Genomic DNA, 56696 nt, shown 5'->3' on the forward strand with positions numbered 1-56696 from the left:
TCCGGCTTGTGACAGATGGCACCCCCTAGGGAGAAGGGGCTTTTAGAGGGATAAGCCCCCGCCTCTCCACCCCCCAATCCCCGCCGCCACGGGCCATCCCGGCCCGCCTGTCCGCCGCCTATCCGCGCCATGCGAGGCTTCTCCCGTCGCCTCCGGCCGGTTTCATCTCCCGGCCGGGGGCGGGGGCCTGACCAGCCCCGGCACCGGAGGCGGAAGGCGTCGCGATCCTTCCTTCTCAGATCGTTCATCATCGCATGCGGCGCATTCCGCCTCCGCCTGCCACATCCCAGCAAAACCGGAAGGGGCGGCCCTGTCCGGCCTTTGGCGCTGGCGTGAGGAATGTGCGCCCGCTCATCCTTCGACTTCGCTCAGGATGAGCTTCTCTGGCGGACGGCTCTGAGCTCATCCTGAGCGAAGTCGAAGGATAGAGCGGGCATTCCCAACGCTGGCGCATAAGGGATTCCCCCGTTTTCGCGGGCGCTGCCTTCTGTCATAAGGCGGGCCATGACGATCCAGATTGCCGCCCTCTACAAATTCTTCCGCTTTCCCGACTATGCCGAGCGCCGCCAGGCCCTCGCCGCAAAGCTGTGCGGGCTGGGTATCAAGGGCTCGCTGCTGCTGGCCGAAGAAGGCATCAACGGTACCCTCGCCGGCACCCCGGAGGCTATCACCGAGGCCCTCGCCACGCTGCGCGCGCTGCCCGGCGCCGAAACGCTGGAGGCGAAGTTCTCGGAGGCCGATGAGATGCCCTTCCTGCGCCTCAAGGTGCGTCTGAAGCGCGAAATCGTCACCATGGGCGTGCCGGGCACGGACCCCAACAGCCTCGTTGGCACCTATGTGAAGCCGCAGGACTGGGACGCGCTGATCTCCGATCCGGACACCGTGCTGATCGACACGCGCAACGATTACGAAGTCGCCATCGGCACCTTCGAAGGCGCGATTGATCCCAGGACCGAAACCTTCCGCGAGTTTCCCGCCTGGTTCCGCCAGTTCCGGGAGAAGCTGGAAGCGGAAGGCCGCAAGCCGAAGATCGCCATGTTCTGCACCGGCGGCATCCGCTGCGAAAAGGCCACGAGCTTTGTGAAGGCCGAGGGCATCGACGACGTGTTCCATCTGGAAGGCGGCATCCTGAAATATCTCGAAGAGGTGCCCGCCGAGGGCAGCCTGTGGCGCGGGGAGTGTTTTGTCTTTGACGAACGTGTCTCTGTTTGTCCGGATTTGTCCCCTGGCAGTCACGTCCTGTGCCATGCCTGCGGCCATCCTGTCTCGGAAATGCAGCGAAAAGACCCCGCCTATGTCGAAGGCGTGTCCTGCCCACACTGCATTGAAAAGATGACAGATTCTCAGCGCGCCCGCTTTGCCGAGCGGCAGAAGCAGATCGAGCTGGCGAAGAAACGCGGGCAGGCCCATGTCGGCCCGCGCGCAGAAATCTCTTTTAATTCCAGGGATTAAACCGGCGCGGAATGGCCGGCGGGGCGCCCGTGTCCTCGTCCTCACCCCGGTGCGGCGCCAGCGGCGCATCATCCAGCTGTGGCATCACATCGGGCAGGTCTTCCGTGCCGTCGATGATCAGCGTGCGCGGTTCTGATGGCTTTGTTTCTGCAGGCTTTTCTTCCGGGGCAGGCACAGCCTGCGTGCCCGCAAAGCCGACGCCATAGGGAATGCCCGACAGCGAGAAACGCTGCTGCATCGGCGCCGGCGCAGGGGCGGGTTCCGGCTCGGGCGCTGCTGCAATGGCAACAGGTTCAGGCTCAGGTTCAGTCTCTGGCGCGGCCAGCGCAGCGGCCTCCTCCATCGTCTCTTCCGGGGCCTCGTCGGCGGCGTCCCCGGTCTCGGCATAGGCGGCCGGCAGCGCATGCAGCAGCGGGGCCGGCTCGGCTTCCGGTTCAGGTGCCGGTTCTGGCGTGGCCGCTACGAGGTCGGGCTCCGGCAGGGGTTCTGGTTGAGGCTGGGGCTCAGCTTCCGGCTGTGGCGCCACGGCGACTTCCGGCCCGGCCATCGGCGCGGTATTGTTGATCTGGTCAGCCAGCGTTGCCACGGCAGCCGTGATCGCCGTTTCCCCGTCCAGAGAGGTCGTCTCGTCGGTCACTGTTTCCGGTTCCGGCTCAGGCTCTGGTTCAGGCGCGGCCGCGACAGTTTCAGGCGCTTCATCGGCCGCTTCCAGCCCTGCCAGCAGCGTGCGGATCGCCTTTTCTGCGCCGCGCGCATGGCGGTGGGCCTCACGGAACAGCTCCCCGATGAACAGGGCATAGGCGCGGCCAGCCGCGTCTTTCTCGTCGGCAATTTCCTCGGGGCTGCAGGTCTCTATCTCGCGGCCCACGGCATCGGTCAGGATCACGCCATGGGGCTCCGGCGTCAGCACGACGCGGTAACCTTCGGTGTCGTGAACGATGGTGCCGTTCTCTCCCTCGATCCAGGAGACGCGCTGCTTGCGCGTCATCTCGCCCAGCTTGTCGATCAGCTTCTTGGTCGAAGGATGCAGCATTCTTTTCCCGCCTTCTCATCCGTTTTGTTCATCACCGCGCATAGGACTAGCCGGTCAGCGCGGAAGATTCAAACCTTGCGTCCACGCAGACCCGCCGCAGGGCTGCATTACGGTTTGGTCAACCATCTTTCGTGTCACAGGCGAGTGATTTCAGGGCACCGGGGGCAGGTAAGTCTGGCGAACGAGCAGCGGATCGGCGCCAGTACCACTGAACTCAAGGCGGAAATGTGGGTTCTCGCAGACCAGCCCTATCTCGCTGGCCGTTTGAGGCGGCGCGCAGCGGGTCTTCAGCCCTTCGGGCACATCGGCAAGGCGGCTCGCCCCCGCGCGGACCCCGCCAGGACCGGCCACATCGGGTGAGGTGGTGGCCACCGCCCCGGCATAGCCGCGCGTCCAGTCTGGCGTCACGACATAGAGCGGCGCGCTGCTGCCCGCCTCGCGGATGTGAAAGGCCGGCATGTCTGCATCAGGGATCGTCACCACGTCCAACCCCGGAAAGGCGCGCTCCAGGGCCGGCACGGTGAAGGGCGTCTCAGCCGTCAGACTGGACGCCCCCTCTGGTCCGATGAAGTAGGCCGCCTCATCGCCGGAATGGCCGGCAGGCGTCCCGCAGGCGGCCAGGATCAGGGCGAGAAGGAGAGAGGGAGCGGGCAGGGGCGGCTGGGGCATCCCGTCATTCTATGTCAGAAGGGGCAGAGGCGAGAAGGTCCCGCACCTCTTTTCTCACTTCGGCAATATCCTGGATGAAGGTCTTCACCGGCTGATCCTCGATCACGCGCAGATCGGTGCGGAAGCCGCGCACCACGCCGTCCGGCGAGACCAGAAGATAGCTCGGCGTCCAGCTGATCTGCAGCAGTTGCCGCAGGCTCGCATCATTATCCAGCACCACCGGCGGTACCGAATAGCCCGCCGATGCGAAATACGCCTCCAGCGAGCCATACTTTCCGTAAAGCTCCTCCGGCGTGGCGCGGTTGGCGTTTGCCGGCACATGGATCGACACGAAGTCGAGGTCGGGATCCTGCGCGATGGCGCGGGTGAGCGCATCAACATAGGGGCCATCGGCCACACAGTCGCCGCACCAGGCGCCCCACACATCGATCACCGTCCAGCGGGAGATGTCTGCCGAGCTGAACGTGCCGCCATCAGACGTCGGCGCGGTAAAGTCCGGCAGCTTCTGGCCGAGCAGGGCATACTGGAAGGGGCGGCCATCGCCGTCGCGGAATACCCCGTCGCCCTTGGTGTCGGCGGCGCCTTCCGGCGGGGCGGTGTTCTGCGTGATGAAGCCCTGTGCCTTCGGGCTGGCAGTCTCGCCCGTTGCCACTTCCGGCGCACTGGCCGGACCCGGCTGTGGGGCGGGCCCGCAGGCGCTGAGCGTCAGGGCGGCGGCGAGCGCAAACAGGGAAGCTTTCATCGGCATAACTCCGGTTAATTCCCGAAGCGTGCCATCAACCGGTGACCGGATGAAGGCAGCTATCCTCAACCGACCCATAAGCAAAAGGGCGGCCTTTTGGGCCGCCCTTCGCAATTTTCCGCTGAACCGTCAGGCTTAGCTGTAGATTTCGAACAGGCCGGCAGCGCCCATGCCGCCGCCGATGCACATGGTGACAACGCCCCATTTGGCCTTGCGGCGCTGGCCTTCCAGCAGGATGGAGCCGGTGCAGCGCGCGCCGGTCATGCCGAAGGGGTGGCCGATCGAGATGGCGCCGCCATTGACGTTGTATTTCGCGGGGTCGATGCCGAGACGGTCGCGGCTGTAGAGGCACTGGGAAGCGAAGGCTTCGTTCAGTTCCCACAGGTCGATGTCGTCCACCTTCAGGCCATGGCGCTCCAGCAGGCGCGGAACGGCGAAGACCGGGCCAATGCCCATCTCATCCGGGTCGCAACCGGCCACATTGAAGCCGGCAAAACGGCCGAGCGGCTTCAAGCCGCGGCGGGCGGCTTCCTTGGCTTCCATGACGACCACGGCAGCGGCGCCATCGGACAGCTGCGAAGCGTTCCCGGCGGTGACAAACTTGCCTTCCTTGACAACCAGGCCGCCGGAGAAGACCGGCTTCAGGCCAGCGACCATCTCATAGGTCGTGCCCGGACGGTTACAGTCGTCGCGGTCGGCGATCACCTCCTCGAAGGTTTCTTCCTTGGTTTCCTTGTTGACCAGCTTCATGCGGGTTTTCAGCGGCACGATCTCCTGCGCCATGTAACCCTTCTGCTGGAACTCGGCCGTGCGGCGCTGGCTCTCGACCGAATACTGGTCCTGGTATTCGCGGCTGACGCCATAGCGCTCGGCAACGATCTCGGCGGTTTCGATCATCGTCATCCAGATGGCCGGCCAGGTCTTGGCCAGTTCCGGTTCGAAGTATTTGTAGCGGTTGGACTGGCCCGAGCCCTGGACGAGGCTGATGCTCTCCACGCCGCCGCCAACGGTGACAGCTGCGCCTTCGTTGATCACGGTATGCGCTGCGTTGGCGATGGCCTGCAGGCCCGACGAGCAGAAGCGGTTGATGGTGGCGCCCGACGTGGTGGACGGGCAGCCAGCGGCGAGCGCGGCGTTGCGGGCCACGTTGTGGCCGGTGGCGCCTTCCGGCGCGGCGCAGCCGAGGAACACGTCTTCCACGGCGGCCGCTTCGACGCCAGCGCGCTCAAGCGCGCCCTTGATCACATGGCCGGCCATGGTGATGCCATGGGTATCATTCAGGGCGCCGCGACCAGCTTTGGTCAGGGCAGTACGGGCTGTTGAAACGATTACGGCTTCACGCATGGCTTCCTCCTTGTTCGATGCTCACGTCTTTGTGCGGCGCACCCTAGTGAGGGAATTGCCCGAACGGAAGCCTTCCCTTTACGTCAACGTACATTGGTCGCAGCAAAAAGCCCGCCAGCGCGGGGCTGGCGGGCCTGGATGGTTTGAAGCGGTCAGGAGCGCTTACGCGGTGACCTTCGGCTTCGGGGCAGCGGCCTTCACGGCCTCGTCCACATAGGCTTCGAATTTCTTGAAGTTGGCCACGAACTCTTCAGCCAGTTTTGCAGCCTGCTTGTCGTAAGCGGCCGGGTCGGCCCAGGTGCTGCGCGGATCGAGGATCTTGGCATCGACGCCGGGCACGGAGACCGGCACGAGGAAGCCGAAGGTCTCGTCCTTGCGGAATTCGACGGTGTTGAGTGAGCCATCGAGGGCGGCATTGAGCAGGGCGCGGGTTGCCTTGATCGGCATCCGGCTGCCCTGGCCATACGGGCCGCCGGTCCAGCCGGTGGAAACCAGCCAGCAATCGACGTTGTAGCGGGCGATCAGCTCACGCAGCAGGTTGCCGTATTCCGACGGGTGGCGCGGCATGAATGGGCCGCCAAAGCATGTGGAGAAGGTGGCCGAAGGCTCGGTCACGCCTTTCTCGGTGCCGGCAACGCGCGCGGTATAGCCGGAGAGGAAGTGATACATCGCCTGGGCCGGGGTCAGCTTGGCAATCGGCGGCATGATGCCATAGGCGTCTGCCGTCAGCATGATGAGGTTTTTCGGCTGGCCGCAGCGGCCCGTCAGCGACGCATTCGGGATCGCTTCGATCGGGTAGGCCCCGCGCGAGTTTTCAGCCAGCGCTGCGGAGTCGAGGTCGAGTTCGCGCGTGGTGGGGTCTATCACGACGTTCTCGAGCACGGTGCCCCATTGTTTCGTGGTGGCGTAGATTTCAGGCTCGGCCTCGGCCGACAGCTTGATCATCTTGGCATAGCAGCCGCCTTCGAAGTTGAAGAGGCCGTTTTCCGACCAGCCATGCTCATCATCGCCGATCAGCGTGCGCGAAGCATCTGCCGAAAGGGTCGTCTTGCCGGTGCCCGACAGGCCGAAGAAGATCGCCGCGTCGTCCTTGTCAGACGTGTTGACCGAGCAGTGCATCGGCATCACGCCCTGGTTGGGAAGCAGGTAGTTGAGGATGGTGAAGACCGATTTCTTGGTCTCGCCGGCATAGGACGTGCCACCGATGAGGACGAGGCGCTTGGCGAAGTTGACGGCGATCACGGTTTCAGAGCGCGTGCCATGCTTGGCCGGATCCGCGCGGAAGCTGGGGCAGTTGATGATGGTGAATTCCGTCTTGAAGCCGGCCAGCTCATCCGTGGTCGGAAGGCGCAGGAGGTGGCGGATGAAGAGGGAGTGCCAGGCATACTCGGTTACCACTGTGACGGGCAGGCGATAGTCCAGATCGGCGCCGCCGAAGAGATCCTGCGAATACATGTCCTGCTTGGCAAGGTGGGCTTTGAAGTCCGTCCACAGAGCTTCGAAATGCTCCGGCGTCATCGGGGCGTTGTTGTCCCACCAGACGGTGTTTTCGGTCAGCGCATCGCGCACGGTAAACTTGTCCTTGGCAGACCGGCCCGTGTGCTGCCCGGTTTCCACCACCAGGGCGCCGCCTTTGGCCACACGGGCCTCGCCAGCGGCCACAGCCGTTTCATACAGGCGTGCCTCGTTCCAGTTCTTCCTTACGGATTTTGTCTGCACACCCAGCTCGGCCAGGATTGCTACGGTATCGCTCATTACGCTGTCCTCGAATTTTAGCGAACTCTTAGGGCGCCCCGGCCCTTCCACCATGGGCCCATTAGCGCTTCGTGAGAAGCTTTTGCAACATCCGTGCCCATGCAAATTTGGCTGCAGCGCAGCATTTCCGGCGGTTAATGGCGCTGAGCTTCTGATGTCCTCCGTTGTCAAGTTTTGGCACCGGTGTCATTTTTTAGACTCGCAAATCATGCTTCCAGTTTAGGCAGCAAGGACTCGTCAGATTGGCACATCATTTCCTTCGCTACCTGGGCAGGCAGGCAAGATTGGCGTGGGGGAAGGAGAGGCGGACCAACCTGAAAGGATACCCCATATGGGATAATTCCGTAGGCAGATGAAAATGGGCGGGCGGCGTCTCGATTGCCCGCAGGCGGCACCTTGCTGTAGACCGGAGCGGCATGAAACCGCTCAATCCAGACTTCGCCGGCCTCGGCACCACGATCTTCACCACCATGTCTGCCCTCGCGGCGGAGCATGGCGCCATCAATCTGGGGCAGGGCTTCCCTGACGAGGACGGCCCGGCCGACATAAGGGAGATGGCCGCGCAGGCGCTGATCAAGGGCCCCAACCAGTATCCGCCAATGGCCGGTCTTCCGGCGCTGCGCCAGGCGGTGGCCGATCATGACCGGCGCTTCTATGGCCTTGCCTATGATGCGCGCGATGAGATCCTCGTCACCTCAGGCGCCACCGAGGCGCTGGCCGCCAGCCTGATGGCACTGCTCGCGCCGGGGGATGAGGTGATCGTGTTCGAGCCGCTGTATGACAGCTATCTGCCGATCATCCGCCAGTGCGGCGCAGTCCCGCGCATTGTGCGGCTGGAAGCACCCGGCTGGACCCTGCCGCAGGATGCGCTCGCTGCGGCCCTCGGCCCGGCTACAAAGCTGGTGCTGCTCAACACGCCCATGAACCCGACTGGCAAGCTGTTTGCCGGCGAGGAGCTGGCGGCCATCGCGCGCCTTGCTCTTGCCCACGATGCCTATGTTCTTTGTGATGAGGTGTACGAACATCTTGTGTTTGACGGCGCCGCGCATCACCCCATCGCGGCACTGCCGGAGATGCGCGCGCGCACGTTGCGCATCGGTTCGACCGGCAAGACCTTCTCGCTGACGGGCTGGAAGGTCGGCTATGTCAGCGGCCCGCGAGACCTGATTGCCACCGTTGCGAAAGTTCACCAGTTCCTCACCTTCACCACCCCGCCCGGCCTGCAGGCGGCGGTGGCGTATGCGCTGGGTAAGGAGGATGCCTATTATGCCAGCCTCGCTGCGTCGCTGCAGGCAAAACGCGACCGGCTGGCGGCGGGGCTGTCAGGTGTGGGCTTCACCGTGCTGCCCGCGCAGGGTACTTACTTCCTCACGGTACTGACGGATGGTGCCGGCCCGTCCTTCGCCACGGATGTAGATTATGCGCGCTGGCTGACTGTTGAGGTGGGCGTGGCTACCGTTCCGTGCAGCGCCTTCTATGCCGGGGCAAACCCGCCGCAGAACATGATCCGCTTCTGCTTCTGCAAGAAGGATGAGGTGCTCGACGCGGCGATCGCGCGGCTGGCAGAACGGCTGCCTCAATCTGGCTGATAGCGCAGCGCCCAGGTGACGGTGAATACGCCATCCTCATTGATCCCGCGCACCGGCAGGCTCAGCGGCTCGGCCCATTCCAGCCCCAGCGTGGCGTAGTTCTTGTATGAAATGCGCGTGCCAATACCGGCAGAGCTGAGATCGAATGTCTGCCCGCCTGCGCCAAGGACGCTGCCATCGGCATAGTCGGCAAACAGATAGATTTCGCTGCGGGCAAACGGGCCATCATCCAGCGGCCGCCACGCCGGCTCCAGCGAGACGACATAGCCCTTGTCCAAGCTGACAAGCCCGTTGCTGAAGCCCCGGCCATATTCGATGCCCCCGATCATCAGCCGCTCATTGGCGGGCAGGATGTCGTCGGTCCATTGCCCCGAAGCTTTCAGGCGCAGGAAAAGATCCTCTCCGACCGACTGAACGAAGCTGCCGGTGGCGTTCGCCTTGGTGAATGCTGTATCCGATCCGGCTACGGAGGAACGTACATCGCCAATGTCCAGCCCCTGCGCCAGAATGAGGTTGAGGCTGGCAGACCGTTTGGGCGCAACCCATGTTCCGCGCGCGCCAAGGCGCGCTGCCGTAATGTTTTCGTCGGCAATCACCGCGCCAAGTGCTGAATTACTGCTCTCGATATGGTCGATTGAGGCGTTGACCGTCAGATCCCGGGTGAAGTTCAGCAGCACCGGATAGGCAAGTCCCGCCGTCAGGAAGGTGGCGTCGCCCTCAATGGGAATGGAGGCGGGCCGGGTTTCCTGATAGGCGCCGGCGGCGGTCAGGGTCAGCCCATCGGTGCCGATCGGCGTGATATATTGCAGGCTGGCCGAGCGGGACTGGCGCCCGTCTGGCGTGAAAGAGAGGCGCCCGCGCAGAGCATCGCCCGCACGCAGCTTGCTGTAAAGGAAGCCGGACGCGCTGAAACGCCCGGAATCGACCAGCCGGGATTCGCGGCTGTCATAGCCCACGGCAAAGCCATCCTTCTTGTCTTCCACATCCAGCACAAGGATCACTGCGCCGGGCTCGCGCGCGGTGCGCAGGCCGGGGGTTACCTTCACGCCTTCCTCGCGCCGCGCCAGGGTCATGCCCCGCTCGAAACTCTCGCGGGTGGCGGGCTTTTCCGTCAGGAGCGGGCGCAGATATCCCCGCAACTGCCGGCGCTCGCTGATTTCGCCATCCGTCCGTGTAATGATTTCAGCAACATGGCCTTCGGCGATCAGCACGTCGACCACGCCGTCCGACAGATCCTGCGCCGGAATGGCCAGTGTGAAGAGGGCCACATTGGATTTCTTGTAGGCGGCGCTCATGGCCGCTGCCATTTCCTTCAGCGTCTCGGTATCTGCTGGCCGCCCCAGGAAAGGCTGGGTTGCCTCTGCCACGATGGCGGGCACATCGGTGCCCTTGAACTGGACGCCGCGGATCGGCACGGCAGAGGCCATTGGCGCAGAGGCGGCAACATCCACCACGCCGCGCTCGGGCGCTTCTGCTGTATCCGGATCAATAACGGGCGTTTCGGGGCGAGAGCCGGGATTGAGGCGTTCGTCCGGCGTTGCCTGGGGGGCGGCCAGGGCTGCAGGGGAGTAAAGGGAGGAAAGCGCCACGCTCAACAGCAGGGTGGGTGAAAATCGAACGTGGCGCTTTCTCATATGGTCTTCGTCTTTCGTTGTGTTCGTGGGCTAGTTCGCACCACCGCCCAGCAGCCCGCCGAGAAGTCCGGTCGTGCCAGAAAGAACGGGGGTCAGAGGTGTTTCAGGCACGTCTCCCCCGCTGCCCAGCAGATCTTGGACCGGTGCAGTCAGGCCGGAGAGAAGGCCGCCGCCGGAGAGCAGGTCTTCGACAGGGGCGCCGATGCCGCCCAGATCGCCTTCACCGCTCAGCAGGCCGGTAACTGTGCCGGTAACGTCGGCCAGAAGACCGCTGTCGGCTGTGCCGACATCCAGCAGGTTGGTGACTTCGGAAAGACCCGTCTCACCCAGCAGATCGTTCACCCCGCCCGTTATCGGGCCAAGGTCCACGCTGGCCACCGAACCAACCACCAGAGCTGTGTCGGTGCCGGTCGACAGGTCGGCATTGAGCAGGGTTCCGCCCGATGCAACCCCGATATCGGCAAGCGTGCCGGACTGCTGATCTGGAGACAGGACGCTGACGCCGATCAGGGAACTGGCGCTCTCGTCGCCGGCAAGGGTGCCGCCGCCAAGGTTGGCTGTCAGGACCGGGGAGACCGCAGAGGTCAGCCCATCGACAAGCGGGGCGCCGTCACTGCCGAAGCTTTCCAGCGCGCCGCCCACATTGGTCACCGTCTGGGTCACGGCGCCGGTCACGCTGGCAAGCTCGGTGGGAAGGTTCGCTTCGCCAAGGGCCGTATCGAGGCTGCTGCCCGTCGCCGATACGATCGATCCGGCCGAGGTGCTGACATCGGAAACGACCGGGATGCTGGTGGAGGTGTCGCCGAGATTGGCCAGCAGGCCGGTGCCGCCAATACCACTCGGGCCGACCAGGCCGCCAGCGGCGATCAGGCCGCTGTCGCCCAGGGTGAAGTTGCCGCCGGGTTCACCTTGCGGGCCGGTGGGGCCGGCGGGGCCTTGAGGACCAGCGGGGCCTGCGGGGCCGGGAGGGCCCTGAACACCCGGACCACCATTCTGTCCGTCGGAGCCATCCGAGCCATCCGAGCCATCCGAGCCGTTGCCGCCATCTGACCCGTCGCCGCCGTTCGAGCCGCCGGGGCCGACGGTGCCGATGCTGGCATAGCGGGTATGGCCATTGGATTCGCAGGCAGCCAGTGCGGCGATGGCAACCAGCGCGATTGCTGTCATGGGTAGTTTGGGCATTGATCACTCCTCCGTGAATCGACACGCTGGCCCAACCGGAGGCTAAAAACAGGGAATGCCTCGGGTGCCAACGATGCTATCTTGGAGAGAATGTGATTTCCTAAACGTCGTCAGTTTTTTCGCGATTTCAGTGTTTTTTTTTACCAAAGAGCGTGGTTTTGCGGTGCGAAAAACGAAAAAATGACAGAAAAACAGAGATGAGAAGGTGTTTCCGGAGAAGCCGATGTTGCGCCGGAAACAGCCATTCAAAATTGAATGGTTTTGTAAGTTGCGCGCCCGGCGCGTCAATTTCCGGCTGCCGCGTTAGGTATTAGGCGCTGGCGAGCCCCTTGGCCCTCAGCCAGTCCTTGACCGGGCTGGTGAGCGGGCCGGGCAGGGCATCGAGAGCGAACCAGCCCCAGCCGCCATGCTTCTCCGGTTCCATCACTTCGGGCTCGCCGGAGACAATCCGGGCCGAATAGACCGGCGCCACCCAATGGCGGCCATCGCCGGCATCAATTGTCTCAGCGATACAGGCAAGGCCAGTGATCTCGATCACGATGCCCAGCTCCTCCAGAATCTCCCGCCGGGCGGTGTCCTCGGCGCGTTCGCCAAAATCGATCTTGCCACCGGGCAAACCCCAGGCGCCCGCTTCGGGCTGGCGGAGGCGCTGGATCAGCAGCAACCGGCCCTCGGCATCCAGTATGGCGGCGCCGCAGCCGGCCTCGACGGGTTTTGTCATCTGCCTGTGTCCTGCTCTGTCCGGATTTGTCCGGAAGTGTCCGCGCTCTGTCATGGATTAGGGCGGTTCCGGCAACAAAAAAGACACCCGGAGCCGGGGTTTGTCCCGGTCCGGGTGTCTGAGCCTCATTTCAGGGGTACGAGGCGAGGGGATCAGTTGGTGGCAAGCGCGCCCACAACGAGGCCGATGATGGCGCCGGTGGCCACAGAGGCGAGAATGGCATCGCCCCGGTCATTGTCGCGCACCCAGTGATAGCCGCTCGGCGGGGCATAAAGGCCATACCGGTCATACTCCGTGATGTAGACGGTGCGCGGGGCATAACCGTAATAGCTGCCCACATTGTAGCGGGGCGCATATCCCCGATAGTAGTGAGGCCCGTAGGTGTAGCCATAGGTGACCGTTACCGACGAGCGCGGCGGCGGCACATACCGGACCGGCGGGCTGTAATGATAGTGCGGCTTGTAGCTGTGGCGGTAGTGATACTTGTGCTCATGCTTGCTCCCACGGTCGTAGCCGCGATCATATCCCCGGTCATAGCCGCGCTCGTATCCGCGCTTGCCTTTGCCGCCACGGTCGCGGTCGGCATGGGCCAGAGGGGCAACCAGAAGGCTGGCTGCAGTGGTTGCCGCAATGAGGCGCGTAAAGGATTTGCTCAGGCGCATGGCGCTGCTCCATCTTACGGTTTCGGGCCGCCGGCACGGGTGCCGGGCAATCCGGGAGGCTGGGACATCCAGCATTGCAGGTTGATTTGTGCGGCCGATTGCCTGAACTCCCGCTGAACACTTGCTTCAGGAATCATGTCATGGCGGAATTCGGCGATCTGCGTGTTTCTGAGGCCATTACGGTCCCGGCCTGGGAACTCAGCGAATCCTTCGTGCGCGCCTCAGGGCCCGGCGGGCAGCATGTGAACAAGGTCTCGAGCGCGGTGCAGCTGACCTGGCATGTGCAGGCCTCCTCGCTGCCGGCGGCGCTGAAGGCACGGTTTGAAAAGCTCTACGCCAACCGTATCACGGCCGATGGCCGCCTGATCCTCGAAGCGAGCGAGCATCGCAGCCAGGTGCAGAACCGCACGGCTGCACGCCAGCGCCTCGCCGAGATGATCCTAAAAGCCTCCATCCCGCCCAAGCGCCGGGTGGCCACCAAGCCGACCGCCGGAAGCGTGCGCCGCCGCATCGCCGCCAAGAAGCGCCGCAGCGAGGTCAAATCCCTGCGCGGCAATGTGCCGGGTGAGGAATAGGACCCTTTCCTGCGAGGGGCGATATCCGGTAGACCCTGCGGAGCAGCATTTTTGTTCGAGTTCAGGATTTGAAGACCATGCATCTTGAGAAGCGCGTTCTGATTACGGGCGGGGCCGGCTTTATCGGGTCGTTCCTCTGCGAGCGGCTGCTGGAGGCGGGCGCCACCGTGCTCTGCGTGGACAATTTCTTCACCGGAACCCGGATGAATGTGTCCCATCTGATCGGCCATCCGCGTTTCGAGCTGATGCGGCATGACGTGTGTTTCCCGCTCTATGTCGAGGTCGATGAGATCTACAACATGGCCTGCCCGGCAAGCCCGGTGCATTACCAGTTTGATCCCGTGCAGACCACCAAGACCAGCGTTCACGGCGCCATCAACATGCTCGGGCTGGCCAAGCGGGTGAAGGCCAAGATCCTGCAGGCCTCCACATCGGAAGTATATGGTGATCCCGCCATCCATCCGCAGCCGGAAGAATACTGGGGCAATGTGAACCCGATCGGTCCGCGCTCCTGCTATGATGAAGGCAAGCGCTGCGCCGAGACGCTGTTCTTCGATTATCACCGCCAGCACGCGCTGCGGATCAAGGTGGCCCGCATCTTCAACACCTATGGTCCGCGCATGCATCCCAATGACGGGCGGGTTGTCTCCAACTTCATTGTCCAGGCGCTGAAGGGGGAAGACATCACCCTTTATGGCGATGGCTCGCAGACCCGCAGTTTCTGTTATGTGGATGATCTGGTGCGCGGTCTCATCGGCCTGATGGAGACGCCGGACAACCTGACCGGGCCCATCAATATCGGCAATCCGAACGAATTCACCATCCGTCAGCTGGCGGAGAATGTGATCGACCTGACGGGCTCGAAATCGAAACTCGTTTTCCGCCCGCTGCCACAGGATGATCCGAAGCAGCGCCAGCCCGATATCACCAAGGCCCGCGATCTTCTGAAATGGGAGCCGTCCATCGAATTGCGCGATGGCCTGTCAAAGACCATCGCCTATTTCGACGCGCTGCTGGCAGACCGGAATATGACGGTCTGATCAGCCCGCGATTTCAGCGCGGATCACTTCGTCGATCTTGGGCAGATTGGCGCCTTCAATGGCCTGATCGCCAATGAAATAGCCCGGCGTGCCATTCACATTCAGTTTGCGCCCGAGGGCCTGCATGTCTGCGAGCTGTTTCTTCACGCCGTCCGATTTCATGTCGGCGCGCATCCGCTGCACATCGATGCCCAGCTGCATGGCCAATTCATCGATCTTCTTTTCCGTCAGATCGTCATTGGATTTGAGCGCCATCAGGGCAAGGTGCATATCGATGTATTTTCCCTGCCGGCCGGAGGCGAGCGCGGCCAGGGCAGCGGTTTCGCTGATGCCGCCGAAGATCGGATATTCCTTGAACACGACGCGGACATTGCCGTCATAGGTCTTCGGGAGGTTGGCCGTCCATTCGGCGGAGCGTTTGCAGTAGCCGCACCGGTAGTCGAAGAACTCAACCACGGTGACGGGCGCGTCCGCGTCGCCGACGAAATAGTCCGCGCTGTCATTGTAGAGGGCGCTGGCATTATCCGAAATGGCTGCCTTGGCCGCGCTGGCCTGGGCTTGCCGGTCCTTCTCGGTAAGGGCGATCAGCGCTTTCTCGATGATTTCGGGATTGGCGAGAATGTACTCTTCCACGATCTTTTCCACTTCCGCTTTGTCGGTCGTGCCGCCGCCCTGCGCGCAGGCTGGCAGCAGCGCGAGGCCCGCAAAGCCGAGGGCGAGGAAAGGAGAAAGACGAAGCGTACGGTTCATTTCGGGAATCCCTGATTTAGCTGGCCGGACTATAGGCACGCCGCCGGGCGCGTCCACCCGTCCTCACAGAGGGTTTATCAACTGCGGACTCAGGGGCGCTGACGCGAGAAATCGCCAAACGGCATGTCGCGGTTGCTGGTCTCGATGGACAGGCGCTGGCCGCGGTTCTGGCGCTGATAGAATTCCCGGTTCTCCGGATTGTTCGGGTCTGTGATCAGGAGAATGTCGTCGGCCCGGCGATAATTGGGCGTACCGCGTTCAAGCTGGTCCACGGCGCGGTGGGCAAAGCTGTTGGCCCGCACGATATCGCCCACCCAATAGGCGGATTCGGCAGTGGCCAGCTGCGCTTCGGGGCGGCGGCCCTGCTTTTCCATCGTGATTGCCAGCTGGGCCCAGGCGAAGGCGTTGTCCGGCTCGGCAATGAGCGCATCGCGCAGCGCCACTTCGGCCAGTTGCACGTCGCCCTCATCATCCCGCGCATTGAGGGAGCGGGCATAGTTGATCAGCAGCAGGGGTTGGCCGGGCTTCAGCTCCAGGGAGCGTTTGTGCGGCTCGACCGACTCGGCAACCCGTCCGCTCTCAAACAGGATCTGGCCCTTGAGTTCGTGGAAGTAGGGATTCTCGGGCTCCTCGGTGAGGAGAGAGTCGATATCGCGCATGGCGGACTGAATATCGGCAGCACGGTAAGCAGAGATCGCTCTGGCATAACGGGCAGGCTTGCTGGTGTCGGTGGCCGGATAGTCGCGCCGCACTTTCACCGGAGAGTCGAGGAAGCCGACCAGCTTGGCCCGGAGCATCTGGTATTGCTGCAATTCCCGGTCTGTGGGCGGAACGTCCATCAGGCCGGTGGCCTCAGCCAGGGCGCGGGTTGTGCGGATACGGTCGGACGCCAGCGGGTGGGCGCGGAAATAGGGATAGCGGCGCGCTTCCGACATTACTTCCTGATAGCGGAAGTTCTCGAAGAATTCGACGATACCGGCGGGGGATTGCCCCAGCGTGGCAAGGTATTTGACGGCGTGGGCATCCGCAGACGCTTCTTCGGGGCGGGTATGCGTGAAGAAGTTGATGGCGGCGAACTGCTGCGAGCTGCCGATCAGGGCCGCGCCTGCGCCGCCTTCGCCCGCCGCAATGGCGAGCAGGCCAAGGCCGATCGACAGGAGGGCCGGGCGCATGGCAACGCCCGCCGCACGCGAGCGCGAGACAGTATGGCCGCAGGCGATATGGCAGGTTTCGTGGGCGATGACGCCCTTGATCTGGCCGGGCGTTTCCGCCGCGATCATCAGGCCGGTATGGATGTGAATGCGCTGGCCGTTGGCGACGAAGGCGTTCAGCGACGGGTCGTTGATGATGTAGATGCCGACATCTTCGGGAACGAGGCCGGACACTTCCAGGATCGGGTCGGTCCATTCGCGGATGGTTTCCTCGATCTCGGCATCGCGGATCAGGCTCTGGGCTGACGCGCTGAAGGCCATGATCGCCGTTGCGGCGACTGCGGTTGCGATCCGGATGACTTTGTGTGCCACGACGCGGCTCCTGTGGTCATTGCAATGACCATGTTAGATTAGGACTTTGCCGCGCGTATGGCGAGGTGCCCCTTGCGGTCTAACTGATTTGTCAGACTTTGCCTGACGCGAAAGTGAACGTCAGGGCCGGATCGAGGCGGACCCCGGTTTCCATTCCCTGGACAATTCCGGACATCGGGGGAACAAGCGCGGTCAGTTTCAGGCCCTGCAGGTCCAGCGTCAGGCGCGTCAGCGGCCCGGTCATGCGGGCAGAGAGGATAGTGGCGCGGATCGGCGAGGCCGGGTCGATGCAGACGCCCTCCGGCCGCACCAGGATCAGCGCGCCGGGATCCTGCCCGTTGAGAAGGCCGGCCGGCGCGGCGCTGGCCGGAAAACGGTTCAGGGGGCCGAGGGCGCCCGCCACGGCGGCGCTGACCGGGCGGGTGTAGATCTCGCTGGCCAGGCCTTCCTGCAACAGCTTGCCCTGGCTCATGATCGCGATGCGGTCTGCATGCTCCAGGGCTTCGGCGGGATCATGCGTGACCAGCAGGGCAGGGATGCCGGCGGCGCGAATGGCGTCGAGGGCGGCGTCGCGCACGCTGTCGCGCAGGCTGGGGTCGAGGCCCGAGAACGGCTCGTCCATCAGAATGGCGGCAGGCTCCGGCGCCAGAGCGCGGGCGATGGCGACGCGCTGCTGCTCGCCGCCGGAAAGCTCATGCGGATAGGCATTGGCGCGCGGCTCAAGGCCGAGGCGGGCAAGCCAGGCCTGCGCACGGCCGGCGGCCTCAGCCTTGGGCAGATGCTTCAGGCCGAAGGCGACATTGCGGGCGGCAGTGAGGTGCGGAAAGAGGGCAAAATCCTGAAAAATCAGTCCAATGCGGCGTCTTTCGGCGGGCACCGTGCGGCCGGGCGCGGAGAGAATCTCCTCGCCCAGGCGGATTTCGCCCTCATCTACGCCTTCAAGACCCGACAGCAGGCGCAGCAGGGTCGACTTGCCAGCGCCGGAGCCGCCGAGCAGCGCGGTGATCTGGCCAGGGGGCAGGCTGAGGCTGACGCCATCAACAACCGCGCGGTCGCCATAGCGGCGGGTCACCCCATGAGCGGAGAGGGGCGCGCTCACTGATCTTCACCGGGGCGGGAGCGGGAAAGCTGCCAGGACAGAAGGATCACCGGCACAAGACCCGCCGCCGTAATCAGCAAGGCCGGCAGCGCAGCGGCGGCAAGGCGTTCATCGCTGGCATAGGCATAGGCGCGCACGGACAGGGTATCCCAGTTGAAGGGCCGCAACATCAGGGTGGCCGGCAGTTCTTTCAAGGCTTCAACGAAAAGGATGAGGGCGGCCACGGCCGCGCCGGAAAGGGCGATGGGAAGGTCAACCTCGAAGGCCTGGCGGGAGGGGCTGGCGCCGAGGCTGCGCGCGGCGTTGGAAAGAGAGGCGGGCGCGCGGGCAAGGGCGGCAGCCATCGGTTCGGTTCCGGCAGCGGTGAAGCGGGAGGCGTAGACCCAGGTGAGCGCAAGAAGGGCCACGCCGCCAGAGAGGGTGACCGGGAAAAGCGCAATGATTGCAAGGGCCCCGAGCGCAAGAACAGCGCCGGGGATGGAGTAGCCGGAGACAGCGCTGGCGCGGGCAAAAAGCGCCGCCGAGCCTTTGGCGCGGGCCGCCAGCACGATCATCAGGGCGAGGACAAAGGCAAAGAGGGCGCCAGCGCCGGCCAGCATCACTGAGTTTACGAGGGCGTCCCAGATGGGCGCTGCGCGGGTGCCCGTCTCGATACTTCTCCAGACAAGGCGGCCCACCGGCAGGCCAAACGCGATCAGAAACAGGACAAAACAGGACAGGCTGGCCCCAATGGCGGGCAGGCCGGTCAATTGCGTGCGCGAGACGTGCCGCCAGCGGATGGAAGAGTGCTGGCTGCCCGCACGGCCCCGTCCCCAACGCTCGGTGAGAATGAGGACGGCGATCACGCCGATGAGAACGAAGGCCAGCCGGGCAGCGGCAGCGGGCTCGCCAAAGCTTTTCCAGGCGCGGACGATGCCGAAGGTGAGGGTGGGAACGCCCAGGAACTCGGCAGCGCCATAATCGGCCGCCGCCTCCATCAGGGCGAGGGCGAGCCCGGCGGCGATGGCCGGGCGGGCAGCGGGCAGGGCAACCGCCCAGAAGCTGCGGCCGGGGCTGGCGCCGAGGCTGCGGGCCGCCTCAAGGGCGCAGACCGACTGGGACACGAAGGCCGAGCGCGCGGTGAGATACACGTAGGGATAGAGGGTGCAGGCCAGGACGAAAGCGAGACCCGGCAGGGAGCTGATGTCTGGAAACCAATAGTCGCGCGCCGACCAGCCGGTAGCGTCGCGCAGGGCAGACTGGAGCGGGCCGCCCACTCCGGCAAGGTCTGCCCAGGCATAGGCGAGCACGTAGCCGGGCGCAGCCAGCGGCAGGATCAGCAGCCATTCGAACACGGCGCGGCCCGGAAAGCGGAACATGGTGACCAGCCAGGCGGCCGGCACGGCAAACAGCAGGCAGAGCGCGCCGGTGAGGGCGAGCACGCTGATCGTACCGCCAAGATAGCGCAGCAGCAGCGTCTCGCGGATATGCGTCCAGGTGGGGCCGCCACCGTCAAACAGGCCGGCCAGCAGCACCATGATCACAGGCACCGCAATGACGATGCCGGCGACGAGCGCCGGCACCTGTCTTGAGATCGGAATGGCGGTGGCCTGGGTCAGTTCCAGCCCGCGCGATCAAAGATCGCCTGCGCCTCTGCCTGATGCGTGCCCAGCTCCGTGAGGGGGAAGTCGCTTTCCTTGAAGCCGGTTACCTGTTCGAGGCCGGCCGGAATTGCAGCGCCGGCAACAATGGGGAAGTCCTTGTTCTCCGTGGTCAGCAGCTCCTGGCCCCTGGGGGTGGCAAGGTATTCGATGAACTGGATGGCAAGCTCCGGGGACGGCGCGTTGGCGGCAACCGCGGCAGCAACGACGTTCACATGGGTGCCATTGCCGTTTTGATCGGGGAAGGAAAGCTGGGTCTTGGCCGTTTTCAGCCTTTCTTCCGGCGTGCCGGTGGCCAGGCGCACCCAGTAGTAATGGTTGACGAGGGCAACGGCGCACTCCCCGGCAGCGACTGCTTCGATCTGGGCGGTGTCGCCCCCTTGCGGCTTGCGGGCGAAGTTGGCGACGACGCCTTTTGCCCAGTCTTCAGCCGCTTCCGGGCCGTTGCGGCCGATAAGCTCGCCCATCAGGGAGAGGTTGTAGATATTGGTGGACGAGCGCACGCAGACTTCGCCTTTCAGGCGCGGATCGGCGAGATCGGCATAGGTGGCAACCTCATCGGCCGAAACGACCTGGGGATCATAGACGAGAATGCGGTAGCGTTTGGTGAGGCCGAACCAGTGGCCGTCCTTTTCGCGCAGCTGCGCCGGGATCGCGGCAGAGAGCTTTTCGGAGGTGACGCCCTGCGTGAAGCCGGCTTCCTGGAAGCGGTAGAGCGCGCCGGCGTCCGACGCGATGATGACGTCAGCGGGGGAACGCGAGCCCTCGGCCTTCATCGTTTCCAGAAGTTCGGGCGCGCCGGATTCGCGGACATTCACGCGGATGCCGGTCTCGGCCTCGAAGGCGGCATACATCGCCTTGTCAGAATCATAGTGACGCGCGGAATAGACATTGATCGTGCCGTTGAGGCCGGCCGCCGGGGCGGCGGTCTCTTCGACGGCGGCGGGCGCTTCCGGCGCGCTTGGCGCATCCGGATTGCCGCAAGCCGCAAGGGCGAGCGCCAGACCGGCAACGGCGAGAATACGTTTCATGTGTCAGGTTCCTTAAGAGCTGGCGGGACCAAACCATGTTTGAGAATGAATCGCAACTCTGTGATGTCGCGACGTTTTGCCCAAATATTGCTCAGACTGCCATGAATCCCACGATTGCCGGGATTACAGGGAACCAACAAAGCGATGGCAGAGTTTTTGCAGTTGCGAAAACACTTCAAGCCTCGGGTACAATCTGTTAACAAGTTGGTAACGAATAGACGGGTGGTGGAATGACGGATGTCATCGTCGATTTCGATGTAGCGTCTTCGGACGAGGATCTGCGCCTCGCGGCTCTGATCGATGCGTTCGTGGAAAAGCAGGATGCGATGGGCCAGTGGGACGCCACGTCGCTGGAACTGATGGTGCGCACGGGCTTTGGACCGGCGGGCGAGCGCCTGAAACAGCTCATTTTCCAGAGCCATGAAGTGGCCGAAGCCTTCTGTAATTTCTGGATGAGCGAGACCGGGCTTCAGATCGCCCACTTTCCGTGCTGACACGGCGCGCCTAAAAGGCGCCCATGATCAGGGCCGGTTTACGCAATTCTTCCTCTCAGCCACGGGTCGCCATCATTGGCGCGGGCATCATCGGCCTCAGCCTTGCGTTCGAGCTGGCGTTTCGCCGTGGCACACGGGTTACCCTTTTTGACACGCGGGCCCGGGGGCGCGGCGCAAGCTGGGCTGCCGCCGGCATGATTGCCCCAGCCTTCGAGGCGGCCGCCGAAGCGGGCGTTCACCCCCGTCTGTTCGACCTGTGCCTTGAGAGCGCAGCGCTGTGGCCGGCCTTTGCGGCGGAGATTGAGCGTGCCTCGGGCCTGCCGTCCGGTTTTGAGCCGGCGCCGGCGCTGGCCGTGGCGATGGAGGCGGGCGAGGCGGCGCATCTGAGGGCGATCGGGCAGGTGCTCGCCGCGCGCGGCGTGGCGCACAGGGCACTCAGTGGAGAGGACGTTCGCAGGCTGGAACCCGCCCTTTCCCGTGAGGTTCTGGGCGGGCTGGAGCTTGAAACCGATACTCGCGTTGATAATCGCCGAACGGTGACCGCGTTGCTGGCGGCCCTTATGGCCAATCCGCGCGTGACCTTTGTGGACGGGCCCGCACCGCTCGGATCCCGCGCCGGGCGCATTGTGCTGGAGGGGCATGACGCCGTGGTCGCGGCGGCGGGATGGGAAACGTCTGTCATCAAGGTGGAGGAGCAGGGCGCGCTCTACAGCCTGGTGAACTGGGACACGGCGCTGGACGATATAGATTGCCATGGCGGGCAGATGCTGTCGGTGGCGGCCGGAGATGGCGCGCCCCGGCGGGTGGTGCGCGCGGGGCATGTGTATCTGGTGCCGCGTGGGGGGCAGGTGGTGATCGGGGCGACGATGGAGACCGGCCGGGTGATTGATGCGCCGGAAGACGCGGTGATCGAGGCGCTGCGGGCCGAGGGCGTGAAACTCTGCCCGGCGCTGGCGGAGGCGCCGGTGACCGAACGCTGGGCCGGGGTGCGCCCCGGAACGCCCGATCATGCGCCCTTCATCGGGGAGACTGCGGCGCCTGGCCTGTATGTGGCGGCAGGGCATTACCGGAATGGCATCCTGCTGGCGCCGGTGACTGCGCAGATCATTGCCGATCAGATCCTCGGGCAGGACGCGGGCGCGCTTGCCGCTACGTTCACCCCGCGCCGGGCCTATTCCGCGACGGCCTGACGCTGGACGCGCCTGCCCGCGCGCCTTAAGTCTCGGCGCCAAAGGGAGCTTACGCCATGCATGTGATCCAGCCGATGACCGAAGATCAGGCCGCCATCCGCGACGCGGTGGCCAAGACGCTGGAGCCGTTTGACGACGCTTATTGGGCCAAGACCGACGAGACGGGCGAATGGCCGGAAGCTTTCTGCGATGCGATGGCTAAGGGCGGCTGGCTCGGCATTGCGTTTCCCGAAGAATATGGCGGGGCGGGCCTGGGGCTGACCGAAGCGGCGCTGATGATGCAGACCGTGACGCGCACGGGCGCAGGCTTTTCGGGCGCCTCGGCCATCCACCTCAACATCTTCGGGCCCAAACCGCTGGAGAAGTTCGGCAACCCGGAACTCAAGCGCGAGAACCTGCCCAAGATCATTTCCGGCGAAGAAAAGATGTGCTTTGCCGTGACCGAGCCGAACTCCGGCCTCGACACGTCCAGCCTGGAGACCAAGGCCGAGCGGACCAACAAGGGCTATGTGATCAATGGCCGGAAGATATGGACGACGGGTGCTCAGCGTGCGGACAAGATCCTGATCATCGCGCGCACCACGCCGAAGGACCAGTGCGCGAAGCCCTATATGGGGCTCTCGCTGTTCTATACCGATCTGGATCGCGGTAAGATCGACGCCAAGCCGATCCCGAAGATGGGCCGCAAGGCGGTGGAGTGCAACGCGCTGTTCATCGACGGGCTGGAAGTGCCCAAGGAACACCTGATCGGGGAGGAAGGCGACGGGTTTAAATACCTGCTGCAGGGCCTCAACCCGGAGCGCGTGCTGTTTGCCGTTGAGTCCGTTGGCCTTGGCTTTGCGGCGCTGGAGCGGGCAACGCGCTATGCCAATGAGCGGGTCGTGTTCGGCCGTCCGATCGGCCAGAACCAGGGCATTGCCCACCCCCTCGCCAAGTCGTGGGCGGAGCTTTCAGCCGCTGAACTGCTCGCTTACAAGGCCGCGGCGCTTTATGATGCGGGGCAGGACTGCGGCGCAGAAGCGAATGCGGCAAAATATCTGGGTACGGAGGCTGGCTTTACCGCCTGTGAAACCGCCGTTCTGACCCATGGCGGCATGGGCTATGCCAAGGAATATCATGTCGAACGGATGATGCGGGAGGCGATGCTGGCGCGAATTGCGCCGGTCAGCCGCGAGATGATCCTGAACTTCATCTCCGAGCGCGTGCTGGGCCTGCCGAAATCCTACTGATGGCACAGATTTACATTCCGGCCCGTTTCAACGGGCCTCCACGCACCGGCAATGGCGGCTATGTGGCCGGGCTGATCGCGGCGCATATGCGCCAGGCTGGAGTGAGCGGGGCAGTGGAAGTGTCTCTGCGCGCGCCCCCGCCGCTGGAGACGGCGCTGGAGCTTGTGTCGGCCGGCGAGGGCTGTGAATGCCGACATGGCGACGCGGTGGTGGTGACAGCGCGGGCGGTGGAGGCCTTGGGCCCGGCGCCGGCGGCGCCCTCATTCGAACTGGCCGCGCAGGGGCGGGCGCATTTTCCGCCGGTGGAGGACCATGCCTTCCCCGGATGCTTCGTGTGCGGACCAGCGCGGACGCAGGACGGGCTCTGCATCTTTACCGGCAAGCCGCATGGATTTGACGGCGTGACGGATGTGTGGACGCCGGGAGGCGACTATGCAGACGAGGCAGGCCTTGTGCGCGAGGAAGTGCTGTGGGCGGCGCTTGATTGCCCCGGCGCCTTTGCGGTTGGCTTTCGCGAGCGCCCAATGGTCCTTGGGCGGATCAAGGGGCAGGTGGGCCGGCGGCCAGAGGCAGGCGCGCCGCTGATCGTGGCGGCCTGGCACCTCTATGATGATGGCCGCAAGCACGGCGCGGCGAGCGCGCTGTTCACCGCAGACGGCGAGCTTCTGGCCCAGACCGAGCAGCTCTGGATCGAGCTGAAGTAGGCAGTTCCTACTTCTTCAACACAAACCGCGCCACACCCAGCACGCCGGCGAGGATGGAGCCGAGGCCGCCCAGCAGGACGAAGAGCGGGTTGGCCTGGTCTGCGAAGGCGATGGCGCGGTTGAGGCCGGAGACCTTCACCGTCACCGTGTCGCGATAGGTGCGCAGGGGCACGACTTCATTTGCGTCCACCGCGAATATCTCGAAGGTAAGATCATGGTCGCCGGCGCTGAGCGCGGTGACCGACCAGCGCCAGGTATTCTCCGTCAGCGGAGAAAGAGACTGAACGGGCGGCGACGCCGGCACGATGGTGAAGGCGGCGCCGGAGAGGCGGACTTCCACACGGTCTGACACGAGCGCGGTGCCTTCCTCGATCACGCCGCGGCCCGGCAGGGCGTCCACGGCGCTGTCGCCGCCGGTCGCGTCGATGGCGAAGGTGACATCGAAGGCGCGCTTGTATTCGGCTGAGGCGGGCGTCTCATGCGCGACGGGAACGGTCTTCAGCGTGTCGATGAAGGATTCGGAGACGGCGGCGGTGACGTTGGGATCGTCGATGTCCACCGCTTCGGGCGGCGCGGGAGCGGCGGCTTCTTCGCCTGCCGAGGGCTCAGCCCGCATCGCGCGTGCCATGGGGGCCGCGTCCGCCGGGGCTTCCTCGACCATCGGCTGGAAATTGAAGTCCTCATCCGTGACCGGCGCCGATTCGATGCTGGCTTCCGGTTCTGCCGGAGAAGCTGCCGGGGGCGTCTCGTCCTGGACGGGCGGCGGCGGGGGCGCTGGGGCGGGCGCCTCAGCGAGGGTGATATCCTGCGGGGCCGCGGTGATCGCCGGGGGAGCATCCTTCGGGAAGTAACGCTCCATCAGGGCTGCGCCTCCGAGACCGGCAGCCGCCAGCCCGGCAATAACCAGAAGAATGGAAATCAAGCGCATCATGCCAGCGTCTCCCCGATCGCGTTGCGGAGCAGTGTAACAGAGTCAGAGGGCAGGGAAACTGCCCCGGCTCGCCTCATAGAAGGCAATTGCGGCAGCATTGGACACGTTGAGGCTTTCCATTTCCGCCGCAATCGGGATGCGGGCAAGCTCAGCGCAGGCCTTGGCCACGGCCGGGCGCAGGCCGGGCCCCTCGGCGCCCAGGACGATGGCAACCTTTGCCGCGCCCTTGACCGCCTGATCGAGCGGGCGGGCGCTTTCGCCGGCAAGCCCAACCGTGTGGAAACCGGCCTCGCCGAGTTCTTCCAGCGCGCGGGCGATGTTCACCGCGCGGATTTCCGTGACCGTTTCAATCGCCCCGGCAGCGCTTTTGGCAACAATCCCGGTGACCGGCGGGGCGTTGCGGGTCTGCAGGACAAGGCCGGTGAAGCCGAAAGCGGCGGCCGAGCGGAAGATGGCGCCGAGATTGTGCGGGTCTGAAACTTGGTCGAGCACGGCAATGCGCGTGGCGCCCGCCGCGATCACATCCTCCAGCACGGCCTCTTCCAGCGGGTCTGCCCGCAGGGCGATGCCCTGATGCACGGCGCCGGGGGGCAGGCGCTGATCAATTTCCTTGGCGGTGACGATCTGCGGGGAGAGCCGTCCTGCCGGAAGTTTCTGGGCGGCGTTTTCGGTGGCCAGCAGTGTGTGGAAACGGCGGGCGGGGTTGGCCAGGGCCGCCATCACGGCATGGGTGCCCCACAGCCAGACGGGGCCGCCTTCTTCCTCGCGGCGGGAAAACCGTTGAGTTTCCGGGCGGTCGGGGCGAGTTGCCACATCTGTGTTCTGACGCCGTTTTGGGTGGTTGCGCCGCATGATGTTCGTCCTTATAAGGCCGCTTCCAGCGTAGAGCCGGGGCGGGAAACCGCCCTTGTGAAGCGACTGCGCGGCGGCGTCAAATGGCGTATGTCGCGGGGGCCCGTGGAGGGATGGGAGAGTGGTTAAATCCATCAGACTGTAAATCTGACCGCCTAGCGTACGCTGGTTCGAATCCAGCTCCCTCCACCACCCCCGCGCCGCCGGCCGCTTGCCGGAATGGGGCCGGTTTTGGCCATCGATTACGCTTCTGCGGCAGATCAAGGGACTTTTGCGAACAACCGCCCCTCACTTGGCCCGTCTGCCATTTCTCGCAAGCAAACACGTGCCACGCGCGGGGGGCGAAAGAAGCGGTGAAAAATGTGCAGGCTGAGCTTGTTTGGCGGCGCAATCGCTCATATTACCAAGCGCTCGGTAGCGGGCGGGTATAGCATAATGGTAATGCACCAGCCTTCCAAGCTGTGTATGTCGGTTCGATTCCGTCTACCCGCTCCAATCGCCTGATCTGTATTAACGCAATAGATTGGGGTCCGGACCCTAGTCAGGTTTTCTGTTCGGTTTGTCGCAAACCAGAGTTGTAACTTTGATCATTGCACGGGCTTACTTTCGACTTGATCGGCTGTACGGCGGGGTAAGATGTGAAAAAGCGCGCGTTTATGCCGACGCGGATTCTGTTGCCATCGTACCCGCGAAGACGCCCGCTACGCTCCAATTCAACTTGCTGGTCTTATGACGCCTGCGGCGATCCGCCGAAGGATGCGCGAGTTGTCCATTGCAACGGTCGCGATTTCCGCGAGTAGGAAGAACACTGCAGCTTGAAAAAGGGAGACAACAGATCCTGCGAACGTGATAAGTTGTGCACCGGTTCCTGGTTCCGGTCCAAACCCAGCACCCAGACTTGCGATCATACCGATTAAGCTCCCAATGAAGCATAAAAGGCCTGCTACCCGAACGATCGAAATCCAATATTTCGAAATCATGCGGTTCGCATTGAACGCTTCTAAGTATTCCGCTTGGATTTGCTCTTTGCCCATTTTGCTCCCCAAAGGTTGATGGTCGTCCACCTTTAGGGGGGGCGATTCGGATTGCCAAAAGTTTTATGCGCGTTTACTCGCCTTCTGTTCATTGAGTTTTTACGCTGATTTTGCATTAGAAATTCTTTTAAAATAAGGCAAAGAGAACTTCCAAGCTGTGTATGTCGGTTCGATTCCGTCTACCCGCTCCAGCCCGTTTCCCTGGATCGCTTCAGAAACGGCGCCCTTGGGCGGGTCCATCTGATCGACGGAGGCTCTTCGGCGCGTTTCGTCCCATATGAGGGCTGTTGTGAGCTTTGGGCCGCGCGCGCCCGGAAGGCGAATTGAATCAATGCCCCGTATTTCCTCACCCGTTCGGTTTACCGGACGGGTTTTACATTGCGCTTTCGGTCCGTTCCGGCTTTCTAGGGACTAATCGCAACAGTTTCAGGACACCGCATGCTCGCTCCGCTCCTCGAGAGTTCGGTCTTCCAGATCAGTTTTGTTCTGGTCCTTGTTGTCTTTGTATTTTTCGGTTTTATCCGGGAGAAGATACCAGCCGATGTGGTCGCCCTGATCGCGATGGGCGCGCTGATGCTGACCGGCATCCTCTCCGTCAACGAGACGATTTCTGTATTTTCCAATTCGGCGCCGATCACGGTGGCGGCGATGTTCATCCTGTCGGCGGCGCTCGAGCGAACCGGGGTCATCGACTATGTGGGGCGCGCCGTCGTCAGGCTGGCGAATGGAGGCTCCCCCGCCATCGCCGTCGTGGTGATGATGGCGGCTGTCATCTTTCTCTCGGCCTTCATCAACAACACGCCCGTTGTGATCATCCTGATCCCTGTCGCCATTCGGCTCGCCAAGGCGATCAATATTGCGCCATCAAAATTGCTGATGCCGCTGTCCTTCGCGGCCATCTTCGGGGGCACCACGACGCTGATCGGCACCTCGACCAATATTCTGGTCGATGGCGTTTCCCAGAACCAGGGCATGGCGCCCTTCGGGATGTTCGAGATTACGCTGGCCGGGATGATCTTTGCGGCCGTGGGGGTCACTTATACTTCTGTGCTCGGCCCCTTCCTGCTGCCCAAGCGCGAGACGCTGGCGGCGATGCTGCCCGATCAGAAGGAACGCCGCTTCATCGCGCAGATCCTGATCCCGCTGAATTCTGATCTGATCGGCAAGACAATCGCCGAGACCGGGTTCACGGCGGAGAAGGGGTTCACCGTGATCGACGTGTTCCGGGAGGGCGTGTCGCTGCGGGCGGATCTGAAGAAAATCGTGCTGCAGGCGGGCGACCGGATCGTACTGCGCTCGCCGGTTTCGGAAATGCTCACCCTCAAGGAGGCGGGCAGTATCGCGATTGGTACCCAGGGCGGCAAACAGGCTTCCTTCGAGCCGGTGCAGACCACCGAAACGGTGATCATGGAAGGCGTGATCGGCCCCCATTCGCGCCTCATCGGGCGGCGCCTGGCTGGCCTTGGCCTCGCGCGCCTCTACGGCGTGTACGTGCTCGCCATTCACCGGCGTGGCGAGAACATGGCCTCCCAGATCAACGAGCTGCGCTTTGAAGTGGGCGACACCGTTCTGCTGGAGGGTCCGCCGCGCGGCATGCGGGAGATGTTTGACGAAGGCCTGCTCAACAACCTCACCGAAAGCTCCGACCGGGCCATCCGGCGCGACAAGGCGCCGGTGGCGATTGCCGCCGTGCTGATGGTGATGGGCCTTGCTGCCATTGAGCTGATGCCGATTGCGGGCCTAGCCCTGATTGCTGCCACGGCTGTGGTGGCCTTCGGCTGCCTTGATCATCAGGAAGCCTACCGGTCGATCCAGTGGGATATCCTGATGCTGATCTTCGGCATGCTGGCGCTCGGCACGGCGATGGACAAAACCGGGGCGGCGGCTGTGGTGGTCGGTCTGCTCTCACAGGTCGCGGGAGGGGCAGGGCCCCTTATCCTGTTGATCATCGTCTACGCCTTCACCTCCATGGTCACGGAGATCATGAGCAACAATGCGGCGGCGATCCTGATCACGCCGCTGGCGATTGGGCTTGCCCACGGCTTGGGCGTCGACCCGCGCCCCTTCGTCGTGGCGGTCATGTTTGCGGCCAGCGCCAGTTTTGCCACACCCATCGGATACCAGACGAATACGCTGGTTTACCGGGCGGGGGGGTATGCGTTCATGGATTTTGTCAGGTTCGGCTTGCCTCTGAATCTGATCTTTGTGGCGGTTGCCGCGATCGTGATCCCGATTTTCTGGCCTCTCGTGCCGCTCGCGCCGCAGGGGTGATGCTCTCCTTTTGTGCAGTAAAAGCGCCTGTTTGCACGATTGGTGGGCGGGTTTGGCCTCAAGTGAGCGCCTAAGAGAAGGGCGTTGAGTGCTGCAAAATACGGCGTAAGGATACGCTGATGGCTGAAACTCCACGGTTTTTCAACGAGATGGACGGCAGCGGTGAAAACCCCCGCGCTCCCTATGCACGTTATTGCGATTGGTTTGCGGACGAACCTCCCGAGCGGCTCCGCCGGAAGGCGCGCGAGGCGGAGACGTTCTTCCGCCGGACCGGCATTACCTTCAACGTCTATGGCGCCGCCGATGCGGACGAGCGGCTGATCCCGTTCGACGTCGTACCCCGGATCATTTCTGGCAAGGAATGGGCGCGGCTGACCAAAGGCATCGAGCAGCGGGTGCGCGCGATCAACGCCTTCCTGCACGACATCTATCACCGCCAGGAAATTCTGCGCGCCGGGCGTATTCCGGTGGAGCTGATCCAGAACAATGACGCCTTCCTGCCGAAGATGATCGGCGTGGTGCCCCCGGCCAAAGTTTACACCCATATTGTCGGCGTTGACTTGGTGCGCACCAGCGAGAACGAGTTTTTCGTTCTGGAGGATAATGCCCGCACGCCGTCCGGTGTCTCCTACATGCTGGAGAACCGGGAAACGATGCTCCACATGTTTCCGGAGCTGTTCACCAAAATCCGTGTGCGTCCCGTCAGCGACTATCCCAAATCCCTGCGCCGATCGCTGGCGGCCTGCGCGCCGGCGGCCTGCACGGGCCGCCCCGTGGTGGCGGTGCTGACGCCCGGTATCCACAACTCGGCCTATTACGAACACGCCTTCCTGGCTGACCAGATGGGCGCCGAACTGGTGGAGGGGCATGACCTGCGCGTGGTCGATGGGCGGATCGCGATGCGCACGACGCTCGGCTACACGCCTATCGATGTGCTCTATCGCCGGGTGGATGATGATTATCTCGATCCCCTGAACTTTCGGCCCGACTCAATGCTGGGCGTGCCGGGGATTCTCGATGTCTACCGCGCCGGCGGTATCACCATCGCCAATGCGCCGGGCACCGGAATTGCCGACGACAAGGCGATCTATTCCTACATGCCCGACATTGTTCAGTTCTATACAGGCGAGAAGCCGATCCTGAAGAATGTGCCGACCTGGCGCTGCTCTGAGCCCTCATCCCTGGCCTATGTGCTTGAGCATCTGCACGAACTCGTTGTGAAGGAGGTTCATGGATCGGGCGGGTACGGAATGCTGGTGGGGCCGGCCGCCTCGAAGAAGGAAATCGAAACCTTCCGCGCCAAGCTGCAGGCGCGCCCGTCCGCCTATATCGCCCAGCCCACTCTGGCGCTTTCCACCGTGCCGATCCTGACGCGGGCGGGCCTTGCGCCGCGCCATGTGGACTTGCGGCCTTTCGTGCTCGTATCGCCCGATGGCATCGAGATCACCCCGGGGGGGCTGACGCGCGTGGCGCTGAAGAAAGGCTCCCTCGTCGTGAACTCCAGCCAGGGCGGCGGCACGAAAGACACCTGGGTTCTGGAGGAATAGGCGATGCTTGGGAAAACCGCAGGCGGCCTCTTCTGGATGTTCCGTTATCTGGAGCGGAGTGAGAATACCGCGCGCCTCGTCGATGCCGGCTTCCGCATGGCGCTCACCCGTTCTGACCATGCCGAGGACGAATGGGCCTCGATCATTGATACCGCCTCCGCCCGCCATGATTTCCTGGCTGCGGGCGGAAAATTCGATGGCCAGAGCGTCGTCAATTTCCTGCTGCGGGATCCGGGCAATCCGTCTTCGGTCATTTCCGTGACTGAGGCGGCGCGCAACAATGCCCGCTTGGTGCGCACGGCGCTGACGCGGGAAGTGTGGGAGGCGGTCAACGAATCCTGGATCGTGCTCAAGGATGTCCTGGGGCGCCCCATCAAGGAAACGGAACTTCCCGAAGTTCTGGGGATCATCCGCAAGCAGAGTTCCCTGGTGCGCGGCGCAACGGTTGGCACCATGCTGCGCAATGATATCTATAACTTTGCGCGGGTTGGCACCTTTGTGGAGCGGGCGGACAACATTGCGCGTATTCTGGACGTGAAGTATTATGTGCTGCTGCCATCGGTGACGCTGGTGGGGTCCACGCTGGACAATGTGCAGTGGGAGACGATCCTGCGCTCGGCCTCGGCTGAGCGGGCATTCCGCTGGCTGTATGGCGGCGAGGCGCGTGCCAGCACGATTGCCGACTTCCTGATCCTTGACCGGCGGATGCCGCGCTCGCTGCTGTATTGTCTGCGCAAGATCGCCGGAAACCTTGGACATCTGTGTGCTGACTACAATACCCGCGCGCCGAGCCTCGACATGGCGCTGTCGATGCGGGATGATCTTGAGGATCGCAGTATCGAACGCATCATGGATAGCGGCCTGCATGAGTTTCTGCTGGCCTTCATCCAGAACAATAACGCGCTCGCCCATCAGGTCGAGCAGGACTTCCGCTTCTACAATTGAGGACGGGAAAATGCTTCTCAGGATCCTGCACAAGACGCGCTCGGTCTACGACAATCCGGTCGGCTACGGCCTGCTGCAGCTTCGCATGACACCCAAGCCGCGCCCGAACCAGCAGGTGTTGAGCTGGAAGACCGTCATTGAAGGCGGAAAGGTCGAGGCGGAGTTTGATGATCAGCATGCAAACCGTGTGCATCTCGTCAGCATGGAGGCGGGGCATTCGGAACTGACAATCACCTGTGAAGGGGAAGTCGAAGTGCGGGATACGGCCGGGGTGGTCGGGCCGCATACCGGTTTTGCCCCGCTCTGGCTGTTCCGGCGGGCGACGCCGCTGACCCGGCCCGGGCCGCACATCCGCCGGCTCGCCAAGGCTGTTCCCGATGCCAGCGGCGGCGACGTTCCCCGCCTGCATGCGCTGGCCGAGATCGTGCGCGGCGCGGTGCGCTATGAAACCGGCCGCACGGACCCGGATACGAAGGCCGAGGAGGCGGTCGAGGCTGGCCATGGCGTGTGCCAGGATCATGCGCACATCTTCATTTCTGCGGCGCGCCTGCTGGGCTATCCGGCACGCTATGCGGGCGGCTATCTGATGATGAATGACCGCGTGGAGCAGGAGGCGGGCCATGCCTGGGCGGAGGTCCATGTCGAGGGGCTTGGATGGGTCGGCTTTGATGTTTCCAACGCCATCTCGCCGGATGACCGCTATGTTCGCGTGGCGACAGGTCTTGACTATGCCGAGACCGCTCCTGTTTCAGGTATGCGCTTCGGTGAGGCCACCGAATCGATGAATGTCCTGATCCAGGTACAACAACAATAAGAAGGCGCTGAAAGCGGCTCACCCATGACGTATTGTGTCGGAATGAAGCTTGATCGCGGACTGGTCTTCATGTCGGACACCCGGACCAATGCGGGCGTCGACAATGTTTCCAAGTTCCGCAAGCTGTATACTTGGTCCAAGCCCGGCGAGCGGGCGCTGGTGCTGATGACGGCCGGCAACCTTGCGACCACCCAGGCAGTGGTCAGCATTCTGGAGGAGCGCACCAAGGCGCCCGCGGAGCGGCGCCCCTCCATTCTCGAACTGCCGACCATGTTCCAGATTGCGCGGCTGGTAGGGGAGACCTTGCGCGAGGTGATCCAGTCCAACGCGGCCACAGGGCAGAAGGCTGATTCGACCTTCAACTCGACCATGATCCTCGGGGGCCAGATCAAGGGGGTCGAGCCGCGGCTTTTTCTGATCTATCCGGAAGGCAATTTCATTGAGGCGAGCAATGACACGCCCTTCTTCCAGATTGGGGAGACCAAGTATGGCCGCCCGATTCTGGTGCGCGCCTATGACCCGGCGATGGGTGTGGAAGAAGCCGTGAAGCTGCTCATGGTGTCGTTCGATTCCACGATCAAGGCGAACCTCTCGGTTGGCCTGCCGCTGGATCTGCAGGTCATCGACAATGATATGCTGCGGCTTGGCGCCTCCAAACGGATCGAGGCAGATGATCCATATTTTGCGCAGATATCCAGCGGATGGGGCGAGGCACTGAAAAAAGCGTTCGACTCCTTGCCCCCATTCAAGTTTTGACAGTGTGCGCGGTGGGGTGCCTGCCGCGTGCGTTGAAACAGAACAGGGAGAGGGCTTGATGAAGGTCATTCTTGCCGCCGCCGCAACCGCAGCATGTATTGTCTTTCCAGCCATGGCGCAGGAGGGTCGGTGGACGGGCGAAGGGTCGCTCAGCGCGGGCCTGAACACAGGGAACACCGAAACCAGTGATCTGGGCGTCGGCGTGAAGATGAGCCACGAGACCCAGATCTGGAGCAACAGTTTCGAACTGATTGCGGACTATGGCACCAAGAACGGCACCGAGACAAAGAACCGGGCCTTCTTTGCCGGCCAGACCAATCGCACGCTCAGTGACAGGGGGTTCGCTTTTGGGCGCCTGTCTCATGAGATGGATGAATTTTCCGGCTTTGAAAGCCGCTCCTTTGCGGGGGGTGGCATGGGCTGGCAGATATTCGAAGGCAAACCCCTGGCCTGGTCGGTTGAGGGCGGCCCCGGTATCAAGTTTGACAGGATCAGGGCTTCCCGCGCAGGCAATCCGCCGGTCACGGTGCCGGCCCGGTCTGACGAATCCTTCTCTTTCATTGCCGCTTCCAGGGTGAGCTACGTCTTCAATGACGCGGTGAAACTCGGAAACGATACAAACCTCATCTATGCCGACCCTTCCACGCAGATTGGTAACAAGACCACACTGACGGCGCTGCTGACCAAGCGGCTGTCAGCGCGGTTCTCATTTGAAGTGCGCCACGACACCGATCCGCAATCCGGTTTCGAGCCAACCGACACGGCCTCGCGGATGTCTCTGGTATATGCTTTCGGTGACTAATCCGGCGCGCTGAAAACGATGGCGGCATTGCCGAAGGGCTCGCGGTAGCGCGCCAGCCTTTCGGCGCTGATCGTCCGTAGGCCCATGATCGGCTCCATCACGATGAACGTGTCTCCGTCATACCCGGCGACCAGCACGTAGTGATTGAGGAGATTGCTGCCGGTCTTCTCCGACAGCCAGGCGGCGCGCGATGTGATGAAACTGGCCGGAAAGCCGAGGACCGGCACATTTGCGCCGGGCAGTTGCCAGGTCTGGACATAGATGGACGGCACTTGCACGGGAACCAGCACGGGCCGTCCCGCTTCCAGCTCTGCTTTCAGCCCGCCCGCGGGCAGGCGGACGGCGCTGCTGACAAGATCCTGGGACTGGGCGAGGGCCTGTAATTCGGCCATCGAATAACCCGCCTTGGTGTCAGCCGGGGGATGGGCGAGAAAAATGTCATTGCCAGCGGCGGTGCCGGGGCCGCGCCAGTAATTGACGACGCTCGCAAGGGCGTGGGCACCGCAGGCCGCGCCATCTATCTGCTGGTCATGCTGAACCGGCAGCAGCAGGGTTTCAGGCGGTGAAACAGCGCCGCCGACCATCTCGAAACTGTTGCTGGAAGTCCGGCTGGCAAAGCTGGCCGGATCTGGATTGGGGTGCGTGGCGCAGGCGCTGAGGGTCAGCGACAGGGCCGCAAACAGCGCCTGCGCTTTCATTTACAGAACGGAGGCCACAACGATGACGATCGCCACAAGGCCGACAATGGCGAGGAAGTTGTTGGTCGACATGCCGCCCGTATACTCGGCTGCTTCTTCCGGCGACATCACCTGAACTTCATAGCCCTGCTGCTGGTAGGACTGGACAGTTGCGATCTGCTCGTCGGACAGGCCGTAGCGCTGGAGGTCATTGGCGCTGAAAGTCTGGGCTTCAACGCTGCGGAACGGCGACGGAGCTTCCTGCGCAAACGCAGCTGCAGGCGCAGCGAGCGACAGGGCCAGGCTCATGGCAATAGCGGTCGGAACGCGGAGTTTCATGGGCAATCCTCTTCCATTATAATTGAGCAACATCCGGGTCAGCGGGTTGCCCATATCCGGGCAACGGTCACAGCGGTGGTTGCGAGCCCGAAACTATCCGGGTCAACCGTTTAACGCGGTAGAAAAGCGCTTGTTCCCGGCAGGGAAGACTTTTCTTCCAGATTTCGGGCCGGTTCTTGAAGGATCTTGTGTGCGCTTGCGCGAATGATAATGTCACCGCCGGACAGGATGGGTGCTCCTCACGCACATTACACGACGCTTCAGGACAATTGTATGATCTTTGATCGGGTTAAGCCGCTCGACGCCATATTGGCGACGGCGGAAAAAAAGAGTCTGCATCGCTCGCTGGGAGCGTTCCAGCTCACCATGCTCGGAATTGGCGCCATTATCGGGACGGGGATTTTCGTCCTGACAGCCGCCGCAGCCCAGAAGGCTGGTCCTGGCATGATGTTCTCCTTCGTCATCGCAGGCTTTGTCTGCGCGGTGGCGGCACTGTGTTATTCCGAACTTGCCTCAATGGTTCCGGTTTCGGGTTCAGCCTACACCTATACTTATGCCGTTATGGGAGAGCTGCTGGCCTGGACGGTCGGCTGGGCGCTGATCCTCGAATATGCGGTTGCCGCCTCCGCTGTCTGTGTTGGCTGGTCGGGTTACGTCATGGGCCTGATCGGGAATCTTACCGGATTTCACTTACCGGACTTTTTAAGTGCCGGACCGGCCTGGAGCATGAACGGTTTTCTTCCGTCTACGGATTTCAGCCATGGCGTTATCAACCTGCCGGCGATCGTGGTTGCCATGGCGGTGACCGGCCTTCTGGTGCTTGGCACCAGTGAAAGCGCGATGGTCAACGCTGTGCTGGTGGCGGTCAAGGTGATCGCGCTGACGGCGTTCATCGCGCTCAGCCTCCCGGTGCTCAAGGGAGAGAATTTCACGCCGCTGATGCCCAATGGCCTGTTTGGGGCTGACGGTCTTGGCGTGATAGGCGCCGCAGCCTCAATCTTCTTTGCCTATGTCGGTTTTGATGCCGTATCGACCGCCGCAGAGGAAACCAAAAACCCGCAACGCAACGTGCCCATTGGCCTGATTGCCTCGCTTGGGGTCTGCACCATCTTCTACCTGCTCGTAGCGGCGGGTGTGATCGGAACCGTGGGCGCTCAACCCCTCACCCTCAACGGCGTCGTGCTGCACCCTGACTCGGCCGGTTTTGCCGCGCAGTGCAAGCTGCTGTCGGAAGCGGGAGAAGCCCCTATCGTGTGTTCGCGCGAGGCGCTTGCCGAAGTGTTGCGGATGGTCGGTTTTGAACAGATCGGCAACCTCGTTGGCCTCGCCGCGACAATCGCCCTGCCGTCCGTGATCCTGATGATGATCTATGGCCAGACACGTATTTTCTTCGTGATGGCCCGGGATGGCCTGCTGCCCGAGAAGCTCGCAGATGTTCACCCGAAATGGAAAACCCCGTGGAAGATGACCATTTTCACCGGCATCTGTGTGGCAATTGCCGGGGCTTTCTTCCCGGTTGGTCAGCTTGCAGATATTTCCAACTCCGGCACGCTGTTCGCCTTCTTCATGGTGGCCATTGCCGTGCTCATTTTGCGGAAGAAGGAGCCCAATCGCCATCGCCCGTTCCGCACGCCCTTTGTTTGGATCGTCGCCCCTCTGGCAATCATTGGTACGCTGAGCCTCTATCTCAACCTGCCGATGGTGGCCAAACTCGTTCTGCCGATTTGGGGCAGCATCGGATTGCTGATCTATTTCCTGTACTCCCGGCGGCATTCCCATGTGGGCAAGGGGATCATCGATGTGCATGAGGATGACCCCGACGCCCCGCCGCAACCGGTGCCGCCCATCCACAACTAGCTGGCGCCGGCCGGGAAAGACCACGATGTGGCCTGCGCTGCGTTCCGGTCAAACCGCGAAATGTTTGGAAAGTTTCAGGCCCTGACCCTGATAATTTGAGCCCTGGCCCCCATAAAGGTGCCGGGGCTTTTCCGTCATCGGCTCATAGATGAGCTTGGCGACCGGCTGGCCGTGCTCGAGGATGAACGGCACGTCGCGCGAGCGCACTTCGAGGACAGCGCGGCTGCCCGCCTTGTTGGTGCCAAAGCCTGGATCGAAGAAGCCGGCATAATGCGCGCGGAACTCGCCGAGCTCGGGCGCGATGGGCGCCATTTCGGCGGCCTCGTTCGCGGGCACCTTCACGGTCTCGCGGCTGACGAGAATGTAGAATTCTTCGGGATTGAGCACGATGCGGCCGTTCTTGGGATAGACCGGTTCCCAGAACTGGCTGACTTCATGCGCGCCAAGGCCGCGCAGATCGACCACGCCGGAATGGGCCTTGGCGCGGTAACCGGCTGGCTCTCCCGCCGGGGGTTCCAGATCGATCGACACGACCTTCTCGCGCAGGGTTTCGGGCTTCTTTTTCTTGAAGCGCAGCTGGGCGAGGCGGTCTCCGGGGCGCACTTTGATCGGGAAGGTGCGCGGGCTGACCTCCAGATAGAGCGGGCCGGAATAGCCCGTGGGCACTTCATCGAACGCCTTGCCCTTGTTGGTGACAAGGCGGGTGAACACGTCGATCCGGCCAGTGGAGCTTTTGGGATTGGCCCGCGCCGACAGACCGGCGGGCAGGCGCAGGGATTCCTGCAGCGGCACCAGATAGACGCAGCCGGTTTCCAGCACGGCGCCTTCCTGGGTGAGGTCGATCCGGTGAAGGTGGATGCCGGGCTCCTGCAGCATCTCGGCAACAGTGCGATCCTTGCCCGGCAGGAAACTGGCCCGCAGGCGATAGGCGTCCACGGCCAGACGCAGATCCAGGCTGGCGGGCTGGATCTGGCCCGGTTCCGGCGCTTCATCGCACCGGATCGCCCCGCTTTTCAGCAGGTCTTCAATCTCGAAGTCGGGAATAACCCCGCTAATATCAGCCATCACTTGCACCCTGTTGGGCTCAGGCATAAGACCCGCTGCTGGAAACACAAGGATCAGAGCCATGGCCGATGCATCGGGCAACGACAAGAAGGGCTGGAAGCCCGCGACCCAGGCGGTGCGCGGCGGCCTGATGCGTTCCCAGCATGGTGAGATTTCCGAAGCGCTCTACCTGACCTCCGGTTACGCCTACGACTCGGCCGAACAGGCGATGCGCCGCATGGCCGGGGAAGAGGAAGGCTTCGTCTATTCCCGCTATGGCAGCCCGACCAATGAGATGCTCCAGCAGCGTCTCTGCCTGATCGAAGGCGCCGAAGCCTGCCGGGTGACCGGATCAGGCATGGGCGCCATTTCCTCCGCCATTCTTGCGCCCCTGAAAGCCGGTGACCGGGTTGTCGCCGCAACGGCCCTTTTCGGCTCCTGCCGCTGGATCATCGCCAACCAGATGCCGAAATTCGGTATCGAGGCGGTGTTTGTGGACGGGGCAGACCTCGACGCCTGGAAGCGCGAGATCGGCAAGGGCTGCCAGCTGGTGCTGATTGAAAGCCCGGCCAATCCGCTGCTCGACGGGGTAGACATTGAGGCGGTGGCGAAGCTGGCCAAGGCTGCCGGCGCGCTGCTGGTGGTGGACAATGTGTTCGCAACGCCGGTGCTGCAGCGCCCGCTGGAGCTGGGCGCCGATGTGGTCGCCTATTCGGCCACCAAGCATATGGACGGGCAGGGCCGCGTTCTGCTGGGCGCGATCCTGACGGACGCCAAGCGGATGAGCGACGTCTACGATCCGTGGCTGCGCCATATGGGGCCTGCGGCGTCGCCGTTTAATGCCTGGGTGGTGCTGAAAGGTCTTGAGACGATGCAACTGCGCGTCGAGGCACAAAGCCAGACGGCGGCGCGCCTGGCCGACGCGCTCGCGGCGCACCCGGCGGTCAATGCCGTGCGCTATCCCCACCGCCAGGATCATCCTCATTATGAGGTGCACAAGCGGCAGATGAAATCGGGCGGCACGCTGCTCGCCCTGTCGCTGAAGGGCGGGCAGGAGGCAGCGTTCCGGTTCCTCAACGGGCTGAGCCTGGTCGATATCTGCAACAATCTGGGCGACACCAAATCGCTGGCCTGCCATCCATCGACCACGACGCACCGGGCCCTGAGCGATGCCGAGCAGGCGGCGATGGGGCTGGACCGCAGCTGGATCAGATTGTCTGTCGGGCTGGAGGATGGCGACGATCTGGAAGCCGATCTCCTTGCCGCCCTTAACAGCTTGTGAACCTATGCCGGGGAAGGCTTGGTCCATGGCAAGACGCCCCGCTCCTCCGCAGTATGAGGCCATTACCGATGGCGTCCGCATTCGTGTGCGGCCGAAATTCCTGCACGACGAATCCGAGCCCGCGCGGGCGAAATTCATGTGGCAGTATACGGTGGAAGTAGAGAATGAGAGCGACCGGACCTGGACCATCATCCGCCGGCACTGGCGCATTGTGGACTCGGCCGGGCGGCTTCAGGCCGTCGATGGCGAGGGCGTGATCGGCCAGACGCCGACGGTTGGGCCGGGCCAGCGCTTCAGCTACACGTCCGGCGCGCCGCTGGCCACGCCGTCGGGCATGATGACCGGCACGTATGACCTTGTGGACGATGAGGGCGAAGAAATGGTGGCGCGGATCCCGGCCTTTTCGCTCGACAGCCCGTATGACACCTCCCGCCCCAGCTGAGGCGGGGATGTACTGCCCGGCCTAGCGCCAGGCTTCCGGGCGGCCGGGCATCTGCTCGCCAAGTTTCAGAACCCTGAAATTGCGGCCCATCATATCTTCGGTGAACAGCAGGCTGAGGTCGGCGGGGGCCAACAGGCCCTGCCAGGCTTCAAGCTGAGCCGGCGCGGATTCGGCGAAGAGAACGGTTGAGCCGGTCTGGTCCACAACGATGGCGCCATATTCCTGCAGCGCGCGGGCGATCACCTTGGCGGCGGGCGTGAGGTTTGTGTTCTCGATATCATAGGCCGGGTCGAGCTGGATGCGGGCACCCATCGGCAGGCCGACAAGATTGGGCGCGGTGCCTTCGGGAGCTTCCAGCGCCATACTGGCGGGCGAGACGAAGCTGCCGGTACGCGGCGCGGGATAGGCAATGGCAAGGGCATGATCGATGCGGCCCGCCTTGATTTCGTCAATCCGGATCAGGCCCGCAATCAGCGGAACGCCCGAAGGGCGCGGGGAAGCCGACAGGTTGGTGTCCGGCGCCGTCATCCAGGGGGCGGCAACGCCTGTGCCCGTCAGGTCCACTTCGGCGCCGAAGGAGGTGCCCCAGTAACCTGTTTCCGGGTTCTGGGCGCCCTGCTTCATTTCCCAGGCGCGGCCGGCTACGGGGTCGACCATGGCGAGGTAGGCGGTGCTGCCTTCGGGGCCGGGGGGAACGGCGAAGGCAGGCGCCGGAATGCGCGTGCCCGGCTCGAAGCCGCGTCCATAATAACCCTCAAAGTAGGGAAAAACCTTCTTTTTTGGCGTCTTTGCGGAGTCGATATAGTAGGTCGCCACCGAATAGACCGGCATGTTGATGGAGAGCGGACTGTGGCTCGCGAAGTCCTCGATCAGGAGTTCTGAGAGCGGGTCGATCTTCGCGTCAGCGGGGATTTTGGTGTTCCAGGGGCTGTCTGCCGAGAAGGGGCGCCAGCCTGCGGGCGCTTCGACAGCAGCGGCGATCTCGGCCGGTGCCGGCGCGGCGGCGGGTGCCGATTTTGCGTTGAATCCGGTCTGCGCGCAGGCCGCTACGGCCAGAACCGACAGCGCGACAGCAAGTTTGGAGCCTGATTTCAGCATGTTTCCCTCCTGGGGACAGGTATCTTCCCGTCGGCAGGCAAGAAACAGGCCAATTAAGAAGCCGGGCCTCGCGAGAGACCCGGCTTCAAGGTTAATCCGGCGCGGGCAGCGCCAGAAGCAGGGCCCGGATCAGAGAACCTCCAGCATCTCCGCGACGAGGGGGTGGCGGACTACATCGGCTGCCTCCAGCCGGATGACCGAGGCCCCGGAAAGGGCTTCCAGCTTGTCGGCGGCTTTGGCGAGGCCTGAGAATTCCGGCAGCAGGTCTGACTGGTTGGGGTCGCCGGTGATGACCATGGTGGAGTGCCAGCCCAGGCGGGTCAGCAGCATTTTGAGCTGGGTGTAGGTGCAGTTCTGGGCCTCGTCGATGACGATGAAGGCGTTGTTGAGCGTGCGCCCGCGCATGAAGCCGATCGGCGCAATCTCGATCACCCCTTCCGACAGCATATGCTTGAGCTGCGCCGGGGAGAGCCGGTCTGACAGGGCATCGTAAAGCGGGCGCAGATAGGGGGCGAGTTTGTCTTCCATGCCGCCGGGCAGGAAGCCGATCTGCTCGCCCGCCTCAACCGCCGGGCGGGAGAGCACGATCTTGGAAACGCGCCCCTTCTGCAGCGCTTCGACCGCCTTGCAGATGGCCAGATAGGTTTTGCCCGTGCCGGCCGGGCCGAGGGCGCAGACCAGGGCGTGGGTGTCCATTGCCGCCATCAGCTGGGCCTGGTTTTCCGAGCGGGGCTTCACGGTTTTCTGATACCGCTGGGTGCGGTCCTGTTGGGGCGAAAGATTGGTCACCGGATGGGCATCGTCAGGGTGCCAGCCGCGCCCGCCTTCTATGGCGTGGAGATGGGTGCCCTTGCCGCGTGCCGGCTCGTCGAACCAGGCTGACGAGCGCACTTCCGAAGCGGCTTTCAGGCGTTTGGCAGGATTGCGTTTACCCATGGGAGGCCTCCTTGCTTGCAGGCATGAAAAAAGCCGCTGGCAGGAATGCGCAGCGGCCCGGTGAAGAGAAGGAAGAGAGAGACACCAGCCTTGAAGGCGGCGAGCCCGTGTCCGGAAGGGGCGCTTCCGGTGGTGAGGTGAAAATGGGCACCAAGCGAGCCATTGCCTCTCCGAATCTGAGATGACTATACACTACCAGTATTAGCCGACGGTTAAGTGACATTCCGCGAGCGTAACGATTTGCGGGCAGGAGGAGATTGAAATGGCCATTTTCGAACTGGATGGGGTGAAGCCGACACTGCCGGGCGAGGGCAAGTTCTGGATTGCCGAAAGCGCCGAAGTGATGGGCAATGTGATCCTGAAGGAGAACGCCTCGGTCTGGTATGGCTGTGTCCTGCGCGGGGATAATGACCCTATAATCATTGGAGAAAATTCCAACATTCAGGATCTTTCGGTGATCCATACCGACATTGGCGCGCCGGTGACGATCGGGAAGAATGTTACCATTGGCCACCGGGTGATCCTGCACGGATGCGAAATTGGCGATGACACGCTGATCGGCATGGGATCGACGATCCTCAACCGGGTCAAGATTGGCCGAAATTGCATCATCGGGGCTAATGCCCTGATTCCGGAAGGAAAAGAGATCCCCGACAACTCGCTCGTGATGGGTGCGCCGGGAAAAGTGGTCAAAGATGTGTCAGAGGTCCAGCTTCAGGTGATCAAGATGTCCGCGATCCACTATGTCGAGAACTGGCAGCGCCATTCGAGGGGCATCAAGCGTATCGGCTGAACCGTTTGGCGGACATCTCTTGGACAAATCCGGACATTTCCGGACAGATTAGAGGTCAGGAGAGGGGCGCGTTCCAGACGGGGCGCACCGCCTCTGCCATGTCTTCGTCAAAGCCGACCCAGCCGAGCCGGGCCTCACGGGTTTGCAGCACGAAGACCTGCGCTGTCTTCGGCAGAGCCTCGGCAAGGGCGGCGCGCACCTGCGTGAGCGAGCAGGCCGAGCGCAGGAGGAAGGTGCCAGGAATGGGCTGCATATGCTTGCCGAGCGCGTCCAGGCAGGCGGGCAGGTTGCGCCAGAGGGCACCTTCAGCCGGGGCAGGGGCACGGGCGGTGATTAGATAGTTGGCCGCTTCCGCCCGGCGGCGGGCCCGTTCGGCAAAAGCGGGGGCGAGCGTTTCGGCAAGCCGGGGCACGTCGCGGATCGGCAGGAAGGGCTGGTCATCGCCGCCAGAGATGCGCGAGGCGGCGTGGAGCCGGCCTTCGATGGCGAATTGCTGGACCTGGCCGAGCGTGTAGGGGCCGTGAACCTCACCGCCCGCAAGCACCCGCCAGATGGCGGGGTCTATGCGGGAGAGGTCAATCGGGGCGGCGGCAGCGCTGGCCGGCGCGGCGGGCGCCTGGCCGGTAACCTGTTTCACCCGGCGGCCAAGATCATCTGCCATCAGTGGGAAGCGGCGGGTTTCTGTCCATGGACATAGCGGACGGCGAACTTGTCGCCGGTGACGCGGACAACTTCGCCGACCAGATTGCCGACCGTGACGCGCTCGCCCACGAAGGGCGGCTTGCCGGTGGTTTCAAAGGCGGCGCCCGTCAGGGAGATGTCGGTGACGCTGCACTGGAGTTGGCTGCCATCGGCCAGATTGACGATGGCTTCGCCGCTGGCGCGGTAGCGGGTTTCACCGCGCTCTTCCTCAAGGCCGAGCTTGTCGCGATTGAGCAGCCAGGTGAGGCGGTCGGCGAGCTTGTCACGCTTGTGCGGGGACGTGTGGAAGCGTACGGCGAAGCCTTCGGGCGAGACGCGCACGACATTGGCCACCACCCGGCCAACCTCGTCGAAATAGCAGACGACCTGCTGATCCAGGCCGGGACGTTCCGAAGAGACGATGAAGGCGCCGTCGCAGGAGATGTCGACCGTGCTGAGTACATGGTCTTCACTGTCGCCAATCAGGAAACGGCCGGTCAGCTTCAGCTCGACACGTTTGAAGCCACGGCGGTCCCGGCGGGAAAGCCGTCCGGACTCAGCGTCCTGGGGTTGGGCGAGCGGTCGCGTCATTGTCGCTACTTCCTGCTTGGCCGATTGCGCTCACCCCAACGCAATGAAGGCAATATGTCACGTCTGACAGATAGTTCATGATCGTTGACAATTTCTTGCGCGCACCCGTGAACAGGATAGTTTACGGCTAACAATCAAGAGCGGCCGGCCGCCGGGAGGAAAACAAGATGGACAGCTTCGACTATATTATCGTCGGTGCCGGCAGCGCGGGATGCGTGCTGGCAAACCGCCTCTCGGCAGACCCCACAGTAAAGGTCTGCCTAATCGAGGCGGGAAAAAAAGACACCTCCCTGATGGTAAAGATGCCGGCCGGCGTCGGCGGCCTGATCAAGCAGGCGAACGATTATAACTGGGGTTTCTTCACCGAGCCTCAGCAGCATATGGAAAACCGCCGCCTCTACTGGCCCCGCGGCAAGGGCTGGGGCGGTTCCTCCTCTATCAATGGCATGGTCTATATCCGCGGCCATGCGGGCGACTATGACCTCTGGGGCCAGATGGGCCTGAAGGGTTGGAGCTATGCCGATGTGCTGCCCTATTTCCGCAAGTCGGAAAGCTATGAGGGCGGGGCCAATGATTTCCACGGCGGCAGCGGCCCGTTGAACGTGACCGAGAGCCCGATGTCCGGGCCGGTCTACCAGGCGTTTATCGACGCCGGGCGGGAAGCCGGTTATCCGGTTACGGAAGATTTCAACGGCGCCAGCCAGGAAGGCTTTGGCCGCTATCAGCGCACAATCTTCAAGGGCGGGCGCTGGAGCGCATCTTTCGCCTATCTGCGCCCGATCGAAAACCAGCGGCCCAACCTCAAGATCATTACCACCGGTGTGGTGACGCGCGTGGTGATCGAAAAGGGCAAGGCCGTGGGCGTGGAAGTCGTCGAAGGCAAGGGGCGCATCGCCCGGCAAATCCGCGCTGACCGTGAGGTGATCCTTTCGGCAGGCGCGGTGCAGTCTCCGCAGATCCTGCAGCTCTCCGGGGTGGGCGACCCGGACGTGCTGAATCGCCACGGCATCGAGACGAAGGTGAAATCCACCGGCGTGGGCCGCAACCTTCAGGACCATCTGGACGTGACGGTGATCCATGACATGCCGCTGCCGATCTCTGCCTTCAGCCAGCAGAAGGGCATCAAGAAACTCGGCGTGGGCCTGCAATACCTCTACAACCAGACTGGTCCGGGGGCTGACAATTTCCTTCAGGCGGGCGCGTTTATTTCCTCGCGCACCGGCCTCTCCATGCCGGACATCCAGCTTCACCTCGTGAACGCGATCATGATGGACCATGGCAATACTGGCCCGGAAAAGGACGGCTATACCGTGCATGCCTGTCAGTTGCGCCCGGAAAGCCGCGGCACGGTGAGGCTGGCCTCGGCTGATCCATTTGCCCATCCGGCGATTGACCCGAATTATCTGGCCACGGAAGAAGACCGCCGTGTGATGCGCGAAGCGGTGAAGATGGTGCGCGATGTGACCCGTCAGAATGCGCTGAAGGCCTATACCGGGGCGGAGATCATGCCGGGCGCTTCGGTGAAGACGGACGCCGAGATCGACGCCTTCATCCGGCAGAAGGGCGAGACAATCTATCACCCCGTCGGCACGGTCTCTATGGGACCAACCGAAGCAAGCCCGGTGGACGGCGAGCTGCGGGTGCGCGGCGTGGACGGCCTGCGCGTGGTGGATGCCTCGGTGATGCCGACGCTTGTGGGCGGCAATACCAATGCGCCGACCATCATGGTGGCGGAGAAAGCCGCTGACATGATCCTCGGCCGGGCCGCATTGGCCCGCGAGGAGCCCGCCCTGGCGGGGGCGTAAGTTATCCTGAAAACCGGTAGCGTGAAACCTGGCGCGGGGCGCGGAGATTATGGGGATCTCGCGCTCCGCCCGGTGATGCGCGCCGTTCTGGCGCGCTCAGCCCCCTGATCACCGGCAAGGCCAGGCTTCACGCAGGCTGCCCTTGCGGGCAGAGCCTGTTCTTTTCAGTTCGACGCCACCAGCCGCAGCTTCGGACCGATGCGGCGGGTATCGGGGGGCACGATCATCGAGACGCGGTGACGGAAAACCGGCTGGCCGTTGAGCGCGCCTTCGCTGCCGAGTGTCTGATAAAGGCCAAGCATCCGGCTGCGCGTGGCGCCGGCCATACCTGCCGACAGCGGCATGAGCGTGACTTCCAGCTCAGCGCGGGCGCCCGAGAGGGTTTCGCCGCGCCCGCGGATCACGCCGGGGCCGCCATCCAGGCGGATGGCTTCCAGGCAGGCATCGACCATCACGCGGTCCGGCCCGGTCCAGAGATCGAGGAAATTATGGTTCGACAGGCGGCGGCCAACCAGTGAGGTGACGGCTTCGCCTGCGGTGCGCACGAGCCAGGTACGATCATCCATCAGCTCAAGCACGAAGATGCGCTCAATCAGGTCCTCATGCTCGGCCACATTGGGTCCGGCGGCGGCGTGCACATCCGGCTCAGTCTGCATGCGGCGCCAGGCGTCCAGCAGGACACGGGTGTTCGGGTGGATCGAATGCTCGACCATGTTCTGGATTGCTCCTGGTGTTCCATCGGGCCAAGGGGAGGCCCTTTCCGGCTCATCAATCGCAATAATTGTTCCAGTTCGCGGGCTGCGGTGTAATTCACGCCATGGGGGAATAAACGTGCGTGGGAAGGCGGTTTCGTACGCTTCAGAGGGAAGAATTGGTGGAGCGGGGGCAGGCGCAGCGAACGCTTGTGCCTCGCAGGCGGCCAGCAAACGTTTCAGGCCGGAACACATGCGTCAGGGTTACGCCGGGTGCGCCCCCGGGTTGTCTGTGGGTAGCCCTTGCCTTGCCGCGAATCTGCCGATTACAATCTATTCATAATAATAAGAAACTCTGCCCGCGCCCGCGTCCCAACCGGACAGGGCGATGGCACACACGATCAGCAGAACTCCCAGGAAGGAAACTCCACGTGTCAAAATCTGAAGTGACGCCAGCAGGCCGCAAGGCCCTGAGCGCTGTGCTTTGCCTTGGCGTGGGCCTGAGCGCCCTGTCAGCCGCCGCCCCGGCGCTGGCCCAGGAACAGGAACCCGCCGAAGAAACCCGCACCATGCAGACCGTAACGATCACGGCCACCAAGCGCGAACAGACGCTACAGGATGTGCCGATCGCGGTTTCGGTGGTGGACGATACCACCATCGAGCGGGCGGCGATTGTCGACCTCAACGACCTGCAGTCGATCATTCCGTCGCTGCGCGTTGGCCAGCTGCAGTCTTCGGCCAACACCAACTTCGTGATCCGCGGCTTCGGCAACGGGGCGAACAATGCCGGTATCGAGCCGTCGGTCGGTGTCTTTATTGATGGCGTCTACCGTTCGCGCTCTGCCTCGCAGATTTCCGACCTTCCGAACATCGAGCGCGTGGAAGTCCTGCGCGGGCCGCAGTCGACCCTGTTCGGCAAGAACGCATCGGCAGGCGTGATCTCGGTCGTCACCAAGAAACCGCAATACGAGTTTGGCGGCGTGGTTGATGGCACGATCAGCAATGAGAATGGCTACCGCGCAAACGGCTATGTCACGGGTCCGCTGGCGGAGAACCTCGCCGGCGCCGTGGGCGTCACCTACAACAAGCGTGATGGCTATGTCGAAGATATCGGCACGGGCACCGAGACGAACGAACGCAACCGCTGGGGCATCCGCGGAGACCTGCTGTTCGAGCCGGATGTGAACACCTCTTTCCGTCTGATGGCGGACTATGACCAGATCGACGAGCTGTGCTGCGCAGCGGCCAACGTCGTCAACGGACCGACAGGCGCCATCGTGCAGGCCATCGGCGGCACGATCATCGCGGAAGATCCCTACAGCTATCGCGTGGCCTACAACCTTCCGTCCACGAACAAGGTCGACAATGGCGGCCTGTCGCTGCAGGCAGACTTCGACTTCGAAAAAGTGCGCCTGACCTCGATTACCGCGTATCGCATGTCGCGCCTGGAGACGAACCAGGATTCCGACTTCACCGGCGCTGACCTGCTGGGCGAGAACTCCAACAAGACCGATATCGATACCTTCACCCAGGAATTCCGCCTGACATCGACCGATGGCGAGCGCCTCGACTGGATGGTCGGCGGTTTCTATTTCGACGAAAAGGTCGATATCGAAAATGCGCTGCTCTACGGGACGGACTACCGCGCCTATGCCAACGCGCTGGCGGGCGGCCTCAACCCCAATACGGGCGTGATCACCGACATTCTGGCGGGCCTTGAAAGCGCGCTGGGCCTCCCGGTGGGCACGACGCTCGCCCAGGCAGGCCAGGGCTTCCGCGACGATGCCGGCCAGGACAACACCGCCTGGTCGCTTTTCGGAACGGTTGATTACCGCCTGACGGACCGCCTGACGGCAACGATTGGCCTCAACTATACCGAAGACAAGAAAGACGCGCGCAACAGCATCGAGGCGACGGACGTGCTCTCCTCGCTGGACTTCGTTGCGATCGGCTTTGCCCAGACGATGGCGGGTTTCGGCGTGAACGCGCAGAACCCGGCGCAGGTGGCTGCCTTCGCGCAGGCCAACCCGGCCGCCTTCGCCGCCATTCAGGCCGCTGTTCAGGACCCGGCACAAAACCCGCTGCTGGCCCTCCAGCCGCTGCAGTTCCTGCCACCCTTCCTGGGCTTCCCGAACGCCGTGGAAGATGGCCGCTCGAAAGATTCCGCCACGACCTACACGCTGCGCCTCGCATATGACGTGAACGACAACCTCAACACCTATGTGTCGTATGCTACGGGCTTCAAGGCGACGTCCTGGAACCTGTCGCGCGACTCGCGTCCTTTTGCGTCGGACTTCATCCCCGGCTCGTCGGTGACGAGCCCGCCTTCCTCTCCCATCCGTGACGCAGGCCTTGCCCTGCCGAACCTTACGACCGGTTCACGCTATGCCGGGCCGGAAGATTCGATTGTGTTCGAAGTGGGCCTGAAAGGCGTCTATTCCAACGTCGCGTTCAACCTCGCCTATTTCGACCAGACGATTGAAGGCTTCCAGTCGAACGTGTTCACGGGCACGGGCTTCGCGCTGGCGAATGCCGGCAAGCAATCCAACAAGGGTCTTGAATTCGACGTGACCTGGAACCCGGTCAACAATCTGCAGCTGATGGTGGCCGGGACGCTTCAGGATCCGGTCTATGACAGCTTCCCGAACTCGGCGAGCGGCGACCTGTCCGGAGAAAAGGTCTACGGTATCCCGGAAGTGGCCACCTCCACGGCGGCGACGTATTTCTTCGATGTCGCAGGTTGGGACGCCTATGTCCGCGGTGACTGGCAGTATGAAAGCGCCGTTGACCATTTCGACAGCGATGCCGAACAGGCTGCCTTCGGCGAGCAGAAGAAGGTCAACACCTTCAATGCCTCCACCGGCTTCACCAATGAGTCGGGTCTGGGCGTGACGCTGTGGGTGCGCAACGTGTTCAACGACGAATACATCACGACCGCATTCCCGGCCGTGGCGCAGTCTGGCTCCTATATGGGCTATCCTGTGGCGCCCCGTTCTTATGGCGTGACGCTGCGCAAGACGTTCTAAGACGGCTCCGGCCAGTGATTCTTTTGAAAGCCCCGCCGCGCTGGCGGGGCTTTTTCTTTGGCCTCAGCCCCGCATCGAGGCCCTCAGGGCGAGAATCGCCCCGGCCAGCACCGCCACTTCAAACGCCACAAAGCCGATATAGGCGCTTGTGGGGGCAGGGCCGAGGAGCAGGGCAAAGCCGCGCGCGAAGACATAGCCGCCCATATATACAATGAGAAACCAGAGCGCCGGGCGCCTCAGGGCGGTCCGCAGCGCCCCGCCTGCGCAGAGCAGGGCGGCGGCCAGGCTCACCCCGCCATAGATGCCGCGCAGCTCGTAAGCCCCGTTTGGGCCCTCCACCACCACCCCCAGGCTGGCCGCCATACCGAGGGGATTGGCCATCGAGACGGCCCCGAAGAGGGCGAAAAGGGCCGCGACGAGCCCGAGAAACAGCTTCACGTACATAAGAGAAGAACTAGTTTCAGGCGGCGGCGAGGCAAATTTAACGTTCGCGCCTACATGAAAGAGCGCGCCGCAGACCGATTCTGGCCGCGCGAAATGAGGATTTCCGCATGCAATCTGCTGAAAAGCGCCCCCCGATCATCAATGCGCCCCTGCCTTTGACAGTGTTTGCGGTGGCTTTGATCGCGCTTCACGGCGCCCGCGTGTTCGCGCCGCAGGAGCTGGAAATTGCGGCGCTGTATCATGGAGCGCTGTTTCCGGAGCGATTCTGGGGATGGGCCAGCGGCCCGGTTCTGCTGCCGGGGATCGCGCCGCCCTATGCCGGATGGCTGGGCGCGATGGCCCCCTTTGTGCTCAGCACGCTGCTGCACGGGGACTGGTTTCACGTTATCCTGAACGCCGTTTTCATGATCGCCATCGGCAAGCCGGTGCTGGAAATGCTCTCGGCCCTGCGCGGGGGATATGGCCCCGGCGCGGTCATAATGCTCTTTGTGCTGATTTTCTTTTCCCAGGCAGGAGGCGGGCTGGTTTACCTGTTGCTCAACAATCCTTCCGGGCCGATTGCGGTGGGCGCCTCCGGCGGGATCAGTGGTCTGATGGGAGCCTTTTTCCTGATGCGGGAAGGCGCGGCATCGCGGCTTCTGTCTCGTAATTTCCTGACGGTAACGAGCATATTCATCATCGCAAACTTCCTGTTTGCCCTGATCGGGCCGGCGCTTCTGGGCGCATCGATTGCCTGGGAGGTGCATGCCGGCGGCTATGTTGCCGGGGCGCTTTTTGCCCGTGTGCTGATTTGGAACGCTCTGCGCAAACTCGATATATAGACGGAAACAGGGCATTTAACGCCGATTTCATGGGAGTCGCTTCGCGGTTCCGGTTATGGTATCTTTCGTCAAGGTGAGACGGCCTGAAGGCTGCCGCCGCGATGGAGGACCAGAATGATCATTGAACAGATTCTCAACGACAAGGGCCGTGAAGTCGTCACGCTGCGGGCCGATGACACGCTGCGCGAGGCGGCGCGCCTGCTGGACGAGCGGCGGATCGGGGCAGTCGTGACGCTGGACGCTGACGGCGAAATCGTCGGTGTGCTGTCGGAACGCGATATCGTGCGGCAGTTCGCAAGGGAGGGGGAGGCGGCCCTCGAGATGAAGGTCGGCAACGCCATGACCCGGGCCGTGATCACCATCACGGCGGACGCCCCCATCGACCAGGCACTGCAGCTGATGACAGACCGGCGCATCCGGCATCTTCCCGTGGTGCGCAACAACCGGCTGACCGGCTTTGTCTCGATCGGGGATCTGGTGAAATGGAAGATCGCCGAGACCGAGGCGGAGGCTCAGGCGATGAAGTCTTACCTCTCCGCCCAGTTCTGAGCCTTTTCCACAAACAGCAGTGAATCTGTGAATTTCGCAGAATGAGGGCTTGTGGTTCTGAGAAGGCACCGATACATCGCGGCCTTCGCTGAGCCGGGCGGAAACAAACGGCCCAGCGATGACCGCCCTGCGGTCGCCGAACGGAAGAAAAGGGGTTGCCCTTTACACCGAACAGCGGCTATATGTGCGGTTCTCCCGAACGCCCGAACAAGTGGGCCGAGACAATCGGCTTAGGAGTTCTGTTCGCTCTGAAAATCAGGTCTTCACGCCAAGGTGTGGAATTCTGAAGAAGGGGTGAGAAAAGGGTTGACGGGAGAAACGGTGGCCCTAAAAGCCGCCGCTTCCCGAACGCCCGAATGGATGGGCCGAGATGATCGGCCAGGAAGTTCAGTTCGCTAAAATCCGGTGGTTCTAACGAACTGTGGAAAAGCGAAAAAAGAGGTTGACGGGAAATGCGGTGGTTATAAAAGCCGCCGCTTCCCGGACGCCCAAACGAACGGGCCGAGACTTGATCGGCCAGGGAGTTTTGTTCGCTAAAATCTGGTGGTTCTGACGAACTGCAGAAGAGCGAAAAAAAGGTGGTTGACGGGAAATTAGGCGGCTGTATAAGCCGCCACTTCCGGACGGGGCCGCGGGCTTCTGAAGGGCACCAAATTCCGGGCTACGGCCCACGCTGTTTGACATCGTAAGAGATAGGAAGAGAAACGCAGGCGGCGTGATAGCTTGCGGACCTCGCAAGAGGTCCAAAACGATCACGACGATGTGTTTCTTGAGAATTCTTTTTCCATCGGGAAGGCCTCGGTCTTCCCTTTGTTTAAAGGGTTCTCGTCAAAGAACGCAATACTTATGCTTATACAGCAAAGTAACCGTCCCATTTTCCTGGGATGGTTCGTCAGATCATAAACTCAACTTGAGAGTTTGATTCTGGCTCAGAACGAACGCTGGCGGCAGGCCTAACACATGCAAGTCGAACGATATAGTGGCAGACGGGTGAGTAACGCGTGGGAACGTACCTTTCACTACGGAATAGCTCTGGGAAACTGGTGGTAATACCGTATACGCCCTTAGGGGGAAAGATTTATCGGTGAAAGATCGGCCCGCGTTGGATTAGCTAGTTGGTGAGGTAATGGCTCACAAAGGCGACGATCCATAGCTGGTCTGAGAGGATGATCAGCCACACTGGGACTGAGACACGGCCCAGACTCCTACGGGAGGCAGCAGTGGGGAATCTTGCACAATGGGCGAAAGCCTGATGCAGCCATGCCGCGTGAATGATGAAGGCCTTAGGGTTGTAAAATTCTTTCGTCAGGGATGATAATGACCGTACCTGAAGAAGAAGCCCCGGCTAACTTCGTGCCAGCAGCCGCGGTAATACGAAGGGGGCTAGCGTTGTTCGGAATTACTGGGCGTAAAGCGCACGTAGGCGGACTTTTAAGTCAGGTGTGAAATCCCGGGGCTCAACCTCGGAACTGCATTTGAAACTGGAAGTCTGGAGATCAGGAGAGGTTAGCGGAATACCGAGTGTAGAGGTGAAATTCGTAGATATTCGGTGGAACACCAGTGGCGAAGGCGGCTAACTGGACTGATACTGACGCTGAGGTGCGAAAGTGTGGGGAGCAAACAGGATTAGATACCCTGGTAGTCCACACCGTAAACGATGAGAGCTAGTTGTTGGCAGGCATGCCTGTCGGTGACGCAGTTAACACATTAAGCTCTCCGCCTGGGGAGTACGGCCGCAAGGTTAAAACTCAAAGAAATTGACGGGGGCCCGCACAAGCGGTGGAGCATGTGGTTTAATTCGAAGCAACGCGCAGAACCTTACCTACCCTTGACATGTCCAGTATGGTTTCCAGAGATGGATTCCTTCAGTTCGGCTGGCTGGAACACAGGTGCTGCATGGCTGTCGTCAGCTCGTGTCGTGAGATGTTGGGTTAAGTCCCGCAACGAGCGCAACCCTCATCCTTAGTTGCCATCACGTTTGGGTGGGCACTCTAAGGAAACTGCCGGTGGCAAGCCGGAGGAAGGTGGGGATGACGTCAAGTCCTCATGGCCCTTACGGGTAGGGCTACACACGTGCTACAATGGCAGTGACAATGGGATAATCCCAAAAAGCTGTCTCAGTTCGGATTGTCGTCTGCAACTCGACGGCATGAAGGTGGAATCGCTAGTAATCGTGGATCAGCATGCCACGGTGAATACGTTCCCGGGCCTTGTACACACCGCCCGTCACATCATGGGAATTGGTTCTACCCGAAGACGGTGAGCTAACTTCGGAGGCAGCCGGCCACGGTAGGATCAGTAACTGGGATGAAGTCGTAACAAGGTAGCCGTAGGGGAACCTGCGGCTGGATCACCTCCTTTCTAAGGATGCAACAGATTGCTTTACTCACGTGAAGCTCTGCTGCCCTTATTCAAGCCTTCTTTAAGAAGGCAAACATATGCGGCTGTCGCGCCGTCTCCGTTTCTCTTCCTTCGTTCGTAATGCCTGGCTGCATGTGGCTGCCGGGTAGAAGCGAGCCCCGCGGGCGCTAGCGCCTGTCTTCGACTTTGGCTGCGGCGGCCGCCTGGTCTGCCTGGCTGAAGGGCCGGTAGCTCAGGTGGTTAGAGCGCACGCCTGATAAGCGTGAGGTCGGAAGTTCAACTCTTCCTCGGCCCACCATCGAAGCTGCAAAGGGGTAAGCGAGACTGGCCGAGAGCCAGCGACAGGAACCACGGGGCCATAGCTCAGTTGGGAGAGCGCCTGATTTGCATTCAGGAGGCCGTCGGTTCGACTCCGTCTGGCTCCACCATCCTGTCTCACACGAACGAAAGAAGTTATCTGGTTTCCGGAGCCCATTGGGGTTTCGGGATGTTTGTTATCGTAAGGGAAAGACTGATCCGGCCGCGCGCCTCATAAACCCCCACAGGGTTTTGGTGCTGCTGCTTCAGCCGATAGAGCGTGCCTGGCAACGGGTGCGCTTCAAAGGGTTAGTCTGCAAGAAACCAACAATGTCTGACTGAAACTCTGTGTCAGTGAAGCGCTCTGCGCTTTCCACTGCACATGGGTTTTATGAGATCAAGCGTCAAAAGGGCATCCGGGGGATGTCTTGGCGGTAAGAGGCGATGAAAGACGTGGCACTCTGCGATAAGCACCGGGGAGGCGAGAGCACCCTTTGATCCGGTGATTTCTGAATGGGGAAACCCACCTCCGAGATGTTGGATAATTCGAGCGCTTCGGCGCTCGACATGTCTGACATTTCAATAGTGAGGTATTTTAAACTGAATACATAGGTTTAAAAAGCGAACCCGGGGAATTGAAACATCTGAGTACCCGGAGGAAAGGACATCAATTGAGACTCCGTTAGTAGTGGCGAGCGAACGCGGACCAGGCCTGGTCTGAAACAAGGAGAAGTATCTGGGAAGGTACGCCATAGTGGGTGATAGCCCCGTATCCGTAAAATGAAGACCTTTTAGAGTAGGGCGGGACACGTGAAATCCTGTCTGAAAATGGGGGGACCACCCTCCAAGCCTAAGTACTCCTTACCGACCGATAGTGAACAAGTACCGTGAGGGAATGATGAAAAGAACCCCGATGAGGGGAGTGAAACAGATCCTGAAACCGGATGCCTACAAGCTGAGGGAGCTCTTCGGAGTGACCTCGTACCTTTTGTATAATGGGTCAACGACTTAGTGTTGCGTGCAAGCTTAAGCCGTTAGGTGTAGGCACAGCGAAAGCGAGTCTGAATAGGGCGACTGAGTACGTAGCATTAGACCCGAAGGCAAGTGATCTAGGTATGGGCAGGCTGAAGGTGCGGTAACACGCACTGGAGGGCCGAACCGTTGAATGTTGAAAAATTCTCGGATGACCTGTGCCTAGGGGTGAAAGGCCAATCAAACTTGCTGATAGCTGGTTCTCCGCGAAATCTATTTAGGTAGAGCGTCACGGTTGAGACTCCAGGGGGTAGAGCACTGAATGGGCTAGGGGTCCTTACCGGATTACCAAACCTTATCAAACTCCGAATACCTGGAAGTTATACGTGGCAGACACACGGCGGGTGCTAACGTCCGTCGTGAAAAGGGAAACAACCCAGACCGCCGATTAAGGCCCCCAAGTCATAGCTAAGTGCGAAACGATGTGGGATTGCTGAGACAATCAGGAGGTTGGCTTAGAAGCAGCCATCCTTTAAAGAAAGCGTAACAGCTCACTGATCAAGCGATCCTGCGCGGAAAATGTATCGGGACTAAAGTTATGCGCCGAAATCGCGGGCTCGTAAGAGCGGTAGCGGAGCGTTCCGTAAGCCAATGAAGGTGAACCGTGAGGTTTGCTGGAGGTATCGGAAGTGAGAATGTTGACATGAGTAGCGACAAAGAGGGTGAGAGACCCTCTCGCCGAAAGTCCAAGGGTTCCTGCGTAAAGCTAATCTGCGCAGGGTTAGCCGGCCCCTAAGGTCAGGCCGAAAGGCGTAGCCGATGGGAACCACGTTAATATTCGTGGGCCGAGGGATGAGTGACGGATTCCGAAAGCTGTATGAACTTACTGGATTGTGAGTGCAGCCTGGGGGTCCCTGGAAATAGCCTCCCTATTAGACCGTACCCTAAACCGACACAGGTGGACTGGTAGAGCATACCAAGGCGCTTGAGAGAACTATGTTGAAGGAACTCGGCAAATTACCTCCGTAACTTCGGGAGAAGGAGGCCTCATATTGGGCAACCAGTACTGAGGGGCACAAAACTGGGGGTTGCGACTGTTTATCAAAAACACAGGGCTCTGCGAAATCGCAAGATGACGTATAGGGTCTGACGCCTGCCCGGTGCCGGAAGGTTAAAAGGAGATGTGCAAGCATTGAATTGAAGCCCCGGTGAACGGCGGCCGTAACTATAACGGTCCTAAGGTAGCGAAATTCCTTGTCGGGTAAGTTCCGACCTGCACGAATGGCGTAACGACTTCCCCACTGTCTCCAACATAGACTCAGCGAAATTGAATTCCCCGTGAAGATGCGGGGTACCCGCGGTCAGACGGAAAGACCCCGTGAACCTTTACTACAGCTTCACAGTGGCATTAAAGAATATATGTGTAGGATAGGTGGGAGGCTTTGAAGCTCTGGCGCCAGCTGGAGTGGAGCCAACCTTGAAATACCACCCTTGTCTTCTTTGATGTCTAACCGCGCCCCTGGATGGGGCCGGGACCCTGTGTGGCGGGTAGTTTGACTGGGGCGGTCGCCTCCCAAAGTGTAACGGAGGCGCGCGATGGTAGGCTCAGAGCGGTCGGACATCGCTCGTTGAGTGCAATGGCATAAGCCTGCCTGACTGCGAGCTCGACGGAGCGAGCAGAGACGAAAGTCGGTCATAGTGATCCGGTGGTCCCGCGTGGAAGGGCCATCGCTCAACGGATAAAAGGTACTCCGGGGATAACAGGCTGATGATGCCCAAGAGTCCATATCGACGGCATCGTTTGGCACCTCGATGTCGGCTCATCACATCCTGGGGCTGGAGAAGGTCCCAAGGGTTCGGCTGTTCGCCGATTAAAGTGGTACGTGAGCTGGGTTCAGAACGTCGCGAGACAGTTTGGTCCCTATCTGCCGTGGGTGTTGGATACTTGAGAGGATTTGTCCCTAGTACGAGAGGACCGG

General features: G+C 62.3%; 49 protein-coding genes, 4 tRNA genes and 2 rRNA genes (1 of these 55 running past the window's edge). 29 read left to right on the top strand and 26 right to left on the bottom strand.

What is annotated here, in order from left to right:
* Window positions 1-504 precede the first annotated feature (504 nt).
* On the top strand, window positions 505-1452 hold the full coding sequence (locus tag ACQKI2_RS15690) for a rhodanese-related sulfurtransferase (RefSeq protein ID WP_427380573.1): 948 nt from the start codon (window positions 505-507) through the stop codon (window positions 1450-1452).
* Here ACQKI2_RS15690 and ACQKI2_RS15695 read toward each other — a convergent pair.
* The 5 genes from ACQKI2_RS15695 to ACQKI2_RS15715 all read right to left on the bottom strand — a co-directional run bounded on the left by ACQKI2_RS15695 (window position 1436) and on the right by ACQKI2_RS15715 (window position 6995).
* Window positions 1436-2485, bottom strand: coding sequence for a hypothetical protein (locus ACQKI2_RS15695; RefSeq protein ID WP_427380574.1), 1050 nt, complete (start codon window positions 2483-2485; stop codon window positions 1436-1438). The genes ACQKI2_RS15690 and ACQKI2_RS15695 overlap by 17 nt on opposite strands.
* A gap of 150 nt (window positions 2486-2635) precedes the next feature.
* Window positions 2636-3154, bottom strand: a complete 519-nt coding sequence (locus ACQKI2_RS15700) for a hypothetical protein (RefSeq protein WP_427380575.1) — start codon at window positions 3152-3154, stop codon at window positions 2636-2638.
* Window positions 3155-3158: 4 nt separating this feature from the next.
* Window positions 3159-3896: a TlpA family protein disulfide reductase gene (locus tag ACQKI2_RS15705; RefSeq protein ID WP_427380576.1), complete on the bottom strand. Its 738-nt coding sequence runs from the start codon at window positions 3894-3896 to the stop codon at window positions 3159-3161.
* Window positions 3897-4031: 135 nt separating this feature from the next.
* Window positions 4032-5240 (bottom strand): acetyl-CoA C-acyltransferase, encoded by a 1209-nt coding sequence (locus ACQKI2_RS15710; protein WP_427380577.1) that lies wholly within the window; start codon window positions 5238-5240, stop codon window positions 4032-4034.
* A gap of 162 nt (window positions 5241-5402) precedes the next feature.
* Entirely contained in the window at window positions 5403-6995 is a 1593-nt protein-coding gene (locus tag ACQKI2_RS15715) for a phosphoenolpyruvate carboxykinase (RefSeq protein ID WP_427380578.1), read from the bottom strand.
* 416 nt (window positions 6996-7411) lie between these two features.
* Between ACQKI2_RS15715 and ACQKI2_RS15720 the strand changes: the two genes are divergently transcribed.
* A complete protein-coding gene (locus ACQKI2_RS15720; RefSeq protein WP_427380579.1) occupies window positions 7412-8584 on the top strand; it encodes an aminotransferase in 1173 nt (390 codons plus the stop codon).
* On the opposite strand, the gene ACQKI2_RS15725 is transcribed toward ACQKI2_RS15720, so the two are convergent.
* From ACQKI2_RS15725 to ACQKI2_RS15740, 4 genes are all read right to left on the bottom strand, one after another.
* Entirely contained in the window at window positions 8572-10218 is a 1647-nt protein-coding gene (locus tag ACQKI2_RS15725) for a ShlB/FhaC/HecB family hemolysin secretion/activation protein (RefSeq protein ID WP_427380580.1), read from the bottom strand. The genes ACQKI2_RS15720 and ACQKI2_RS15725 overlap by 13 nt on opposite strands.
* 30 nt (window positions 10219-10248) lie before the next feature.
* Window positions 10249-11400: a hypothetical protein gene (locus tag ACQKI2_RS15730; RefSeq protein ID WP_427380581.1), complete on the bottom strand. Its 1152-nt coding sequence runs from the start codon at window positions 11398-11400 to the stop codon at window positions 10249-10251.
* A 310-nt stretch (window positions 11401-11710) separates the two neighbouring features.
* A complete protein-coding gene (locus ACQKI2_RS15735) occupies window positions 11711-12121 on the bottom strand; it encodes an NUDIX hydrolase (RefSeq protein WP_427380582.1) in 411 nt (136 codons plus the stop codon).
* 152 nt (window positions 12122-12273) lie between these two features.
* Entirely contained in the window at window positions 12274-12783 is a 510-nt protein-coding gene (locus tag ACQKI2_RS15740; RefSeq protein WP_427380583.1) for an RcnB family protein, read from the bottom strand.
* 140 nt (window positions 12784-12923) lie between these two features.
* Between ACQKI2_RS15740 and arfB the strand changes: the two genes are divergently transcribed.
* Window positions 12924-13358 carry an alternative ribosome rescue aminoacyl-tRNA hydrolase ArfB gene (gene arfB, locus ACQKI2_RS15745; protein WP_427380584.1) on the top strand — a complete coding sequence of 145 codons (435 nt, stop codon included), beginning with the start codon at window positions 12924-12926 and terminating at the stop codon, window positions 13356-13358.
* Between the two features lie 77 nt (window positions 13359-13435).
* Window positions 13436-14398 (top strand): UDP-glucuronic acid decarboxylase family protein, encoded by a 963-nt coding sequence (locus ACQKI2_RS15750; protein ID WP_427380585.1) that lies wholly within the window; start codon window positions 13436-13438, stop codon window positions 14396-14398.
* Here ACQKI2_RS15750 and ACQKI2_RS15755 read toward each other — a convergent pair whose 3' ends face one another.
* The 5 genes from ACQKI2_RS15755 to ACQKI2_RS15775 form a co-directional block, all read right to left on the bottom strand.
* The gene (locus ACQKI2_RS15755; protein WP_427380586.1) at window positions 14399-15148 is read right to left on the bottom strand and encodes a DsbA family protein; all 750 of its coding nucleotides are present in this window, start codon (window positions 15146-15148) and stop codon (window positions 14399-14401) included. It abuts the gene before it with no gap.
* Window positions 15149-15237: 89 nt separating this feature from the next.
* Window positions 15238-16671, bottom strand: coding sequence for a M48 family metalloprotease (locus ACQKI2_RS15760; protein ID WP_427380587.1), 1434 nt, complete (start codon window positions 16669-16671; stop codon window positions 15238-15240).
* Between the two features lie 91 nt (window positions 16672-16762).
* Window positions 16763-17770: an ABC transporter ATP-binding protein gene (locus ACQKI2_RS15765; protein ID WP_427380588.1), complete on the bottom strand. Its 1008-nt coding sequence runs from the start codon at window positions 17768-17770 to the stop codon at window positions 16763-16765.
* Entirely contained in the window at window positions 17767-19332 is a 1566-nt protein-coding gene (locus ACQKI2_RS15770) for an ABC transporter permease (RefSeq protein ID WP_427380589.1), read from the bottom strand. The genes ACQKI2_RS15765 and ACQKI2_RS15770 overlap by 4 nt, the downstream gene beginning before the upstream one ends.
* Window positions 19333-19364: 32 nt before the next feature.
* Complete coding sequence (locus tag ACQKI2_RS15775; RefSeq protein ID WP_427380590.1) at window positions 19365-20441, bottom strand: extracellular solute-binding protein; 1077 nt, start codon at window positions 20439-20441, stop codon at window positions 19365-19367.
* A 230-nt stretch (window positions 20442-20671) separates the two neighbouring features.
* Here ACQKI2_RS15775 and ACQKI2_RS15780 point away from each other — a divergent pair, with 230 nt between their 5' ends.
* The 4 genes from ACQKI2_RS15780 to ACQKI2_RS15795 are packed head-to-tail and all read left to right on the top strand — an operon-like array spanning window position 20672 to window position 24058.
* Window positions 20672-20935 carry a hypothetical protein gene (locus tag ACQKI2_RS15780; protein ID WP_427380591.1) on the top strand — a complete coding sequence of 88 codons (264 nt, stop codon included), beginning with the start codon at window positions 20672-20674 and terminating at the stop codon, window positions 20933-20935.
* A 23-nt stretch (window positions 20936-20958) separates the two neighbouring features.
* Complete coding sequence (locus ACQKI2_RS15785) at window positions 20959-22125, top strand: FAD-dependent oxidoreductase (protein ID WP_427380592.1); 1167 nt, start codon at window positions 20959-20961, stop codon at window positions 22123-22125.
* A gap of 56 nt (window positions 22126-22181) precedes the next feature.
* A complete protein-coding gene (locus ACQKI2_RS15790; RefSeq protein WP_427380593.1) occupies window positions 22182-23354 on the top strand; it encodes an acyl-CoA dehydrogenase family protein in 1173 nt (390 codons plus the stop codon).
* On the top strand, window positions 23354-24058 hold the full coding sequence (locus ACQKI2_RS15795) for a hypothetical protein (RefSeq protein WP_427380594.1): 705 nt from the start codon (window positions 23354-23356) through the stop codon (window positions 24056-24058). Before ACQKI2_RS15790 ends, ACQKI2_RS15795 begins: the two co-directional genes overlap by 1 nt.
* A 7-nt stretch (window positions 24059-24065) precedes the next feature.
* Here ACQKI2_RS15795 and ACQKI2_RS15800 read toward each other — a convergent pair whose 3' ends face one another.
* Together ACQKI2_RS15800 and ACQKI2_RS15805 are read right to left on the bottom strand one after the other, a co-directional pair.
* On the bottom strand, window positions 24066-24989 hold the full coding sequence (locus ACQKI2_RS15800; protein ID WP_427380596.1) for a hypothetical protein: 924 nt from the start codon (window positions 24987-24989) through the stop codon (window positions 24066-24068).
* 42 nt (window positions 24990-25031) lie between these two features.
* Window positions 25032-25802: a TrmH family RNA methyltransferase gene (locus ACQKI2_RS15805; protein WP_427380597.1), complete on the bottom strand. Its 771-nt coding sequence runs from the start codon at window positions 25800-25802 to the stop codon at window positions 25032-25034.
* A 146-nt stretch (window positions 25803-25948) separates the two neighbouring features.
* On the opposite strand from ACQKI2_RS15805, the gene ACQKI2_RS15810 reads away from it, so the two are divergent.
* Both ACQKI2_RS15810 and ACQKI2_RS15815 read left to right on the top strand, forming a co-directional pair.
* Window positions 25949-26033 (top strand) — tRNA-Tyr (locus ACQKI2_RS15810).
* A gap of 229 nt (window positions 26034-26262) precedes the next feature.
* A tRNA-Gly gene (locus ACQKI2_RS15815) sits at window positions 26263-26336 on the top strand.
* A gap of 218 nt (window positions 26337-26554) precedes the next feature.
* On the opposite strand, the gene ACQKI2_RS15820 is transcribed toward ACQKI2_RS15815, so the two are convergent.
* On the bottom strand, window positions 26555-26875 hold the full coding sequence (locus ACQKI2_RS15820; RefSeq protein WP_427380598.1) for a hypothetical protein: 321 nt from the start codon (window positions 26873-26875) through the stop codon (window positions 26555-26557).
* A 438-nt stretch (window positions 26876-27313) separates the two neighbouring features.
* On the opposite strand from ACQKI2_RS15820, the gene ACQKI2_RS15825 reads away from it, so the two are divergent.
* The 6 genes from ACQKI2_RS15825 (at window position 27314) to ACQKI2_RS15850 (ending at window position 34010) form a co-directional block, all read left to right on the top strand.
* Entirely contained in the window at window positions 27314-29146 is a 1833-nt protein-coding gene (locus tag ACQKI2_RS15825) for an SLC13 family permease (RefSeq protein ID WP_427380600.1), read from the top strand.
* Window positions 29147-29265: 119 nt separating this feature from the next.
* A complete protein-coding gene (locus ACQKI2_RS15830; protein ID WP_427380601.1) occupies window positions 29266-30693 on the top strand; it encodes a circularly permuted type 2 ATP-grasp protein in 1428 nt (475 codons plus the stop codon).
* Between the two features lie 3 nt (window positions 30694-30696).
* Window positions 30697-31638 carry an alpha-E domain-containing protein gene (locus tag ACQKI2_RS15835; RefSeq protein WP_427380602.1) on the top strand — a complete coding sequence of 314 codons (942 nt, stop codon included), beginning with the start codon at window positions 30697-30699 and terminating at the stop codon, window positions 31636-31638.
* A 10-nt stretch (window positions 31639-31648) separates the two neighbouring features.
* Window positions 31649-32452, top strand: coding sequence for a transglutaminase family protein (locus ACQKI2_RS15840; RefSeq protein ID WP_427380603.1), 804 nt, complete (start codon window positions 31649-31651; stop codon window positions 32450-32452).
* Between the two features lie 24 nt (window positions 32453-32476).
* Window positions 32477-33208, top strand: a complete 732-nt coding sequence (locus tag ACQKI2_RS15845; RefSeq protein WP_427380604.1) for a peptidase — start codon at window positions 32477-32479, stop codon at window positions 33206-33208.
* A gap of 58 nt (window positions 33209-33266) precedes the next feature.
* Window positions 33267-34010, top strand: a complete 744-nt coding sequence (locus ACQKI2_RS15850; protein ID WP_427380605.1) for a DUF481 domain-containing protein — start codon at window positions 33267-33269, stop codon at window positions 34008-34010.
* On the opposite strand, the gene ACQKI2_RS15855 is transcribed toward ACQKI2_RS15850, so the two are convergent.
* Window positions 34007-34708, bottom strand: a complete 702-nt coding sequence (locus ACQKI2_RS15855) for a hypothetical protein (protein ID WP_427380606.1) — start codon at window positions 34706-34708, stop codon at window positions 34007-34009. The genes ACQKI2_RS15850 and ACQKI2_RS15855 overlap by 4 nt on opposite strands.
* Window positions 34709-35026, bottom strand: a complete 318-nt coding sequence (locus tag ACQKI2_RS15860) for a hypothetical protein (RefSeq protein WP_427380607.1) — start codon at window positions 35024-35026, stop codon at window positions 34709-34711. It lies immediately after the preceding gene.
* Window positions 35027-35299: 273 nt separating this feature from the next.
* On the opposite strand from ACQKI2_RS15860, the gene ACQKI2_RS15865 reads away from it, so the two are divergent.
* Entirely contained in the window at window positions 35300-36883 is a 1584-nt protein-coding gene (locus ACQKI2_RS15865; protein WP_427380608.1) for an amino acid permease, read from the top strand.
* 48 nt (window positions 36884-36931) lie between these two features.
* On the opposite strand, the gene ACQKI2_RS15870 is transcribed toward ACQKI2_RS15865, so the two are convergent.
* Window positions 36932-37948 carry a 2'-deoxycytidine 5'-triphosphate deaminase gene (locus ACQKI2_RS15870; protein WP_427380609.1) on the bottom strand — a complete coding sequence of 339 codons (1017 nt, stop codon included), beginning with the start codon at window positions 37946-37948 and terminating at the stop codon, window positions 36932-36934.
* A gap of 61 nt (window positions 37949-38009) precedes the next feature.
* Between ACQKI2_RS15870 and metZ the strand changes: the two genes are divergently transcribed.
* Window positions 38010-39209, top strand: a complete 1200-nt coding sequence (gene metZ / locus ACQKI2_RS15875; protein WP_427380610.1) for an O-succinylhomoserine sulfhydrylase — start codon at window positions 38010-38012, stop codon at window positions 39207-39209.
* Window positions 39210-39234: 25 nt separating this feature from the next.
* Window positions 39235-39651 (top strand): Co2+/Mg2+ efflux protein ApaG, encoded by a 417-nt coding sequence (gene apaG, locus ACQKI2_RS15880; RefSeq protein ID WP_035600601.1) that lies wholly within the window; start codon window positions 39235-39237, stop codon window positions 39649-39651.
* Between the two features lie 21 nt (window positions 39652-39672).
* On the opposite strand, the gene ACQKI2_RS15885 is transcribed toward apaG, so the two are convergent.
* Entirely contained in the window at window positions 39673-40749 is a 1077-nt protein-coding gene (locus ACQKI2_RS15885) for a hypothetical protein (RefSeq protein WP_427380611.1), read from the bottom strand.
* A 129-nt stretch (window positions 40750-40878) separates the two neighbouring features.
* On the bottom strand, window positions 40879-41685 hold the full coding sequence (locus tag ACQKI2_RS15890) for a PhoH family protein (RefSeq protein WP_427380612.1): 807 nt from the start codon (window positions 41683-41685) through the stop codon (window positions 40879-40881).
* Window positions 41686-41696: 11 nt separating this feature from the next.
* Here ACQKI2_RS15890 and ACQKI2_RS15895 point away from each other — a divergent pair, with 11 nt between their 5' ends.
* Together ACQKI2_RS15895 and ACQKI2_RS15900 are read left to right on the top strand one after the other, a co-directional pair.
* Window positions 41697-41870 carry a hypothetical protein gene (locus ACQKI2_RS15895; protein WP_427380613.1) on the top strand — a complete coding sequence of 58 codons (174 nt, stop codon included), beginning with the start codon at window positions 41697-41699 and terminating at the stop codon, window positions 41868-41870.
* Between the two features lie 77 nt (window positions 41871-41947).
* Entirely contained in the window at window positions 41948-42478 is a 531-nt protein-coding gene (locus tag ACQKI2_RS15900) for a gamma carbonic anhydrase family protein (RefSeq protein WP_427380614.1), read from the top strand.
* 55 nt (window positions 42479-42533) lie between these two features.
* Here the strand turns inward: ACQKI2_RS15900 and ACQKI2_RS15905 are convergent, their stop codons facing one another.
* Window positions 42534-43139 (bottom strand): hypothetical protein, encoded by a 606-nt coding sequence (locus ACQKI2_RS15905; RefSeq protein ID WP_427380615.1) that lies wholly within the window; start codon window positions 43137-43139, stop codon window positions 42534-42536.
* Window positions 43139-43750 (bottom strand): PilZ domain-containing protein, encoded by a 612-nt coding sequence (locus tag ACQKI2_RS15910; RefSeq protein WP_427380616.1) that lies wholly within the window; start codon window positions 43748-43750, stop codon window positions 43139-43141. The genes ACQKI2_RS15905 and ACQKI2_RS15910 overlap by 1 nt, the downstream gene beginning before the upstream one ends.
* 167 nt (window positions 43751-43917) lie before the next feature.
* Here ACQKI2_RS15910 and ACQKI2_RS15915 point away from each other — a divergent pair, with 167 nt between their 5' ends.
* On the top strand, window positions 43918-45555 hold the full coding sequence (locus tag ACQKI2_RS15915; protein WP_427380617.1) for a choline dehydrogenase: 1638 nt from the start codon (window positions 43918-43920) through the stop codon (window positions 45553-45555).
* A gap of 164 nt (window positions 45556-45719) precedes the next feature.
* Here the strand turns inward: ACQKI2_RS15915 and ACQKI2_RS15920 are convergent, their stop codons facing one another.
* Entirely contained in the window at window positions 45720-46268 is a 549-nt protein-coding gene (locus ACQKI2_RS15920; RefSeq protein ID WP_427380618.1) for a PAS domain-containing protein, read from the bottom strand.
* Between the two features lie 410 nt (window positions 46269-46678).
* Between ACQKI2_RS15920 and ACQKI2_RS15925 the strand changes: the two genes are divergently transcribed.
* Window positions 46679-49273 carry a TonB-dependent receptor gene (locus ACQKI2_RS15925; RefSeq protein WP_427380619.1) on the top strand — a complete coding sequence of 865 codons (2595 nt, stop codon included), beginning with the start codon at window positions 46679-46681 and terminating at the stop codon, window positions 49271-49273.
* 63 nt (window positions 49274-49336) lie between these two features.
* Here the strand turns inward: ACQKI2_RS15925 and ACQKI2_RS15930 are convergent, their stop codons facing one another.
* Window positions 49337-49711: a DUF4345 family protein gene (locus tag ACQKI2_RS15930; RefSeq protein ID WP_427380620.1), complete on the bottom strand. Its 375-nt coding sequence runs from the start codon at window positions 49709-49711 to the stop codon at window positions 49337-49339.
* 113 nt (window positions 49712-49824) lie between these two features.
* Here ACQKI2_RS15930 and ACQKI2_RS15935 point away from each other — a divergent pair, with 113 nt between their 5' ends.
* The 6 genes from ACQKI2_RS15935 to ACQKI2_RS15960 all read left to right on the top strand — a co-directional run.
* Complete coding sequence (locus tag ACQKI2_RS15935; protein WP_427380621.1) at window positions 49825-50538, top strand: rhomboid family intramembrane serine protease; 714 nt, start codon at window positions 49825-49827, stop codon at window positions 50536-50538.
* Between the two features lie 114 nt (window positions 50539-50652).
* A complete protein-coding gene (locus ACQKI2_RS15940) occupies window positions 50653-51087 on the top strand; it encodes a CBS domain-containing protein (RefSeq protein WP_427380622.1) in 435 nt (144 codons plus the stop codon).
* Between the two features lie 906 nt (window positions 51088-51993).
* Window positions 51994-53448: ribosomal RNA gene (locus tag ACQKI2_RS15945) — 16S ribosomal RNA — on the top strand.
* Between the two features lie 221 nt (window positions 53449-53669).
* Window positions 53670-53746: transfer RNA gene (locus ACQKI2_RS15950), tRNA-Ile, on the top strand.
* 54 nt (window positions 53747-53800) lie between these two features.
* Window positions 53801-53876 (top strand) — tRNA-Ala (locus tag ACQKI2_RS15955).
* Window positions 53877-54140: 264 nt separating this feature from the next.
* A 23S ribosomal RNA gene (locus tag ACQKI2_RS15960) occupies window positions 54141-56696 on the top strand; it runs 217 nt beyond the window's last position.
* Together the 16S and 23S rRNA genes with 2 tRNA genes alongside form the textbook arrangement of a ribosomal RNA operon.

This window comes from Hyphomonas sp. NPDC076881 (assembly GCF_050269995.1).
In the GTDB taxonomy this organism is placed as follows: domain Bacteria; phylum Pseudomonadota; class Alphaproteobacteria; order Caulobacterales; family Hyphomonadaceae; genus Hyphomonas.

Coding starts and splice junctions, on each gene's coding strand:
- ACQKI2_RS15690 (WP_427380573.1), top strand. CDS start 505: ATGACGATCCAGATTGCCGCCCTCTACAAATTCTTCCGCTTTCCCGAC.
- ACQKI2_RS15695 (WP_427380574.1), bottom strand. CDS start 2,485: ATGCTGCATCCTTCGACCAAGAAGCTGATCGACAAGCTGGGCGAGATG.
- ACQKI2_RS15700 (WP_427380575.1), bottom strand. CDS start 3,154: ATGCCCCAGCCGCCCCTGCCCGCTCCCTCTCTCCTTCTCGCCCTGATC.
- ACQKI2_RS15705 (WP_427380576.1), bottom strand. CDS start 3,896: ATGAAAGCTTCCCTGTTTGCGCTCGCCGCCGCCCTGACGCTCAGCGCC.
- ACQKI2_RS15710 (WP_427380577.1), bottom strand. CDS start 5,240: ATGCGTGAAGCCGTAATCGTTTCAACAGCCCGTACTGCCCTGACCAAA.
- ACQKI2_RS15715 (WP_427380578.1), bottom strand. CDS start 6,995: ATGAGCGATACCGTAGCAATCCTGGCCGAGCTGGGTGTGCAGACAAAA.
- ACQKI2_RS15720 (WP_427380579.1), top strand. CDS start 7,412: ATGAAACCGCTCAATCCAGACTTCGCCGGCCTCGGCACCACGATCTTC.
- ACQKI2_RS15725 (WP_427380580.1), bottom strand. CDS start 10,218: ATGAGAAAGCGCCACGTTCGATTTTCACCCACCCTGCTGTTGAGCGTG.
- ACQKI2_RS15730 (WP_427380581.1), bottom strand. CDS start 11,400: ATGCCCAAACTACCCATGACAGCAATCGCGCTGGTTGCCATCGCCGCA.
- ACQKI2_RS15735 (WP_427380582.1), bottom strand. CDS start 12,121: ATGACAAAACCCGTCGAGGCCGGCTGCGGCGCCGCCATACTGGATGCC.
- ACQKI2_RS15740 (WP_427380583.1), bottom strand. CDS start 12,783: ATGCGCCTGAGCAAATCCTTTACGCGCCTCATTGCGGCAACCACTGCA.
- arfB (WP_427380584.1), top strand. CDS start 12,924: ATGGCGGAATTCGGCGATCTGCGTGTTTCTGAGGCCATTACGGTCCCG.
- ACQKI2_RS15750 (WP_427380585.1), top strand. CDS start 13,436: ATGCATCTTGAGAAGCGCGTTCTGATTACGGGCGGGGCCGGCTTTATC.
- ACQKI2_RS15755 (WP_427380586.1), bottom strand. CDS start 15,148: ATGAACCGTACGCTTCGTCTTTCTCCTTTCCTCGCCCTCGGCTTTGCG.
- ACQKI2_RS15775 (WP_427380590.1), bottom strand. CDS start 20,441: ATGAAACGTATTCTCGCCGTTGCCGGTCTGGCGCTCGCCCTTGCGGCT.
- ACQKI2_RS15780 (WP_427380591.1), top strand. CDS start 20,672: ATGACGGATGTCATCGTCGATTTCGATGTAGCGTCTTCGGACGAGGAT.
- ACQKI2_RS15785 (WP_427380592.1), top strand. CDS start 20,959: ATGATCAGGGCCGGTTTACGCAATTCTTCCTCTCAGCCACGGGTCGCC.
- ACQKI2_RS15790 (WP_427380593.1), top strand. CDS start 22,182: ATGCATGTGATCCAGCCGATGACCGAAGATCAGGCCGCCATCCGCGAC.
- ACQKI2_RS15795 (WP_427380594.1), top strand. CDS start 23,354: ATGGCACAGATTTACATTCCGGCCCGTTTCAACGGGCCTCCACGCACC.
- ACQKI2_RS15800 (WP_427380596.1), bottom strand. CDS start 24,989: ATGATGCGCTTGATTTCCATTCTTCTGGTTATTGCCGGGCTGGCGGCT.
- ACQKI2_RS15820 (WP_427380598.1), bottom strand. CDS start 26,875: ATGGGCAAAGAGCAAATCCAAGCGGAATACTTAGAAGCGTTCAATGCG.
- ACQKI2_RS15825 (WP_427380600.1), top strand. CDS start 27,314: ATGCTCGCTCCGCTCCTCGAGAGTTCGGTCTTCCAGATCAGTTTTGTT.
- ACQKI2_RS15830 (WP_427380601.1), top strand. CDS start 29,266: ATGGCTGAAACTCCACGGTTTTTCAACGAGATGGACGGCAGCGGTGAA.
- ACQKI2_RS15835 (WP_427380602.1), top strand. CDS start 30,697: ATGCTTGGGAAAACCGCAGGCGGCCTCTTCTGGATGTTCCGTTATCTG.
- ACQKI2_RS15840 (WP_427380603.1), top strand. CDS start 31,649: ATGCTTCTCAGGATCCTGCACAAGACGCGCTCGGTCTACGACAATCCG.
- ACQKI2_RS15845 (WP_427380604.1), top strand. CDS start 32,477: ATGACGTATTGTGTCGGAATGAAGCTTGATCGCGGACTGGTCTTCATG.
- ACQKI2_RS15850 (WP_427380605.1), top strand. CDS start 33,267: ATGAAGGTCATTCTTGCCGCCGCCGCAACCGCAGCATGTATTGTCTTT.
- ACQKI2_RS15855 (WP_427380606.1), bottom strand. CDS start 34,708: ATGAAAGCGCAGGCGCTGTTTGCGGCCCTGTCGCTGACCCTCAGCGCC.
- ACQKI2_RS15860 (WP_427380607.1), bottom strand. CDS start 35,026: ATGAAACTCCGCGTTCCGACCGCTATTGCCATGAGCCTGGCCCTGTCG.
- ACQKI2_RS15865 (WP_427380608.1), top strand. CDS start 35,300: ATGATCTTTGATCGGGTTAAGCCGCTCGACGCCATATTGGCGACGGCG.
- ACQKI2_RS15870 (WP_427380609.1), bottom strand. CDS start 37,948: ATGGCTGATATTAGCGGGGTTATTCCCGACTTCGAGATTGAAGACCTG.
- metZ (WP_427380610.1), top strand. CDS start 38,010: ATGGCCGATGCATCGGGCAACGACAAGAAGGGCTGGAAGCCCGCGACC.
- apaG (WP_035600601.1), top strand. CDS start 39,235: ATGGCAAGACGCCCCGCTCCTCCGCAGTATGAGGCCATTACCGATGGC.
- ACQKI2_RS15885 (WP_427380611.1), bottom strand. CDS start 40,749: ATGCTGAAATCAGGCTCCAAACTTGCTGTCGCGCTGTCGGTTCTGGCC.
- ACQKI2_RS15890 (WP_427380612.1), bottom strand. CDS start 41,685: ATGGGTAAACGCAATCCTGCCAAACGCCTGAAAGCCGCTTCGGAAGTG.
- ACQKI2_RS15900 (WP_427380614.1), top strand. CDS start 41,948: ATGGCCATTTTCGAACTGGATGGGGTGAAGCCGACACTGCCGGGCGAG.
- ACQKI2_RS15905 (WP_427380615.1), bottom strand. CDS start 43,139: ATGGCAGATGATCTTGGCCGCCGGGTGAAACAGGTTACCGGCCAGGCG.
- ACQKI2_RS15910 (WP_427380616.1), bottom strand. CDS start 43,750: ATGACGCGACCGCTCGCCCAACCCCAGGACGCTGAGTCCGGACGGCTT.
- ACQKI2_RS15915 (WP_427380617.1), top strand. CDS start 43,918: ATGGACAGCTTCGACTATATTATCGTCGGTGCCGGCAGCGCGGGATGC.
- ACQKI2_RS15920 (WP_427380618.1), bottom strand. CDS start 46,268: ATGGTCGAGCATTCGATCCACCCGAACACCCGTGTCCTGCTGGACGCC.
- ACQKI2_RS15935 (WP_427380621.1), top strand. CDS start 49,825: ATGCAATCTGCTGAAAAGCGCCCCCCGATCATCAATGCGCCCCTGCCT.
- ACQKI2_RS15940 (WP_427380622.1), top strand. CDS start 50,653: ATGATCATTGAACAGATTCTCAACGACAAGGGCCGTGAAGTCGTCACG.